Origin of the sequence: Rhizobium sp. SEMIA4064, assembly GCF_003025035.1 — a bacterium.
Taxonomy (GTDB): Bacteria; Pseudomonadota; Alphaproteobacteria; order Rhizobiales; family Rhizobiaceae; genus Rhizobium; species Rhizobium paranaense.
Window position 1 is genome coordinate 1 of record NZ_PYJN01000016.1, and the last position, 56,539, is coordinate 56,539.

The window sequence follows — 56,539 nt, forward strand, 5'->3', positions numbered from 1 at the left end:
ACTCCAGTTTAGCTTTCTAGAGTCACCATTAGTTTGTATGTAGGCGAAGGTGAAGACACGGCTTCTGACACCCAATCAATTTTCCGTGTAGAATCCGTGACTTGTTGTCACATATTTAAAGGGGAATATTATCGTGCTTCTTCCAGGGATTGGTCAGATCCTTGTTGCGCAGCATTCTGAGCCCCTGTGCCAGCCGCCGCCGCGTCGAGTGCGGCATGATCACTTCGTCGATATACCCGCGCTCGGCGGCGACGAAAGGTGACAGGAAACGGTCCTCATACATCTTCGTATGCGCCGCAATCTTATCGGGATCGGCGATATCCTTGCGGAAGATGATCTCGACCGCGCCCTTGGCACCCATGACGGCGATCTGTGCCGTCGGCCAGGCATAGTTCAGGTCACCGCGAAGATGTTTCGACGCCATGACGTCGTAGGCGCCGCCGAAAGCCTTGCGAGTGATGACGGTGAGTTTCGGCACGGTGGCTTCGGCATAGGCAAAGAGCAACTTGGCGCCATGCTTGATCAACCCGCCATATTCCTGCGCGGTTCCCGGCAGAAAGCCGGGCACGTCGACAAAGGTGACGATCGGGATATTGAAGCAATCGCAGAAGCGCACGAAACGTGCCGCCTTGCGCGACGCGTCGCTGTCGAGCACGCCCGCCAGCACCATCGGCTGATTGGCGACGAAGCCGACCGTCGCTCCCTCGATGCGACCGAAGCCACAGACGATATTCTTGGCGAAGCTGGCCTGGATCTCGAAGAAATCGCCCTCATCCGCCACCTTCAGGATCAACTCCTTGATGTCGTAGGGCTTGTTGGCATTGGCCGGGATCAGCGTGTCGAGCGAGGCGTCGGGATCTGTGACCGATTGATAGCACTCGATCTCCGGGAGATCAGCGGTATTCGACTGAGGCAGGAAATCGATGAGCCGGCGCACCTGCAGCAGCGTGTCGATATCGTTGTCATAGGCAGCGTCGGCGATCGAGGATTTCGTCGTATGCACCGAGGCGCCGCCGAGCTGCTCAGACGTCACAGTTTCGTTGGTGACGGTCTTCACCACGTCCGGGCCGGTGACGAACATGTAGGACGTATCGCGCACCATGAAGATGAAGTCGGTCATAGCCGGCGAATAGACATCACCGCCGGCACAGGGGCCCATGATGATCGAGATCTGCGGAATGACGCCGGAGGAGAGCACGTTGCGCTGGAATACCTCGGCATAGCCGCCGAGCGCGGCCACGCCTTCCTGAATTCGCGCGCCGCCGGCATCATAGATACCGATAATCGGCGCGCGGTTTTTCAGCGCCATGTCCTGGACCTTCATGATCTTCTCGGCATGCGCTTCCGAAAGCGAGCCGCCGAAAACCGTGAAATCCTTGGCGAAGAGGAAAACGGTGCGGCCATTGACGGTGCCCCAGCCGGTGACGACGCCGTCGCCGGCGATCTTGGTCTTGTCCATGCCGAAATCGATCGAGCGATGTTCCACGAACATGTCAAACTCTTCGAAGGAGCCTTCATCGAGGAAGATTTCGATACGTTCGCGCGCCGTCAGCTTGCCGCGTGCATGCTGCGCATCGATACGCGCCCGCCCGCCTCCGAGCCTTGCGATCTCACGGCGACGTTCCAATTCCTGCAGGATCTCTTTCATGATGGCCCTCTTCTCCGCTTATCCGGCTTAGCATGGCCTAGCCGCCGTTTGAAGCCGTCGGCTCAGTTCACCAACGATGGCGTCTTCAGCACGAAGATGGAGCGGATGCGGGCAGCGATGTCCTCGGCCATCAGATTGTCGGCCGCAATCGGGTCCGGAGTGAAATTCGACGTATCGAAGGAAGCAATGGCAAGCACGGCGCCGGTATCGACCGAAGCGGCGTCGATATTGACCTTGGCCGTGTTGCGGTCGTGGTTGAAGCTCCCTGCCTTGCGAACGTCCGTCAGGCGGATGGTGAGCGCCACCTTCGGCAAGGGTGTATCGCGGGTCGTCACGGCGATGGCGGCATTGACGCGTTCGTTGAGGCCCGAAATCAGCGCAGGAGAAACAGGCGGCACAGCCTGATCGGCAACGACGGTGGCACTGCGTACGTCATAGGCCGGGATTGACGGCTTCGGCGTGAGCGACCAGCTCGAGCATGCCGCCAGCGCCAAACATCCTGCGAGCGCCGATACCGCACCCGACCTCAACGATACCATGATTCGCGTCCCGAAATTCCCAACCCGTGAGATGCAGAGTTCGATATAACGGACTGGAAATCAACAATATTCAACTACGAAGCGCGGAAAAAACATCCGTGGCCGCCTGAAACTCTTCGAAGCGCTGGGCGCGGCGCTGCTCTGCCTCGTCGTCGCGGCCCCAATGTTCGATCGTCCAATCCTCGTCGAGATGGGCGAGCGACCACACCTCGTCGAGCGGCAGCCGGCCTTCGGCGAAAGCGAGTGCCAGGATCGCCGAGCCCGTCAGCGTCGTGATCGTGTGCAGGCTGGCGAGTTCTAGCGGCGTGTCATATTTGCGCAGCGTCACGGCAAACGCGGCAATCGCTTCGCGGGGCTGCTCCTGATGCATGACGCCTTCGGCCAGGATGAAACGGGCACCGAGTTCGTGCGCGGCCCAATCGATCAGCGGGTTCCACTGCTCCGATTGCCGCTCTACCAAGCGCTCCGGCCCATCGGCACGATAGCAAAGCATGTCGCTGGAGGAAAAGCGCAGGATGTCCTCGAATACCGCCTGGCTATCGGTTGCCACACCATCGAGCGCCGTGTTGACCAAGCGCGTCACCGGCATGATGGCCGGATCGATGACCTCGACCTGCCGCGCCCACTCGGCTGCGACCAGCTTTGCCAGCGCCTCGGTCGGCACGGCGAGTGATCGGCGGGCGGGCGTCTTGACCACCTTGCCGTCCAGCTCGATCACATGGCCGTCTTCGCTCTCGCGGATACTCACATCCTTGTAGAAACGCTTCGGCAGCGGCTTCTTCATCTGGATCTGTGCCCGGCGGATGGGGTCGGGATGGCTCAGGTCTTCGGAAAGGTCGTTCAACAGGTCGCGCATGGCGTCACCTCACAGAATATGGCTCAACAGGTCGTTCGGGTGATGGGCGATCGTGTCGGCGCCTGCCGCCAGCAGTTCTTCCACTGACGCATAACCCCAGGCCACACCGATAGCAGTCGCACCCGCCGCTTTCGCCATCTGCATATCGTAGACCGCATCGCCGATCACGATCGTATCATGCGGGTCCATGCCCGTCTCGCTGCAGCATTCCGTGACCATCGCGGGATGTGGCTTCGAGGGGCAATCATCGGCGGTGCGCGAGACCACGAAATAGGGCGTAAAGCCATTCACTTCAAGAATATGCGTCAAGCCGCGGCGGGACTTGCCGGTCACGGCACCGATCAGCAATTCATCGTGGGCGGCCAGTGTTTCGATCAGCGGTCTGATGCCGTCGAAAAGCGGGGTCTGCATATCCCCTTCGTCGCGCACGCCGGTAAAGATCGACTTGTAATGCGCCGTCATCGCGATCGCCTCGTCATCGACATGCGGCTTGCCCTGCATGCGTGCAATGGCGATATCCAACGTCAGGCCGATGACCGACTTGGTGGAGGCGACATCGGGACGCTTGTAGCCGAAATCGACGAAAGTGCGCGCCATGACTTCGTGGATCAGCCGGGCGCTGTCGACCAGCGTCCCGTCGCAATCGAAAAGCACCAGCCTCATTCGTCGTCCGGCTCCCCTGCCGATGCCTCGTCAAAGCCGAGGAGGTTCCAGGTCTGTACCATATGCGGCGGCAGCGGCGCGGTGACGCGCAGGCGCCCGCCATTCGGATGCGGGATATCGATATGACGAGCATGCAGATGCAACCGCTTCTGAACGCCGCCTGGAAAATCCCAATTCGGATCGTCCTCGAAATATTTGGGATCGCCGATGATCGGATGGCCGATATGCAGCGCATGGACGCGGAGCTGGTGCGTGCGGCCGGTATAGGGCTCCATTTCCAGCCAGGCGAGACGCTGGGCGGCGGTTTCGACGACACGGTAAAAGGAGACCGCGTGATCGGCGCCCTCCTCACCATGCTTGGCGATGCGCATCCGGTCGCCATCGGCGGTGGCTTCCTTCACCAGCCAGGTCGAGATCTTGTCCTCGTGCTTGCGCGGCACGCCCTTCACCAGCGACCAATAGGTCTTCTTGGTGTCGCGCTCGCGGAAGGCGGCCGTCAGCTTCTGCGCGGCACCACGGGTGCGGGCGACCACGAGGACGCCTGAGGTGTCGCGGTCGAGGCGATGCACCAGACGCGGCTTCTCGCCCTTCTGGCTCGTCCAGGCTTCCAGCATCTTGTCGATATGGCGGCTGACGCCTGAGCCGCCCTGCACGGCAAGGCCGGCCGGCTTGTTCAGCACATAGACCTTGTCGTCCTCATGCAGCAGCATACGCGCCAAAAGCTCGGCATCGCCGGAATGCTTCAGCTCCTTGCCGGCAATGGGGCCGCTCTTCGACGCCTTGGCATCGACGTCGAGCGGCGGCACACGCACCATCTGTCCCGGCTGCACACGCGCGTCCGTCTTCACGCGGCCGCCGTCGACGCGTACCTGGCCGGAGCGCATCAGCTTCTGCAACTGGCCAAAGCCGAGCCCTGGAAAATGTACCTTGAACCAGCGGTCGAGGCGCATGCCAGCCTCGTCGGGCTCGACCTTTATATGCTCAATCCCGGCCATTCGTCTTCTTTCAAGAACCGCGACATGATTCCAAAGCGCGAAACGGTTTCGGACAAGATCATGCCAAATCAAAGGACTGGGGCAGCCTTGCCCCAAGGGGCCGGGTCATCCCGGCCTTTTGAGGTGGCTTTAGAGCATTTCGACGAAAAGTGGAAACCGGAATTATCTACGGGCGGGAATTTTGTGTCAGCGATGCATCCCGGCGCCCCGCAAACCTCATTTTGCGTTCGGCGCAACCACCGGCAGGTCGATATCGACCATACCCGCCTTATCGAACATCAGCATCACCGGCACCGTGCCGCCCTGCTTGAATGGCGTCTTCACCTGCTTGAACATCATGTGCATGCTATTTGGCGAAAGCGTCACGGTGGCGCCGGCGGGAATGGCGATGCCTTCCTTGATTTCCCGCATCTTCATCACCTCGCCTTGCATCTTCATCTCGTGCAGTTCCACCTTCCCGGCGGCAGAAGAGGTCACGGACGTCAATTTGTCGTCGCTGCTGCCGCCATTGTGGATGGTGATGTAGCCGCCACCGACAGGCTGGCCGGGCAGCATGGCGCGAACATAACCGCCGCTGATGTCGAGGTCGCCGAGCTTGGCTGCCGCCGAACCCGCCGGCGCCTTGCCCGCATCCATGTGCATCCCGGGCATTTTGCTCATGTCATTGCTCTGCTGGGCCATGGCGGTCGCAGCGGAGAAGGAAAGTGCGGTCGCCGAAATCAGCAATGCGGCGGCGATTTTACGGTTCATCATTGTCTCCTGCCCGGCTCCTCTATTCAACTCATGGGATAGCCTCTCGAAGCGGGATTGCAAAGTCCCCTGCATCGATCGGTCGCGCACATCTGCATTTGCTCAAACAAAGGACACGACAAAAATTTGTTTCAGGGCGACATTTGCCCCTTGCCATCTTTAGCGTCTACCAGATAATGGCACTCAACCCTGTTGGGAGAATCCGGTGCAAGCCGGTGCCGAAGGAGCAACCGCCCCGGAAACTCTCAGGCCAAAGGACCAACAAGGGGCAGACGGAACTCTGGAGAGAAGCGCGCAAGCGCTCGCCGAAGGGATAACAATCTCAGGCAAACAGACAGAGGGGGCTCATCGTAAGGCGCAGCCGCGCCGAAATTTTGAGCTCTGCGCTAAGCGCAAACCCCGGAGGCGTCATTTGGACGAGACCGCTGCCCTCAAGAAAACACCCCTTCACGCCCTGCATCTGTCGTTCGGTGCTCGTATGGTGCCGTTCGCCGGCTATGACATGCCGGTTCAATATCCTGCGGGCGTGCTCAAAGAGCATCTCTGGACGCGCTCATCGGCCGGCGTGTTCGACGTCTCTCATATGGGGCAAGTTACGATCCGTGCCCGTTCCGGCAAGTATGAGGATGCCGCACTGGCGCTGGAAAGCCTTGTGCCGGTCGATATTCTCGGGCTTCCCGAAGGTCGTCAACGCTACGGTTTCTTCACCGATGATAACGGTGGCATTCTTGACGATCTGATGATCACCCACATGGACGACTATCTTTTCGTGGTCGTCAACGCCGCCTGTAAGGATGAAGATCTCAAGCATCTTCAAGATCATATCGGCGATAGCTGCGAAATCACTTTACTTGATCGCGCGCTGCTCGCACTGCAGGGACCGCGTGCCGTTTCGGTTCTCGCCGAACTCTGGGCCGATCTCGCCCATATGAAGTTCATGGATGTCCGCCATTGCCGCCTGCATGACGTTTCCTGTCTCGTCTCCCGTTCCGGCTATAGCGGCGAAGACGGCTTTGAGATTTCCGTACCGGTCGACAAGGCCGAGGATATTGCCAAGCGGCTGCTGGAGCATCCCGATGTCCAGCCGATCGGCCTCGGCGCCCGTGACTCCCTGCGTCTCGAAGCCGGGCTCTGCCTTTATGGTAACGATATCGACCAGACGACGACGCCGGTGGAAGCCGCGCTCGAATGGGCAGTCCAGAAGACCCGCAAAACCGGCGGTGCCCGCGCCGGCGGTTTTCCCGGCGCCAGCCGCATCCTTGCAGAGCTTGACAGCGGCGCATCGCGCCGCCGCGTCGGTCTGAAGCCGGAGGGCAAGGCGCCGGTACGCGGCCACGCCAAGCTTTATGCCGACGCCGAGGGCAAAACCGAGATCGGCGAAGTCACCTCCGGCGGCTTCGGTCCGAGCGTCGAAGGACCTGTGGCCATGGGCTATGTGCCCGTCGGTTTCGCCGCGCCGGGGACGCAGATCTATGCCGAGGTTCGCGGCAAATACCTGCCGGTCACCGTCTCTACCCTGCCCTTCGTCACCCCCACCTACAAACGCTGAAAACGTCATATTCCAGAGAGGATCCTCCATGCTGAAATTCACCGAAGAACATGAGTGGCTCAACATTGAAGGCGATGTCGCGACCGTCGGGATTACGGCGCATGCCGCCGAACAGCTCGGCGACCTCGTTTTCGTGGAATTGCCCGAGGTCGGCGCCAGCTTCTCCAAGGGAGACGATGCCGCGACCGTCGAATCCGTCAAGGCGGCCTCCGAGGTCTATTGTCCGCTCGACGGCGAGATCACCGAGATCAACGAAGCCATCACCGCCGATCCGGCGCTCGTCAATTCCGACCCGATGGGTGCCGGCTGGTTCTTCAAGCTAAAGCTTAGGAATATCGCTGATGTTGATGGTTTACTGGATGAATCCGGCTACAAGGAGCTCATCGCGTAATGAATACGCCTACGGAATTCACATTCACGGATTACCAGCCCTACGATTTCGCCAATCGCCGCCATATCGGCCCGTCTCCATCCGAAATGGCCGACATGCTGAAGGTAATCGGCTATGGCAGCCTCGACGGGTTGATCGATGCGACGCTGCCGCCCTCCATCCGTCAGAAGGCGCCGCTCACCTGGGAGGCGCCGATGACCGAACGCGAGGCGCTCGACAAGCTGCGCGAGACCGCCAACAAGAACAAGGTGCTCGTCTCGCTGATTGGTCAGGGCTATTACGGCACGATCACGCCACCCGTCATCCAGCGCAACATTCTGGAAAATCCGGCCTGGTACACGGCCTATACGCCCTACCAGCCGGAAATCAGCCAGGGCCGCCTCGAGGCACTGCTGAATTACCAGACGATGATCTGCGATCTGACAGGCCTTGATGTTGCCAATGCCTCGCTGCTTGATGAAGCGACCGCTGCCGCCGAAGGCATGGCGATGGCAGAGCGCGTGGCGAAATCCAAAGCCAGGGCCTTCTTCGTCGACGCGGATTGCCATCCGCAGACCATCGCATTGATCAAGACCCGCGCCGAGCCGCTCGGCTGGACCGTCGTCGTCGGCAATCCCTTCACCGATCTCGATCCCGTCGATGTCTTCGGTGCCATTTTCCAATATCCGGGTACACATGGTCACATCAATGACTTCACCGGCCTGATCTCAAGGCTGCATCAGACCGGCGCCATCGCCGTCGTTGCCGCCGATCCGCTGGCGCTGACGCTGCTGAAATCGCCCGGCGAAATGGGTGCGGATATCGCCATTGGCTCATCGCAGCGCTTCGGCGTGCCGGTCGGCTATGGCGGTCCGCATGCCGCTTACATGGCCGTCAAGGACGCCTATAAGCGCTCCATGCCCGGCCGCCTGGTCGGCGTTTCCGTCGATGCCCGCGGCAACCGTGCCTATCGCTTGTCGCTGCAGACGCGCGAACAGCATATCCGCCGCGAAAAGGCGACGTCGAACATCTGCACCGCACAGGTGCTGCTCGCCGTCATGGCGTCCATGTATGCCGTCTTCCACGGTCCCCAGGGCATCAAGGCTATTGCCCAGCAGGTGCATCAGAAGGCCGTATTGATGGCAAAGGGGCTGGAAAAGCTCGGCTACAAGATCGAACCGGAGACCTTCTTCGACACGATCACCGTCGAGGTCGGTCACATGCAAGGCCTGATCCTGCGCGCGGCTGTCGCCGAAGGCGTCAATCTGCGCAAGGTAGGCGAAACTAAGATCGGCATGAGCCTCGACGAGCGCTCGCGTCCGGCAACGCTCGAAGCGGTCTGGCGTGCGTTCGGCGGCAACTTCCGTCTCGCCGACTTCGAATCCGGCTATCGTCTTCCAAAGAATATGCTGCGCGCCAGCGAATATCTGACGCATCCGATCTTCCACATGAACCGTGCCGAAAGCGAGATGACCCGCTATATCCGCCGGCTCTCCGACCGCGATCTGGCGCTCGACCGCTCCATGATTCCGCTCGGCTCCTGTACGATGAAGCTTAATGCAACGGCTGAGATGTTGCCAATAAGTTGGCCGGAATTCTCGGATATTCATCCTTTCGTCCCGGCCGACCAGGCGCTCGGTTATCGCGAGATGATCGATGACCTGACGGAAAAGCTCTGCGCGGTGACGGGCTATGACGCCTTCTCCATGCAGCCGAATTCCGGCGCGCAGGGCGAATATGCCGGCCTGCTCACCATTCGCAACTACCACATCGCCAATGGCCAGGGCCACCGCGACATCTGCCTGATCCCGACCTCGGCGCACGGCACCAATCCGGCATCCGCACAGATGGCCGGCATGAAGGTGGTCGTCGTCAAAGTCAGCGATGACGGCGATATCGACATGGCGGATTTCCGTGCCAAGGCTGAGCAATACGCTGATAATCTCTCCTGCTGCATGATCACCTATCCGTCGACGCACGGCGTCTTCGAAGAGACGGTGAAGGAGATTTGCGATCTTGTGCATATGCACGGCGGTCAGGTCTACCTCGATGGCGCCAATATGAACGCCATGGTCGGCCTCTCCCGTCCCGGCGACATCGGTTCCGATGTCAGCCACCTGAACCTGCACAAGACCTTCTGCATTCCGCATGGCGGCGGCGGTCCCGGCATGGGTCCCATCGGCGTCAAGGCGCATCTGGCGGCACACCTGCCCGGGCATCCGGAGACGGACGGTCGCAGTGGCGCGGTGTCTGCGGCGGCTTTCGGATCGGCTTCAATCCTGCCGATCTCCTGGAGCTATTGCCTGATGATGGGCGGCGAAGGGCTGACACAGGCGACGAAGGTTGCGATCCTCAACGCCAACTACATCGCGGCGCGGCTGAATGGCGCTTACGACGTGCTCTATAAGTCGAAGACTGGCCGTGTGGCGCATGAATGCATCATCGACACGCGTCCGCTGGTCGACAGCGCCGGCGTCACGGTCGACGATGTTGCCAAGCGCCTGATCGATTGCGGCTTCCACGCCCCGACCATGAGCTGGCCTGTTGCCGGCACGCTGATGATCGAGCCGACCGAATCAGAGACCAAGGCCGAGCTTGACCGGTTCTGCGAGGCGATGCTGGCGATCCGCGAGGAAGCCCGCGCCATCGAAGAAGGCCGGATGGATAAGACCGACAACCCGCTGAAAAACGCGCCGCACACGGTCGAGGACCTCGTCGGCGAATGGAACCGGCCCTATTCCCGCGAACAGGCCTGCTTCCCGCCGGGTGCCTTCCGGGTCGACAAATACTGGTCGCCCGTCAATCGTGTCGATAATGTCTACGGCGATCGAAACCTCATCTGCACCTGCCCGCCAGTAGAGGCCTACGCTGAAGCCGCGGAGTAAATGTTTCCAAAAAAGCGAAGCGGCTCAGCCGCTTCGCTCATGGCCGACATAAATCTATCGCGAAAAATCACTATGACAGCGCCGCGTGTCCGATCGGACGCGCGGCGTTTTTGACAATGCATGTCGCGCAAAAGTGTGCGGCGGTTTTGCGAAAACGACCTGCACAAACAAGGAGCTAAAGCGCGGGAGCGAATCTGAAAGATCGCGACGAGCTTTAGCGCGACGAAAGACGGCGCTGGAAGTCGGATATCATGCCGGAACTGCCAGAATTTCATCTCATTGCCGGACGGGAAGGTTCTTCCTTTCCGCCGCTTCTTCTGCTGCATGGCAGCAGCGGAAGTGAGGCTGACCTCATTCCTCTTGCCGATGAGATGGCGCCGCAGCGACCCTATATGTCCTTGCGTGGCGCCGTGGAATGGGAAGGCGGTTTTGCCTTCTTTCGCCGCAATCCTGATCGTAGTCTCGACTATGACGATCTCGGCTTGCAGACGGAGTTGCTCTGTCGGTTCATCGCCGGGCTCATGCTGAAGCAAGCGCCGATCCTCCTTGGTTTTTCCAATGGGGCGATCATGGCCACGTCGATTCTACGCTCTCAACCGAGCTTGGCCTCTGGAGCCATCTTGCTGCGCCCACTTTCTCCGGCACCAGAGGCGGCTTTTCCGCCAATGACTGGCCTGCCGGTCCTAATCATTGCAGGCGAACACGATCAGCGCCGGGAAGCCGCTGACGCCGTGCTCGTCAAAAATCAATTTGAGAACTGCCACGCAGATGTCAGCGCCTATGTGCTGCCCACGGGACATGGCTTGCATGCAAGCGAGCCCGCTCTCATCCGCGACTGGCTTATACGGAAAGGCATATAGGATGGATGAGGAAAGCCCCATCAGCATGGACGCTATAGACGGCTATATTGCAGCCGCTTTCGAAACCGACGATCCCTCCTCTATAGCCAAGGCACTTGGCGCCGTGGCGCGAACGCGCAACATGAGCAAGCTTGCCAAGGACGTCGGCATGAACCGCTCGGCGCTCTATCGCGCGCTCAGCGGCGACGGAAATCCGGAATTTGCGACGATTCTGAAGGTCGTGAAGGCGCTTGGCCTGACATTGACGCCGGTGCCGGTCATCGACCGGAAATCGGACGCCGCCTGATACAAGGCGGCGTAAGGATGCTCAGACAGCCGGAGCCGCCTGACGCTGTGCCGCCAAAGCAGCGAGATCGGCGGGCTTCAACTCGACGGATTCGCCGCAGCCGCAGGCCGATGTCTGGTTGGGATTGGTGAAGGTGAAACCGGAGCGCAGCGTCGTGGTTTCAAAGCCCATTTCGGTGCCAAGCAGATAAAGCACCGCTGACGGCTCCACCCAGACCTTGGCGCCGTTGCGCTCGATCAGGTCGTCCTTGGCATTCGGTTCGGTTACGAGGTCGATGGTATATTCCATCCCGGCGCAGCCGCCCTTCTTGATGCCGACGCGAACGCCCTTAGCATCAGGACCGGAATTCTCGACGATTGCCTTGACGCGCGCCGCAGCGTCATCCGTCATGCTCATCACTGCAAAGCCCATGGGCTTATTCTCCTCTGGCATCGGCCCGAAAAGTGGATCCGGTTTTCGGATCAGCCGATGCCCACTTAAATGCAACCGGGGTCAAGATCCGGTGCTTCGAGTCATAATGTAAAGCGAGCGGCTTAAAGCTTCAATACCAGCCGACTGCCACCTGCGCCTCTTCCGACATGCGATCCGGCGTCCATGGCGGGTCGAAGGTCATGGCGACCTGGACGCCGGAAACGCCTTCGACGGCGCCGACCGCGTTTTCGACCCAGCCCGGCATTTCGCCGGCGACCGGGCAACCCGGCGCAGTCAGCGTCATGACGATCTTCACCACGCGATCGTCTTCGATGTCGATCTTGTAGACCAGGCCGAGTTCGAAGATGTCGGCCGGAATTTCAGGGTCATAGACCGTCTTCAGCGCGGCGATGACATCGTCGCTGAGGCGTGCCAGCTCGGCCTCGGGAATGCTGGAATGCACGATGCCCTCGCGCACGTCGATCTTCTGTTCGCTTTCATCGAGTGACATCGCTTGCCTCCTTAGGCAAAGAATTTACGCGCATATTCCAGCGCATCGGCCAGGGCATCCACCTCGGCACGGGTATTGTACATGCCGAACGATGCACGGCATGTGGAGGTCACGCCGAAGCGTTTCAAGAGCGGTTGGGCGCAATGCGTGCCTGCGCGCACGGCAACGCCCTGACGATCGATCACCATCGAAACGTCGTGAGAATGGATACCTGCGAGCTCGAAGGAGAAGATGCCGCCTTTACCGGGTGCCGTGCCGAAAACGCGCAGCGAATTGATCTCCCGCAGCCGTTCCGCTGCATAAGCCGCGAGATCGGCCTCGTGCCGCGCGATCGCCTCCCCGCCGACGCTCTCCATATAGTCGAGCGCGAAGCCGAGCCCGATCGCCTGGACGATGGGCGGGGTGCCGGCTTCGAAACGATGCGGCGGATCGTTGTAGGTCACGTTGTCCTCGGTGACGTCGAAGATCATCTCGCCGCCGCCCTGGAAGGGGCGCATCTCGCGCAACCTGTCCTTCTTGCCGTAAAGCACGCCGATCCCCGAAGGGCCGTAGAGCTTGTGACCGGTCATAACGTACCAGTCGCAATCGATGTCCTGCACGTCGACGGGCAGGTGCACGGCGCCTTGCGATCCGTCGATCAGCACCGGAATGCCGCGTTCATGGGCGATTCGGCAGACTTCCTTGACCGGGACGATCGTGCCGAGCGCATTCGACATATGGGTGATCGCGACGAGCTTGGTGCGCTCCGTCAGGCTCTTTTCGAAATCCTCGACATGGAAAGCGCCATCGTCATCCACCGGCACCCAGACCAGCTTGGCGCCCTGCCGCTCGCGGATAAAATGCCAGGGCACGATGTTGGAATGATGCTCCATGATGGACACAACAATCTCGTCGCCCTCACCGAGTTTGGGCATGCCCCAGCCATAGGCGACGGTATTGATCGCCTCGGTCGAGTTCTTGGTGAAGACGATATCGTCTACCGAGGGCGCATTCAGGAAGCGGCGCACTTTTTCGCGTGCAGCCTCATAGGCTTCGGTGGCCGCATTGGAGAGGAAGTGCAGGCCACGATGCACGTTGGCATATTCGCTGGAATAGGCGTGCGATATCGCATCTATCACGCTTTGCGGCTTCTGAGCTGATGCACCGTTGTCGAGATAGACCAGCGGTTTGCCATGAACGGTAGTCGACAGGATCGGAAAATCCCGGCGAATCGCTTCGACGTCATAGGCGGTGACTGGTACGATCTTGTCCACGAGCATTGCTCCAATCAGGCGTGATTTTCCAGCCAGGCCGAAATAACGCCTTCCAGCGCCTCGACCAGGGCTTCGTCTTCCAGCTCTTCTATAATTTCGGCCACGAAGGCATTGACCAGCATGGCGCGAGCCTTGTTCCGGGGAATGCCGCGGGCCATCATGTAGTAGAGATGGTTCTCGTCGATATCGGCAACCGTCGCGCCATGGCCGCACTGCACGTCGTCGGCGAAGATTTCCAGCTCCGGCTTGACGGAGAATTCGGCATCGTCGGACATCAGCAGCGTGTTGCAGGCCATGCGGGCATCGGTCTTCTGTGCATCCGGAGCGACACGGATCATGCCCTGGAAGATGCCGCGGGCGCGGTCGAACACCACGTTGCGAACGATCTCCGTCGAACCCGTATGCGGTACGTCATGGCCGAGCACCAGCGTCACATCGGTATGCGTGTCGCCACCGAGCAGGTTGACGCCGCGCAGCACGAGGTCGGAGCCCTCGCCCGTGACCTTCACATGCAGCTCCTGGCGCACCAGCTTGCCGCCGGCATTGATGACAAACAGCTTCAGCTTCGCATCCGCGCCGAGGTCGACGCGGATCTGGCCGAGATGCGTATCCTCGGTTCCCTGCTCCTGCAGGATGATCCAGGTCACTTCGGCACCCTTGCCGATCTTGATGTCGCTGACCGAGGAGACCAACGCAGCAGCACCGGGCACAGCCTGATGGCGCTCGATCACGGTCGCCTTGACATCTGCGCCGAAGGAGACCGGTAGCCGGCTGTGGATCTGGCCGCCAGCATGCACGAACTGGATCTCCAGCGGCGCGTCAAGCTCGGTCCCATCGGGAAACTCGATGACATAGCCATCGCGCACGAAGCTGCCGTTGATGCGGCCGATGGCGTCGTCCCTGCCGAGCGCGGTCAATCTTGCGGCGGCGGTACCATCCGCCAGGCTATCGGCATAGCGGCGAACGACCAGGCCATCGACCGAAGTCTTGTCATTCGCGCTGCCCTGTAGAACCGGCAGAACGGCCGAACCGGGAACGGTCGGCGACAGGGTCTCGACACTGCCGGCGCCGAGGTCTGTCGGAACCGAACGTAGCAGGTTCTTGAAATCGGTATAGTGCCAGGCTTCGAAGCGGCGCGTCGGCAAGCCTGCGGTCTTGAGATCGTCCAGCAGGCGGTCGCGGACGGCGAGCACGTCGCCATCGCCCGGCAGATCGCCCAACTGGTTGTTATAAGCCTCGATCAGCGCCGTCTCAGCGGCGGTCAGACGGCTCGTCGTCTGAATGTTCATCGACGTATCCTTTCCGCCCCGATCAGGCCGCAGCCCCGATGATATCGGCATAGCCGTTGGCTTCGAGTTCGTGCGCCAGCGTCTTGTCACCGGACTTGATCACCTGGCCCTTGTAGAGGACGTGCACGGTGTCCGGAACGATATAGTCGAGCAGACGCTGATAGTGGGTAATGACGATCACGGCGCGGTCGGGCGAACGCAGCGCGTTGACGCCATCGGCGACGATCTTCAGCGCATCGATATCGAGACCGGAGTCGGTTTCGTCGAGCACGCAGAGCTGCGGCTCCAGAAGCGCCATCTGCAGGATTTCGGCACGCTTCTTCTCACCGCCGGAGAAGCCGACGTTCAGCGGGCGCTTCAGCATCTCGGTGTTGATCTGCAGTTTGCCGGCAGCGTCCTTGACGCGGCGCATGAAGTCAGGCGTCGTCAGTTCGGCTTCGCCGCGCGCCTTGCGCTGCTCGTTCATCGCCACCTTCAAGAACTGCATGGTGGCAACGCCGGGGATTTCGACCGGATACTGGAAGGCAAGGAAGATACCCTTGGCGGCGCGCTCGGCGGCGTCGAGTTCCAGAATGCTCTCGCCGTTGTACAGGATATCGCCTTCCGTCACCTCGTAGTCGTCGCGGCCGGAAAGGATATAGGAGAGCGTCGACTTGCCGGAGCCGTTCGGCCCCATGATAGCAGCCACTTCGCCGGCCTTCACCGTCAGGTCCAGACCGCGAATGATCTCGGTGCCATCTTCGGCGATGCGGGCGTGCAGGTTCTTGATTTCAAGCATAGTAGAATCCTATCGAAGGAATGAAGGTGCGGCGCGCGTGGCGCGCCAAAGCTAATTCTGTTTCGTGGACGTCAGCCGACGCTGCCTTCGAGCGAGATGCCGATCAGCTTCTGCGCTTCGACAGCGAATTCCATCGGCAGCTCCTGCAGGACTTCCTTGACGAAGCCATTGACGATCAACGCGATCGCTGCTTCCTCGGGAATGCCGCGCTGCAGGCAGTAGAACAACTGATCTTCGGAGATCTTCGACGTCGTGGCCTCGTGCTCGAAATGCGCGGACGAGTTCTTCGCCTCGATATAGGGCACCGTATGCGCACCGCACTTGTCGCCGATCAGCAGCGAGTCGCACTGGGTGAAGTTACGGGCATTCGTCGCGCGGCGATGTGCCGAGACCTGGCCGCGATAGGTGTTCTGCGACACGCCGGCGGCAATACCCTTCGAGATGATGCGGCTCGACGTGTTCTTGCCGAGATGGATCATCTTGGTGCCGCTGTCGACCTGCTGATGGCCGTTGGAGACGGCGATCGAGTAGAACTCGCCGCGGCTGTCGTCGCCGCGCAGGATGCAGGACGGATATTTCCAGGTGATCGCCGAACCGGTCTCGACCTGGGTCCAGGAGATCTTCGAGCGGACGCCGCGGCAATCGCCACGCTTGGTGACGAAGTTATAGATGCCACCCTTGCCGTGCTTGTCGCCCGGATACCAGTTCTGAACGGTCGAATACTTGATTTCGGCGTCGTCGAGCGCAATCAGCTCGACTACGGCCGCATGCAATTGGTTTTCATCGCGCTGCGGCGCCGTGCAGCCTTCGAGATAGGAGACATAAGCTCCCTCTTCGGCGATGATCAGCGTGCGCTCGAACTGGCCGGTGTTCTTCTCGTTGATGCGGAAATAGGTGGAAAGTTCCATCGGGCACCGCACGCCTTTCGGCACAAAGACGAAGGAGCCATCGGTGAACACGGCCGAATTCAGCGTCGCATAGAAATTGTCGGTCGTCGGAACGACGGAGCCGAGATATTTGCGCACGAGATCGGGATGCTCGCGGATCGCCTCCGAGATCGACATGAAGATCACGCCGGCCTTCTTCAGCTCTTCCTTGAAGGTGGTGACCACCGAAACCGAATCGAACACCGCATCGACGGCGATCTTCGGCTTCTCGACGCCGGCAAGAATTTCCTGCTCGCGCAGCGGAATGCCGAGCTTTTCATAGGTCTTCAGCAGTTCCGGGTCGACTTCGTCGAGCGATTTCGGACCGGCGAACTTCTTCGGCGCGGCATAATAGTGAATGTCGTTGAAGTCGATCTTCGGATAGTCGACGCGCGCCCATGTCGGCTCTTCAAGCGTCAGCCAGCGGCGATAAGCCTCAAGGCGCCATTCCAGCATCCATTCCGGTTCCTGCTTCTTGGCAGAGATGAAGCGGATAATGTCCTCGGAAAGACCCTTGGGAGCCTTTTCCACCTCGATGGTGGTCTCGAAACCGTACTTATACTGGTCCACGTCGATCAGGCGGACCTGATCAACCGTTTCCTGGACTGCAGGCATGTCGTTCTCCAATCTCGCCGGATCCAAGGTCCGGCAGCTTGTCAACGTTGCGGCAGACTGAAATGTCTACCCTCTATGTAGTCGGCCAAAAGGGACTTTTCAGCCCGCTTGGCAAGCGGAAATTTGCGTTTCCGCAAAATTGTGGCCGTTAGGCCGCAGCTCCGGCGGGTTTACGCCGCCCGGCAATTCTGCCAAACGCAGCAATCGCGCGCTCGACATCCTCTTCGGTCGTCGCAAATCCAAGCGAAATACGCAGCGCCCCGAGCTTGGGGTCGCAACCCATCGCCATCAGCACATGGCTTTCGCCCACCTTGCCGGAGGAACAGGCGGAGCCCGCCGAAATCGCCACTCCTTCGAGATCGAAGGCGATCTGTCCGGTTTCGGACTTCAACCCCGGCAGGGTGAAGAAACTGGTATTTGGCACGCGGGGACCGCCTTCGCCATGTATAATGACATCCGACGCGGCAATCCGCATGCCCTCCTCCAGCCGATCGCGAAGTTTCGCGACGGCCGCGTTGCGGCTATCGAACTCAGCAATGGCAGCCACAGCGGCCGCACCGAAGCCGATGACGGCCAGCGCGTTCTCGGTGCCGGAACGATGCCCTTTTTCCTGTCCGCCACCATGAATCAGCGGCTTTGGCATCAGCACTTCGCCGCGGGAGACGAGCGCGCCGGCCCCCTTCGGTCCGCCGATCTTATGCGACGAGACGATGAGGAAATCGGCGCCGATCTCGTTGATATCGATCGGAATCCGGCCTGCCGCCTGCACGGCGTCGACGACGAAAATGCCGCCGAATGCCTGCACGATGCGAGCCGCTTCGTATACGGGCTGCAGAATACCGGTTTCGTTGTTGGCAAGCATGATCGCCACCATCGGCAGCCCGCTTGCCTTGTCATGCGCAGAAAGCATCGCTTCCAGCGCAAGCAGATCGACGACACCGTCCGAAGTCACCGGAATTTCGCTGATCTTTTCCTTTGGGAAACGACCGCCTTCGCGCAGCGCGGGATGCTCGATTGCCGATATATAGAGATGGCCGATCGCAAGCGGCGTGCGGCCCATGCGGAATTCCGGCGTCAGCACCATGTTGGCGGCTTCAGTCGCGCCGCTGGTAAAGACGACATGCGCTGGTTCGGCGCCCGTCAGACTTGCGACCTGCCGGCGCGCGGCTTCGATCGCCGCCCGGGTGGCACGGCCTTCGCCATGAACAGAATTGGGGTTTCCATAGAGGTCCAAGGCGTGCAACATAGCGTCGCGCGCCGCCGGATGAAGCGGTGCGGTGGCATTCCAGTCGAGATAAAGGCGCGTTGCCGCCATAATCTTCTTCCTGCCTGACGAAGCCTTGTTGTGCCCGGCTCATTTTCCTTGAAATTTCAGCCGGGCATGCCTTATGACACGTTCCACAAACCGTTGCACAAACAACGCGTGGAAGATCGTGCCAAGTTTCGAATTGTTCTAAACTGCGTTCTAGAAAAGATGAGCGCATTAGTCAAGTCAACTTGCTGCGTCCCACATGGTTTGAACGCAGAAAAAGAAGAGCCGGAGTATCGATGCCCGAAGTTATTTTCAACGGCCCCGCAGGCCGCCTTGAAGGCCGCTATCAGCCCTCCAAGGAAAAGAGCGCCCCGATAGCGATTATCCTGCACCCGCATCCGCAATTCGGCGGCACGATGAACAATCAGGTCGTCTACCAGCTCTTCTATATGTTCCAGAAGCGCGGTTTCACGACGCTTCGCTTCAATTTCCGCGGCATCGGCCGCAGCCAGGGCGAATTCGACCATGGTGCCGGCGAATTGTCGGATGCCGCATCGGCGCTCGACTGGGTGCAGAGCCTGCATCCGGATTCCAAGAGCTGCTGGGTCGCCGGCTATTCCTTCGGCGCCTGGATCGGCATGCAGCTTCTGATGCGCCGCCCGGAAATCGAAGGCTTCATGTCGATTGCGCCGCAGCCGAACATCTACGACTTCTCGTTCCTGGCGCCCTGCCCGTCCTCCGGCCTGATCATCAACGGTGATTCCGACAAGGTCGCCCCGGAAAAAGACGTCAACGGCCTCGTCGAAAAGCTGAAGACGCAAAAGGGCATCCTCATCACCCACAAGGTCGTCCCCGGCGCCAACCACTTCTTCAACGGCCAAGTCGATACGCTGCTCGGCGAATGCGAAGACTACCTCGACCGTCGTCTGAACGGCGAACTGGTGCCGGAACCGGCAGCCAAGAGGATCAGGTAATTTTATTCCCTTCTCCCCTCGGGGAGAAGGTGCTCGAAAGGCGAATGGGGGCTCGTCGCATCGCGGCGGCGAGCTGCTGAAAAGCAATATCACCTCCCAATGACGCCCCCTCAACCCGAGCTTCGCTCGGCCTTCTCCTCGTTGGGGCGAAGGTATGCGTTACCGCGACATCTTAAAACAAAGACCTGAAACGCCATCAATGATGATCGGCGAACGGTATTGCATGCCGATCTTGCGGAGAACCCGCTGCGACGCGGTGTTTTCCGGATGCGTGAAGGCGATGAACTGGCTGGCGAAACCGCGTTGGAAAAACCAGTCGGCAAGCGCGCCCGCAATTTCGGTCGCATAGCCGTTTCCCCAGGCGTCCTGGCGGATGGAATAGCCGAGCTCGAATTCGCCGCGGTCGCGCTCCTCCTGAAACCGGGAGAAGCCGGCCCGGCCGATGAAACGGCCGTCGTCGCGTCGGAGCATCTTGTATTTCGTCACGCCGTCGCCGGCCTGCTCGCCAAACCAGCTTTTCAGGCGATCCTCGGCCTTCTCCAAAGTCCAGGGAGCGGCGCCGGAAAGATAACGCGTCGTCTCGATGGTCGAATGCAGTTGCCGAATCATTTCGGCATCATTTTTGTCCCACATCGTTAGAATCAGGCGCGGGGTTTCGAGTATGATGGTGTCACTCATTTGCCTGCCTGCTTTCGTGATGGATCTGAAGCCCGCGATACGCCGCATAAGTGCTAAACGCACGGCAGGATTTCAACAAGCGCGATCAGGCGGCAATCCTGATGGAAAAGGCCCGCCGAAGCGGGCCTTCAGATCATCGCGAGATATTATTCAATCACTGGCATGCAGGCAGGCCCGGAGCACCGCACTTCTTCTTTTCCGGAGGTTTTTGCGGCGCGGGTGGCGGTTTCTTTGCCTGCGGCTGAGGCTGCGCCCTGGGTTGAGCCTGCGGCTTCGGAGCCGGTGCCTGCTGCTGGACGACCCTTGGCTGGGGTTGTGGCCGAGGTTGAGCCTGTGGTTTCGGAGCGGGTGCCTGCTGCTGCACGGCTACATGAGGCACAGGCTTTGGTTGGGCAGCGGGCGGATTGACATGTCGTGGCGGCGCCGCAGCGACATGTGGCTGGTTGCCGACCTGCGGCTGTCTATTAACGACCGCATTGGGTTTCGGGGGAACCTTGGCGACAACGGGCGGCGTCGCTGGATTCACCGGCTGGCCATGAGCATTGGGTTTCGGGGCTGCGGCAACAGAATTCTGCTTCACGCTTGGAGCCGCCTGAGGTGCCGGTGTCTTTGCAACCTGATTTTGACCCTTCACAGCAGGCGTGTTGCCAGCAGGTGGTAGCGGCTGCTTTGCCTGAGGCGCTCCCTGATTGTTCGGCACCTTGCCGGCAGGCGGTAGGGGCTGGCCACTGGCACCGGGAAGTGTGTGAGCGGCAGCGTTTCCAGTCTGTGGCTGAACCGAAGGTGCCACCGCCGGAGCGGTTGCGGGCGCCGCTTTGACGGCTGGAGCCGGAGTCTGCTTCTGCAGAACCGCGGCCTTCTTTTGCACCGAAGGCGGCAAGGCAACGTGCATCGCCGCCGCGCCCGCTCCGGCGATGACGGCTGCGGCGCCGAGCTTCTGTCCTGTCGTCAGCCCCGGTGCGGTAGGTGCAGCCCCGTTTTCGTTCACGGTCGTATTGTTTACGACGGTGTTGTGGATGTTGTTGAAGTAGATGTTGTTTTGGGGCGGCGCGACATCGCGTGGCGGCTCGACCCATTCTTGAACCGGAACAAAGACCGGGTCCGGCAATACGTAGAGATCGACCGAAGACCGCGGCGGCTCAAGCACGACGAAATCCGGTGGCGGCGGCGCCAGGAAGACGACGGGCGGCGGCGGAGCGTAACCGAAGTCGGCATCATCGAAATAAAGGACGCGCCGGTCGACATAGACGATTTCAGGCGGCGGCGGTGGCGGCACGTCATATTCGATCACGGTGAACGACGACGGCGGTTCAAGTGCTGCCTCGAAATGTTCCAGGCGGCGCCGGGCATCCCAGACATGAGGACCTCGCGGATAGCGTCTTAGGTAGGACCAATAGGCCTCTGGCGTGTCCGCAACCCAGGTCTCGCGCCAAGTGATTGCTTCGCGACGGGCGGCCATGATGGCGCGCACCCGCCTCGCCATGGGGTCGTTCGGATAGGCGGCCAGGAAATCCTCATAGCCCCGCATCGTGTCGCGATCGAGCGCGGCGAAATAGGCATCCCGTTCGTCGAAATCGCGGATCGCCTTCGTTCGGATCGCAGCATTATCGTAGCTGGAAACCTGAGCGGCTGGCGCATTGGGGCCGCGATCGAAGAAGGTGAAGGCGTTGTTGAATTTGGAGGCATTCCACGAGATCTGCGCGCCCTTGGTCAAATCGCTAACCCGCAGTCGTGTCCGGTCGAACACATCGCCGAGCGACAGGCCGCCGACGCGGATCATCTCCGCCAGCGCATGCGCATAGGAACCATAGGGGCCTGCCTCCTGCGGCGCGACCGTACCGGGTGCCGCATTGAAGGCGATCAACTGATTGGCGTCGGGATCGACAAGCGCCAGGCCACCGGCGAGCGGCTGATTGGACTGCACGAATGGATTGGCCCTCGCCGCATCGAGCACGACGATGCTGCCGCGATTGTTGAGAGCGGCCAGCGATTTGGTGAAATCGCTCGTCCGCACGGCCTGGAGTGGAACATCCGTGGCATTGGCTATTTGAGCGTCCACAGGCACGAAATAATTATCGCCCTGATACTGCACTCCGTAGCCCGCCAGATAGACGAAAACGATGGTATCGGGACCTGACGCATTCGCTTTCGTCAGAAAGTCCCTCATCGCGTCGCGTAACCCGTTCTGGTCGAGGTCGCGCGCGCCGATCACATCGAAGCCGGCGGCCTGCAGCGTTTGCGCAATCAGGCCGGCATCATTCGCCGGCGTCGGCAAGGCGCCTGCCTGGTAGGCGGCATTGCCCACCACAAGCGCTATTCTCTTTTCGGGGGAACCTTGGGCTGCGGCTGCGCTTGCAACAGCGATACCAGCCAAAACCAACATCATGGCAAAGAATGCCCGGATCGTCTTTCTGAGTGACGATCCCATCATCGAAAGCATTGGTGACATACTCGTTTCTTCCACGAAACACGCGACGCACACCCCAGTCAGCATAGAACATTAGGATTGGATTTGGGCGAATGCGCGGCATGTCCCCGGCGGCTTCGGGGCGATGTTGCGATCTATTCACGTTCGGACACGCCCATTTACAGACCTACCCCCGCCGAAACTTTCTATCCGTTCCACCAAAATGATGACGCGTCGGCAAATCGATGCTAAACGCGCCCGGCGACATTCAACAACAGCGACTTCGCCGCCTAGTACACCTGCGGCGCCCCGAGAGACCAAGATCATGGCTGAGTTCAAATCCGATTTCCTGCGCACCCTGCAAGAGCGCGGCTTCATCCACCAGATTTCCGATGAAGCCGGCCTCGACTCTCTGTTCGCCAAGGAAACCGTGACGGCCTATATCGGCTTCGACCCGACGGCGCCGAGCCTGCATGCGGGCTCGCTGATCCAGATCATGATGCTGCATTGGCTGCAGGCGACCGGTCACCGCGCCGTCTCGCTCATGGGCGGCGGCACCGGCATGGTGGGCGACCCCTCTTTCAAGGAGGAATCGCGTCAGTTGATGACGGTCGATACGATCGAAAGCAACATCGCCTCGATCAAGCGCGTCTTCTCCAACTACCTGACATATGGCGAAGGCCCCAAAGACGCATTGATGATCAACAATGCGGAGTGGCTGCGCTCGCTCAACTACCTCGAATTCCTGCGTGACGTCGGCCGGCACTTCTCCGTCAACCGCATGCTGTCTTTCGAGAGCGTCAAAATGCGCCTGGATCGCGAACAGTCGCTGTCCTTCCTCGAATTCAACTACATGATCCTGCAGGCCTACGATTTCGTGGAGCTCGCCAAACGTTACGATTGCCGCCTGCAGATGGGCGGTTCGGATCAGTGGGGCAATATCGTCAACGGCATCGATCTCGGCCACCGCATGGGTACGCCGCAGCTCTACGCACTGACTTCGCCGCTGCTCACCACCTCCTCCGGCGCCAAGATGGGCAAGTCGGCCTCGGGTGCGGTCTGGCTGAACGCCGACCTGCTCTCGGCCTACGACTTCTGGCAATACTGGCGCAACACCGAGGATGCGGACGTATCTCGTTTCCTGAAGCTCTACACCACGCTGCCGATGGACGAGATCGCGCGCCTCTCCGCGCTCGCCGGCTCGGAGATCAATGAGGTCAAGAAGATCCTCGCGACGGAAGTCACGGCGATCCTGCATGGCCGCGAAGCAGCCGAACTTGCGGCCGAAACCGCACGCAAGACCTTTGAGGAAGGCGGCCTTTCCGAAAACCTGCCATCCGTCGACGTTCCCGCGTCCGAACTTGACGCAGGCATCGGGCTGCTTTCGCTGATCGTCCGCGCAGGTCTCGCCGGCTCGAACGGCGAAGCCCGCCGTCACGTCCAGGGCGGCGCCGTGCGTATCAACGATCAGGCGATCAGCGACGAACGCAAGGTGATCGGCAGCGGCGAAATCACCGCAGATGGCGTCATCAAGCTTTCGCTCGGCAAGAAGAAGCACATTCTGATCCGTCCGGCGGCTTAAGAGGCTGCCCAACACTGAAACGCAAGAAGCCGGCGCATTTCGCCGGCTTCTTCGTTTTCAACGACTGAGCGCTCGATCTAGGCAATAGCCGAACAAGCCGCATTGACGAAATATCGGCGCCGGAAGCAATTTTGTGCTCCATCATGTCGGACCGATGCATTTCCGTACGTCCTATGCAGAGATCAATTCTGGAGGTGAGTTATGGACGAGCTGCCGGTGATCAAAACGAGGCGTAAAGGCAGAAGCCTCACGCAGAGCATGCTGATTCCAAGCGAGGAAATGGTCGCTGGGGCGCTTCGGGCGGCCCCACGAGGCGAGTTGTCAGATATTGCGGAGATAAGACGGGCGCTTGCCAAGGAACACGGGGCGGATGCCTGCTGCCCTATCACCGTTCAGAGACACCTCGTACAAATCAGTCAAAGCGGCGCCGCTCCCTTTTGGCGCGTTGTAGATCCCGATCGCCCCTTCGCTCGACGCATGATCGGTGGGCCGGAACGCATACGCGAGCGGTTGGCGGGTGAAAAATGACCCATGTCCTCCAATGCCTGCCGATATGAGATGACAGTGGTGGAAATTGAAATGGGACCGGCGTAGCCGATAGCAACCGCCCTACTCCGTGCGTTTACTTAGAACTCGAAGATCTGCCGGAACACGCCCGGCGCTATGATCGACAGCGGGTTGATCTGCAAGTTCGGTTTCTCAAAACTGCCGGTGAGCTTGAATGTGATGCCGATCAGTCCGCGGTCGCTGCCGTTGCCAAGGATGAAGCCAACGATCGGCACTTCGGCGAATAGCCGGTTGAGGCCGTAGGCGGGCATGAAGGTGCCGGTCAGGTCCATATTGCCGTTCGCGTCCTTCACCGTGCCCTGGAACGTTGCGCCCACTTGCACGCCTCTGACAACGCCATTTTCCACCGCAAGCGTCCCCTTGCGCAGCACCAGCCGCGCGAAGCCGCGCTCGAAACTCTGTGATCGCGTATCGATATTTTGTTTGACGGCCGAATTCAGGCTCCGCCCATTTTTGCCGCTCGGCGTGGAAACGATGGTCGAGAGCTTCTTTTCGTCGATGACGGCGAAGTTGCGGATATCGAGTGAGCCATCCCAGGCATCCGGCCCCGTGGAGCGCAGCGACAGATTGAGCAGGCCGCCTTGCAGATGCTTATAAAGATCGGCAAAACGCGCCACTGCGCCGGCATCACCGCTGGTGATGCGAATGGTCCCGCCATCTCCGCCCTTGCTCATTTGGCTGACGACAGCCTCACCGCTGCGCGTCAGGCCGGAGAAATCCGCAGCGATGGTGCGGCCGCCGGCGATGGAATAGACGCCCTTGAGATTCCTGATCGTCTCGTCGTTGAAACCGACGACCTTGTCGAGATTGGCGCGGATCGTAGCGCCGGACGAATCATCCTTGTCGTCGCCTTTGTCGCTTGACGATGTCTTCAACCGCGCCAGGACCGGCCGGAGATCGGCCGAGTTGCCGGCGACGGATATGTCGTAATTGCCGCTTTTGCCGCGCTTGACCGACAGTGCGAAATCATCGAGCGCGGAAAGCTTGACGGTATCGAAATTAGCCGACGACAGGCCGCCCTTGCTGACGACGAGATCGCCGCTGACACCGAAGCCATCACCTTTGAGGGTGAAGTTTTTCAGCACCGTCTGACTGTCAGGCCCGGAAGCCTCGAACTGGGCGCTGGCGGGGATGCCGCTGCCCTTCGACCAGCCGACCCACGGCACCGTCAAGGCCGCCTTGGCGAGGTCGACCTTGACGCCTTGGCGATCGTCATCGATGCGCGTCATTTCTATCTTGATCGGGCCGTCGATAATATCGTTGAGGCCCGGCATGACGCTGTTGCGCTGGGCATCGGTGAGCGTGGCGGTGATTACGCGGCTGCGTTTGACCGTTGATTTAGCGTCCGTCGGCTCGACCATGTCGATTTGCGCAGGAATGCCGTCAATCTGCGCCTGCGCATCCAGATGCACGGATTGGGGATCGGCGTCGATCTCACCTGTAAGATTGGAAATCTTACGATTGTTCATCGGCTTCAGCAGATCGACATCATTGAGCTGCAAGTTCGCCGTCCAGACTGGCGGCGGCGGCTTCTGGTCGCTGATCAAGCCAATCGTTGCATCGACCTTGGCGACGATCTTGCCGTTGAAATTCTCCGGCTTGAATTCGGTTCGCTGCAGCACTTCCAGGGGCTTATAGGTCAACAACTCGCCGATGGAATCGCCTGAGCCGGATATTTGCAGCTTGAGTTCGGCCATCAGCGGCTTGTCGTAGGCGGAAGGGATCGAGAAATTGCTGTCGCTCAGCGTCACCGAACGGCCTGAAGGGAAAAAGGAGGTGCCGCTCGCAATGTCGACGCTCATCGTCGGGCCGGTCAGATCGAAATGCGCCTTGGTGTCCCTGATTGGCGGAATCTCGCCCGGAACGTCGAGGCGGGTGTCGTCGATATCAAAGGCGATGTGCAACTCATTCTTTCCGAGTTGCAGCTTGCCTGTCTTCGCCGCCTGCGCCAGTCGTCCGGCGGGAATGAAGACCGAAATAACTCCATTGGTCACCGTGCCGCCGAAGAGGTTTTTTTCCACCCAGACCCGGGGTTTGGAGGCCATCCAGAACGGCCAGAGCTGTTTGATCGCCGCGGTATCGAGCTTATCGGCGCGGCCGCCGAAACTGATTTCCGGCGAGCTGTCGCCGAGTTTCATATGCAGGGAGCCGAACAGCGCGCCAAGCGGCGTCGACATACCCAGGTTTTCGAGTTGCAATTCCTTGGTCGCCGACAGGAATCGCCCCGTCGCCTGACCGTCGAAGCTGACGGGCTGCTCGCCCGAAAGAGCCGACGCGGCTGTGCCTCCGCGGATCAGGAAGTCGACGCCGAATCCCTTGCCGGCATTGGCGTCGATGCGGTCGAGGTCGATCAGCGCGCCGGAAAATGGCACCATGGTGCCGACGAACTGCGCTTTCGACGGCACGATCTCAAGCGTGTGGTGATCGAAGTTATAGGCGAGGTTGACGTTGGCCTGCGTGAGATCCTGCGGGTCGCGGTCCATATAAAGCATGCCGGGCTGGACATCGATCGAGGCGCTGAGCTTCGGATCGACACCTTCGCCGCCACGGATGGCGGTCACCGTCATTCCGGCGAAGCTCATGATGCCCTGGCGCGGCGTGCCGTTCTGATCATAGGCCATCGTCAGCGGCTTCAGATCGAGATTGGCGACCTTTGCGATCAGCGAAGAGCTGCGGCCAGCCTCCTGTTGATCGGCTAGCACATCCAGCGTTGCGACGGAGCCGTTGACTGCGACCTGTCCGTAAAGGTGCAGCGATGTCGGTCCGCTGCGCTCGAAGGTGAGATTATCGACCACGAGCGAGATCGGCTCGCCGCCCTCCTGCCGCGCCAGCTTGACGGCAAAACCGGAAATACGCACCGAGTTCGTGCCGCCGCGCTCGACGAAACGCTCGAGGAAATCAAGGTTGTCGAAGGCTGATTTCAGCGCTTGCGGCAGCGCGTCGACGCGCAGCGCCGTCAGGTCGACGGGATCGCCCTGCGGCAGCAGCGAGGCGTCGAGCGCGATGCCCTCTGCCGCCACACTGGCCACTTCGACACGGCCTTCGACAAGCGCCAGCGGATCGAGCAACATGCTGACCGCCGCCATGGTCGACAGATGCTTGCCGCTCTCCTGGTCGACCACATTGACGTTGCGGGCTTCAAGTTCCAGCCGCAGGCTGGGCGTGAAGCGGACGACGGTCGAGCCGACTTCAGCCTTGTAGCGTGGCCCGATCGCCCGATCGAGCGCGAGCTGAGCCTTCTGCGACAGAGGCTCATCGAAAATGCCGTTTTCGATAGTGAAGATAATCGCGCCGATGATCAGGGCTAGGAAGGCAGTGAAGACGAGCGTAATACGGCAAACATGCCAGACATGCGAGCGCTTGCGGCGGACCGGCTCGGGGACATGCACGATCAAAGGATCGTCCACCTGAGCGGAAGGCAAGTGGTCGAGCGAGACGAGATCCTTTTTGCGGAATGTAATCTTTTCGCCTCGGATCACTCCCGTGCGTCCCTTTCGTTTTTCGTAATTTTGTTGGTGACGCTGCGTCCGATGTGGACGGCATACCGATCCAGTATATATGGCTGATATTTGGTGTCATCCAAAATCCCGGCAAAAGAAAGGTTTTCCCGTGACCGAAATCTCTCTGGTTGAATTAGGCATCGGCGACAGAGCGCCAGATTTCGATCTTCCGCGCGACGGCGGTGGCCGTGTGCGCCTCGCTGATTTTGCCGGTAAGCCATTGGTGCTGTTCTTTTATCCCAAGGACGACACGACCGCCTGCACCACCGAATCGATCTCCTTCACCGCGCTTGCGGCAGACTTCGAGAAAGCTGGCGCGGCCATACTCGGCATGTCGCCGGATTCGGTCAAAAGCCATGACAAATTCGTGAAGAAGCACGCCCTGTCCGTGCCCCTCGCCTCCGATGAAGAAAGGACCGCCGCAGAAGCTTACGGTGTTTGGCGGGAAAAGAGCATGTATGGCAGGACCTATATGGGTGTGGTGCGCTCGACCTTCCTTATCGGTGCGGACGGCAGGGTCGTGAGGATTTGGAGCAAGGTCAAAGTGGCTGGCCATGCCGAAGAGGTCTTGGCCGCCGTCAAAGACCTCTGATGCCCGTGGTCATGCCGGTGGAAATCGAGACCATCACTTCGCTGCGCGGCGGCGCGATTGCCGCTATCCGCTCGGCCGATCTCGATCGTAAGACGGCGCTTGCCCAGGAATCGGCGACCCGCTGGTTCGCACGCACCCTCTCGCTGCGCTCGCCGCTCGATCCGGCATTGGCCGATCGCCCCGGCCGGCCGGAAAAGCCGGAACTGGTGCCGCCGAGGCATATGGAAAAGCGCTCGCTGCACACGGTCAAAGGCCGCATCGCGCTGTTGCATGCCATCGCCCATATCGAGCTCAACGCTGTCGATCTGGCGCTCGATATCGTCGCGCGCTTCGCGACCGAACCGGTGCCCAATTCCTTTTTTGACGGCTGGATGCAGGTCGCATTCGAGGAGGCCAAGCATTTCCGTATGGTGCGGACGCGTCTCCGTGATCTTGGCGCCGACTATGGCGATCTACCTGCCCATGACGGTCTGTGGCAGGCCGCGCATGCAACCCGCAACGACCTCACCGCACGTCTCGCCGTGGTCCCCCTGATTCTCGAAGCGCGCGGCCTCGACGTGACGCCGGCGCTGCAGGCAAAGATGCGCGAGACGGGCGACATGGAGAGCGCTGCTGTCCTCGATGTGATCTACAATGATGAAAAGGGCCATGTCGCCGTCGGCGCTAAATGGTTCCGTTTCCTCTGCGCCCGCGAAAGGCGCGATCCGGCCCGCACGTTTCAGGATTTGGTGCGCGCCAATTTTCGCGGTTCGCTGAAGGCGCCGTTCAATGACATTGCCCGCGCCGAAGCCGGCCTGACACCTTCCTTCTACCGCTCGCTCACGTCTACAAGTAATGCATAACATACTAAACTATAAGAGTTTTTTTGTTTTCTAGGGGTGGGGCAGAAAGCAATCGTTAACCATAATTCCGTGTAGTCATCAGTGGATGCCGATGCGCATCGATTGGGAGATTCTCGGTGACCGCCAAGCCTCAGAACCGGGTTTTCGGCAAGCAGAAACGGCAGCACACGATAATCGTGGCGAGCGGCGATACCGTGCGCCACATGACTGTACGCCCATGGATGGCGGCGCTCGTCGTCTGCCTCGTCGGCGTCTTTTCCATCGGCTATCTCCTCGCCACGTCCTATCTCGTACTGCGCGACGACCTGATCGGCGCCACCATGGCCCGGCAGGCGCGCATGCAATACGACTATGAGGATCGCATTGCGGCTCTGCGCGCCCAGGTCGATCGCGTCACGTCCCGTCAACTCCTCGACCAGCAGGTCGTCGAGGAAAAGGTCGACAAGCTGATGGAGCAGCAGCAGGCCCTTTCATCGCGCCATGGCAAGCTCGACGCGCTGCTCGACCGCGCCGAGAGTTCCGGCCTGATGAACAAGGATGCACCCGCAAGTGCAAATGCGGCGGCAGCCAAAGGCGATCACGCGGAACTGACGGGAGGGCTCAAGTCGATCGAGAGGCTTCTGTCGAGCGGCAAGCCCGCCGATGCGACCCCCGACAATTCCACCCTCGCCTATGTTCCTGCCCCTGAAACCGTTGCTGATCGTGCCGACCGGGTATTTTCCAAGGTGACATTGTCGCTGAAACATATCGAACAGGATCAATTGAGCCGCGTAAGGCATCTGACCTCCGGCGCTTCGGAAACTGCCGATCAGATCCAGTCGATCATGCAGAATGTTGGCGTCAAGGTTCCGACCGTGATGGCCAGCGCTGCAAGCAAGGATGACGGCGCCGCAAATGATGACGGGGGCGTCGGCGGCCCTTATGTCGCACCGGAAAACGTCGATCAATTCGATCAGTCCATGGCTGATCTCGATAGCGCGTTGACGCGCCTCGAGACCGTGCGCGGCGCAGCCGAAGGCCTGCCCTTCCGCAATCCTGCACCGGGCAAACTGATCACAAGCCCCTTCGGCAATCGCAAGGATCCCTTCTTCGGTAAGCTGGCGCTGCACACCGGCACTGATTTCCATTTCAGCCCCGGGGAAAAGGTCAAAGCCACCGCGCCGGGCAAGGTCATCTCCGCCGGATGGACAGGCGGTTATGGCAACATGGTCGAGATCGACCACGGCGATGGCATCTCGACGCGTTACGGCCATATGGAAGAAATACTGGTCAAGATCGGAGACACGGTCAAAACCGGCGACGCCCTCGGTCTTGCCGGCAGCACGGGACGTTCGACGGGGACGCATCTACATTACGAAGTGCGCGAAAACGGCCGTCCGATCGACCCGATGTATTTCATCAATGCAGGTATGAAGCTCGCAAGTTATATCAACGGACTAGGCACAATTTCACCGCGAGAATTGTGACAAACGAGCAACAAAAGTGGCGCTAATCTAAAAATTGCGTTATCTATTGCTCTGAAGCTCTCAGAAGCACCCGCTTTCCTTGACTTCGCGGGTGTTTGGTTCTATGTCGCGCTGCATTGCGGCATGCTAGGGCATGTCGACTCACGAGTGTTCGACCGAACCGGAACGGAAATAGTTTTCCCTTTGACAACATTTGCTGACCTTGGCCTGAGCCAAAAAGTCCTATCCGCGGTAACTGACGCGGGCTACACCACACCGACTCCGATCCAAGCCGGCGCAATTCCATTTGCGCTGCAGCGTCGCGATATCTGCGGGATCGCCCAGACGGGTACCGGCAAGACTGCCTCCTTCGTTCTGCCGATGCTGACGCTTCTCGAAAAGGGTCGTGCCCGTGCGCGCATGCCGCGCACGCTGATCCTCGAGCCGACGCGCGAACTTGCCGCGCAGGTCGCGGAGAATTTCGAGAAATACGGCAAGAATCATCGCCTGAACATCGCACTGCTGATCGGCGGCGTTTCTTTCGAAGATCAGGACCGCAAGCTGGAGCGTGGCGCCGATGTGCTGATCTGCACGCCCGGCCGCCTGCTCGACCATTTCGAGCGCGGCAAGCTGTTGATGAGCGCCGTCGAAATCTTCGTCATCGACGAAGCCGACCGTATGCTCGACATGGGCTTCATCCCCGATATCGAGCGCATCGCCAAGCTCATTCCCTTCACGCGCCAGACGCTGTTCTTCTCGGCCACCATGCCCGGTGAAATCCAGAAGCTGGCCGACCGCTTCCTGCAGAATCCGGAACGTGTCGAAGTCGCCAAGCCCGCTTCGACGGCAAAGACCGTCACGCAGCGTTTCGTTGCCTCGCATGGCAAGGATTACGAGAAGCGCGCCACGTTGCGCGACCTCATCCGCTCCCAGACCGATTTGAAGAACGCCATCATCTTCTGCAACCGCAAAAAAGACGTTGCCGATCTCTTCCGTTCGCTGGAACGCCATGGCTTCTCGGTCGGCGCATTGCACGGCGATATGGATCAGCGCTCGCGCACGACCATGCTGCAGAACTTCCGTGACGGCAATATCCAGCTTCTCGTCGCTTCCGATGTTGCGGCGCGCGGTCTCGATCTTCCCGATGTCGGCCACGTCTTCAATTTCGATGTTCCGATCCATTCGGAAGATTATGTCCACCGCATCGGCCGCACCGGCCGTGCCGGTCGCTCGGGTTCCGCCTTCACCATCGTGACGAAGCGCGATACCAAGCATGCCGATGCGATCGAAAAGCTGATCGGCGAAGAGGTCGAATGGCTGAATGGCGACCTGTCGTCCTTGCCGCCGGTCGAAGAAAGCCGGGATGACGATCGTTCTTCCCGTCGCCGGGATTCCAAGGGCAGAGGCCGCGACCGTGATCGCAGCCGCGGAGGCCGGAGTGCCTCGAGTCATAAATCTGATATCGACGTCGAGGATAATGGCGTCGAAGTGATCGAAGCAGCACCAGCAAAGGCAGAAAGCGTGAGAAACGAGCGCAAGTCTGAGAACAATAACAAGTCCCACAACGGTTCTCGTAACAATCACCGTCCCTTCCCTGCTGCCAATGACGACAACCGCGAGCGCCGCAATCGCTACCGCGATCAGGACGACGGTCCGACCCCGGTCGGCTTCGGCGACGATATCCCGGCCTTCATGCTGATCGTTGCCAACGCCAAGGGCTGATAGGCCCGCAGCGCGTGGGAAAACCCGGCATCGATTTCCCAGGATTAGGAACCGGTCTCGCAATTTTGCGAGACGGAAAACTGTTGCTTTACAGGCGCCTCAAGGCGCCGGAAGCCGGCTTCTGGAGCATCGTGGGCGGCAAGGTCGACCACATGGAGCCGGCCGCGAATGCCGCTATTCGTGAGGCGGAAGAAGAAAGCGGTCTTTCCATCGGCAAGATAGATTATCTCTGCACCGAGGAAGTCATCATTGAGGCCGACCGCCAGCACTGGATCTCGCTGATCTATGTCTGCAGGGATTTTTCAGGCGAACCGCGCCTGATGGAGCCGGACAAGCTCTCCGATTTCGGCTGGTTCGGCCGTGACGAGCTGCCGACTCAACTTTCCGACTTTGCCAAAGCAACCATCGCCCATCTGAGCGAAGAAGACTTCCGCTGACGTCTATTTATCCGCCCGCACCGCGGCCTCGTAAGCGAGCCTCACCCAGCGGGCCATGATATCCGGATCGTCGAAAGCATCGTCCGGGATCGACCAGTAGGGCATGTTGACGGGTTTGCCTTTCTTCCCCTCATAGGCCCAGCGCCGGGCACCCGCCGCTTCGAATTCCCGGGCGCTGACGTCATCGGCCTTCAGCAGCATCTCGTCGCTCACTTCGACAGCGACGATACGACCCATGTGATAGACGCCCTTGCCGCCGAACATGCGCTTGATCGTCACCGGGCCGAGCGCCTGGAACATCTCTTCGATCTCAATATTGTCCATACCCTACCCCTTCAAAATACCGCCAGCGGCTAATACGGCTTCGGGCGTATCCACATCAAGATGGGCTGCATCGCCGATGTCGGCATCGATGATGGGAAGCCCAGCAGTTTCGATGATATGCCGGGCACCGACATCGCCCTCGAGCCGCATCACGGCGTCGAAGACGGCGCGCGGCAGGATGACAGGATTGCCGCGTTTACCGCGCGACACGGCACGAACGATCGCCTGGCCGTTCGCCTTGCGGAAGGCCGCAATCAGCGTCTTCAGGTCGCCACTGGTGACACCCGGCATGTCGGCCAGCATAACCAGCACGCCGTCAGCCCGTTGCGCCGCTGGGGTGCTGATGCCTGCAACCAACGAGCTTGCCATGCCAGAGGCATAGTCCGGATTGTGCACACGCTCTACGGCTAGGCCGGCTAGCGCTTGTTCGATGTCCTCGCGGCGATGGCCGGTGACGGCAACGACGGCGGAGGCTCCGCTTGCCAGGGCCGTTATGGCCGAGCGACGCACCAGAGGTATGCCGTCAAATTCCGCCAACAGCTTGTGCGGCCCGCCCTCGCCCATGCGGCGCGCCTTGCCGGCGGCAAGAAGCACGATGGCGACGGAGATCTGTGCTTGCGGTTTGACGGCGATATCGCGCGGTCTTGGCCGCGACTGAATTTCCATGAGAAGCCCTCCGACACCCATGCCGCTGATCTCCTGCGGCGTCGGCTTCTCGCCGGCAAGGATGCGATCGAGCACCCAGTCGAAACCATTTTCCTTCGGGCTGCGGGCGCAGCCGGGTGCGCCCACGACATAAACATCGCCGACGCTGCCGAGCACCAGCAGATTGCCGGGATCGACCGGCATTCCGACCTGGATCACTTGGCCACCCGCAAGCCGGATCGCCTCGGGGATAACGTCACCGGCGTCGATGACGGCGGATGCACCGAAGACGATGACGAGCTTCGACGATTGATCCGCCGCCTGCAGCGCCTTACCGATCGCTTCCGCGACCGCTGGCGCGCGATGGGCCACTCGCTCTTCCCTCTCCAGGGTGCTGCCGGCAAGCTGTAGCCGTTGTGAAAGGATACGCGTCGTCTTGTCCATCACGGAGGTCTTCAGCGACGGCAATTCGGTTGCGACCAGCGACACCGCATGCGGCCTGAATGGCTTCACCTCGAAGACGGTCGTCTGCTGCAGGATGTCGACGCCTGCGGCAACCTTCTCACCTGAAACCGCCAGCGGAATGATCTTGAAGGTCGCGACCATATCGCCACGACGCACCGGCACATGATCGGCAAGACAGGCAAGCGTGATAGCCGGATCGACACTGTTCAGCCGGTCGACGGCGGCGCGGTTCGCAACGAACAGGCCATCGACCGCGCTATGGACATTGACACGCCCCGTCGCCGCTTCGGAAAACGTCAGATGATCCGGAGCGATCGCCCGCGCCAAACGCGTCGCGGCCTCATTTTCCATAAGATCGTCAGGTTCGACTTTGGCGGCGGTGACATGGGCGATATTGGCCGCAACGAGGCGATCGAGATCGGCGCGGTCAAGCACATGCCCCTTGGCAAGGCTGCCATCGGACAATCGGATGGAATGCGCAAGCACGGCGCCTTCGGCTTCCGCTGTGGCAAAATCACCGAATTTCATCGCTTGTCACCCTTCGGTGACGAGACGTCACGGCCGCGCAGCGCGGCGATGATCTCGGCCAGAATGGCGACGGCGATTTCCACTGGGCTCGATGCGCCGATGGGAAGGCCGATAGGAGCATGAATCCGGGCAAGGTCGGCCTCCGTCAAACCCTCGCGCTTCAGTCGTTCCACGCGACTCGCATGTGTCTTACGACTGCCGAGCGCCCCGACATAGAAACAGCCGACCTTTAGCGCCTCGGCAATTGGGAAATCATCGATCTTCGGATCGTGGGTGACTGCAACCAACGCCGTATAGGCATCGAGCGGCTGCTCCTTCAAAACATCCACCGGCCAGTCGGCAATGAGATCGGCGCCATCGAAACGCTCAGGCGTCGCAAAAGCAGTGCGGGGATCGATGATGCGGATGTCAAAGCCTGCAAGCTCGGCCATACCAACCAAAACCTGGCTGATATGTACGGCGCCGATGACGACGATTTGCGGCGGCGGCAGGTGAACATTGAGGAAGAGGCTTTGTCCTCCGATCTCTACCGCCGAGGACTTTCCCGAGCGGAAGGCGGACGCGACGGCGTCGGCAAACGGACCGTCGACGACATCACCCTCGACGATCAGCCGATCCTGCCCGCCGGAGAGATCGGTCGCCAGGATCACCGCTTGCCGCGCCCGCCGCAGCCTGTTCAATTTCGTCAGTACCTGACGGTCCATCAGACAAGCCTCTCGACATAGACGCGAATTCGGCCGCCACAGGACAGGCCGACGCGCCAGGCGGTTTCATCCGCAACGCCGAACTCCAACATGCGGGCCTTGCCGCTTTCGATCACGTCCAGCGCCTCGGTGATGACGGCGCCCTCCACGCAGCCACCGGAGACCGAACCGTGAAAATTGCCTTCGCTGTCGATGACAAGATGGCTGCCGGTCGGGCGCGGCGCAGAACCCCAGGTATCGACGACAGTCGCCACTGCTACGTTGCGGCCAGCGGCAGCCCATTCCTCCGCAATGACAAGCGGGTCCAGGCTTTCGGGTGCATGTGTCATGGGTGCCTCACAGCTTGGCGAGAAAACGGCGTGGATCATAGGCGCCGGCGCGACCTACGCTCAGGGCCGATACGAGATCGGCCAGAGATAATAGATTGTGAACCGGACGGAATTCGTCAACATGCGGCAGCATGGCGCGAACGCCGCGGGCACGGGGTTCGAAGCCTTCGAAGCGCAAGAGCGGATTGAGCCAGATCAGCCGCCTGCAGGAGCGGTGTAGCCTGTCCATTTCGCTTTGCAGAAGCTCCACACCCTCCCGCTCCAATCCATCGGTGATGAGTAGCACGATCGCGCCCTGCCCCAGCACCCGCCGCGCCCAGAGCCGATTGAATTCCTTCAGCGTCTCGCCGATCCGTGTGCCGCCCGACCAGTCGCGGACGGCGGCAGCGCATTCGTCGAGCGCCTCATCCGGGTCCTTGTGACGCATCTGGCGGGTAACGTTGGTGAGCCGCGTGCCAAATAGAAAGGTATGCACCCGCCGCCGCTTCTCGGTGAGTACATGCAGGAAATGCAGGAAGATGCGGGTATATTGGCTCATGGAGCCGGAAATGTCGGCGAGCACCACCAAGGGCGGTTGCATTTCCTTCGGCTCGCGATAGCGCGGCAGGATCAGCGTGCCGCCGGTGCGAAGCGCGCTCCGCATGGTCGCGCGCGGATCGACCTTGGACGAGGAGTGCGACGGCACGAAACGGCGGGTACGGACGCTGTCGAGTGGCAATTCCAACTTCGCCAGTTCTTTCTTCGCAGCGGCAATTTCCGCAGCCGACATCTGGGCGAAATCCATGCGGCGCAGGAGTTCGTTACCCGATGTCGTGAAGCGGGCATCGATCTCGATATCCGGCATCTCGCGCTGTGGCCGGCGGTCTTCGCGGTCACCAAGCAGGGCGTCGCTGGCGCGGAGTTCGGCAGGCTTCGGCTTTTCCGTCTCGCGATTATCGGGCGCGACCGGCGACATCATCGCAATCATCTTTTGCACGAGATCGCGCGAGCGCCAGAACAGCCGGAATGCCTCGTCGAAAAGCGCAAGGTCCTCATGCCGTTTGACGAAGACGGAAGACAATGCCGCATGAAACTCGTCGCGCGAGCCGATGCCTATGGTTTCGACGGCTTCGATGGCGTCGGCGATGGTCGCCGGCCCGATCTTCAGGCCGGCCTTGCGTAAGGCACGAGCGAAGAAGACGATATTATCGGCCAGACGCCCGTCACCGGGCGGTGACGGCGGCGCTGCGATACCGTCTTGCATTGCCGGCCCCATGGTCGCTCATCCTGTCGCCAGCAGTTCGGATTTGACCTCGTCCAGCACCCGCTTGCCCTCGCCGCCCTGGATGCGGGCGATGTCGTCCTGGTATTTCAGCAGGGTGCCGAGCGTATCGGAAATCGTCTCGGGATCGAGCGCCAGCCGGTCGAGCTCGGCCAGCGCCGTCGCCCAATCGATGGTTTCGGCGACGCCGGGGTTTTTGAAGAGGTCGAGTGTGCGCAGCTTCTGCACATAGGCGACGATCTGGCGCGACAGCGCGTCGTTGCAGCCGGGCACCTTGCGGCGGATGATATCGAGCTCCTGCTCTGCTTCGGGGTAGTCGACCCAATGGTAGAGGCAGCGTCGCTTCAGAGCGTCGTGCACCTCTCGGGTGCGGTTGGTAGTGATGATGACGATGGGCGGTTCGGCGGCGCGGATGGTCCCGAGTTCGGGAACGGTCACCTGGAAATCGGAGAGCACTTCAAGCAGGAAAGCTTCGAACGCTTCATCGGTGCGGTCCAGCTCGTCGATCAGGAATACCGGCGCACGTCCTCCCATGCTCGACAGTGCTTGCAGCACGGGCCGGCGGATGAGATAGCGCTCTGAAAAGATATCGGCCTCGATCCGGTCGCGATCGGTGAGTCCGGACGCCTCGGCAAGGCGGATTTCCAGCATCTGTGCCGGATAGTTCCATTCATAGACGGCGGAGGAAATGTCGAGGCCTTCATAACATTGCAGGCGGATCAGCGGCCGGTCGAGCGCCTTCGACAGCACCTTGGCGATCTCGGTCTTGCCGACACCGGCCTCGCCTTCGAGAAACAGCGGCCGTTTCATTTTCAGTGCCAGAAACAACACCGTGCCCAGCGCACGCCCCGCGAGATAGTCGTGCGCGCCGAGCAAGGCTATTGTGTCGTCGATTGAACCCGGCAGCGAAGGTGCGTGATGATGATCAGGCATACTCTCTCCCATTACTACGCTGCGCGTCCCATCGGACGCTCTGATGACGCAGTAACACTTCAAACCGGCACATAGTCCCTCCCTTGGATCGATTCAGATCCAAGGGGTTGTGCTCTCAGGAGGTTATAACGTGTGATAGTCCCGGTTCATATAGAGCAGCGCCGGCTTTGTTTCATCGAAATGCACGGCCACGACTTCGCCGAAGATGATGTTATGCGTCGAAGCCCGCTTGATTTCGATGACGCGGCAATCGAAAGCCGCCAGCGCGTCGGCGAGCACCGGGGCGCCGGTCACCAGCGTATCGAACTTGCCCGTCGCGAAACGCTCGTCGGTGGTCAGGTTCGTCTTGCCGGAAAAGGCGTCGGCGAGCGCCTGGTGGTGGGCGCCCAGCGCGTTCAGGGCGAAGATGCCGCTTTTGAAGAAGATCTCGTTCTTCGCATTGTTGTTGTTCAGGCAGATCAGGATCGTGGCGGGATTGTCCGAAACCGAGCAGGCGGCCGTGATCGTCACCCCGCGCCGTTCATTGCCAAGCGCCGTGGTCACTAGCTGCACATGCCCCGCATAGCGGCTCATGGCGTCGCGATAGAGCACCGGATCCATACGCTGCTTGTCTAGCACGATTGCTTCCCTCGTTTTCGTCATTTCTCGTTTTCATTCAATATGGCGGGCACACGTTAGCTTTTCTACAATAGGATTATTGAAATCAACGAGATTTCGCTGCTTTTTCTTTGACGGCGACCTTCAGGCGGATAAAAGGGCAGGAGAATTGTCCAGGATACCATGTCGATGAACGTTCTGCGTCGCACACCGCTTCTGATTTCGCTGCTTCTGGCGGCAAGCAGCGGCTATGCCGCAGGTATCAATATCGGCATTGTCGCGCCGCAGGACGGGAACTTTGCATCCCTCGGCGCCCAGATCACCACAGGCGCCAATTTTCAACTGCAGGCACAGCAGGATTCCGCCACAGTCGTCAACGAACCCTGCACGGAGGATGGCGGCAGGGCGGCGGCCGAGTCATTGATCACCGCCAAGGCCCAGGTCGCAATCGGCTTTCTCTGCAGCGAGACGCTGGCAGGCGCGCTGCCACGACTGAAGGAAGCCGGCATTCCCGTCATTACCGTTTCCGTCCGCTCCCATATCGTGATGGAAGACGCGTTGAAGAACGGTTGGCAGCTTTTTCGTCTCGCTCCGGTTGACAGCGCCGAGGCTGCCCTGGCGGCCGACGTCATCCTGAAGAACTGGGCGGCCGAGCCGATAGCGCTTATCGAAGACGGCACGATCCACGGCCGCGAACTGGTGGAAGCGGTGCGTAATGCGCTGGAGGAGAAAGGCTTGAAGCCGGTCTTCACCGACACCTTTCGCCCCGGGCAGGACCAGCAGATCGCCCTTGTCCGCCGGCTGAAGAAGGCTGGCGTCACCCGTGCTTTCATCGGCGGCGATCGCAGCGACGTCGCGGTCATTGCCCGCGATGCGCACAACGAGAACATTCCCTTGACGCTGATGGGCGGTGACGCGATGCGCGCCGCCAACCAGCCGGTGCCTCTGGCAGACGGCGTACAGGCCATCGCCCTCCCCGATTTCGCCAGCCTACCCGCTGCCCAAGCGACCGCGCAGGCGATGCGCTCCAAAGGTATCGAACCGGATGGTTATATTCTGCCGGCCGCCGCGGCCGTGCTGATTGCCAACCAGGCTGCGGAAAGTGCCAAGGCGGAAAACAAGCCGATTGCCGACAAGCTGATCGGTACGACATTTCAGACGCCGATCGGCCCCGTCACCTTCGGTCAGCATCACGAATTGATGGAGAATCCTTATCGGCTGCTGGAATGGCGCGGCAGCGCCTTCGTGCCGGTGACATCGCCGTCGAACTGATATGGTCCGTGCAAGGCTGGCGGACTAGGTTGTTTGCCTGCCGAACCGGTGATAAGCCAAGCGCGATAAAACCAGACGGAGTTCAGCCATCCCATGACATTGCCGATCCGCATTGCGCCCTCCATCCTCGCGGCCGATTTCGCCAAGCTCGGACAGGAAGTCAAAGATGTGACCGAAGCCGGGGCGGACTGGATCCATCTCGACGTCATGGACGGACATTTTGTGCCGAATATCTCCTTCGGCCCCGATGTCATCAAGTCGCTGCGTTCCTATACCAGCGCCACCTTCGACTGCCATTTGATGATCTCGCCCGCCGATCCCTATCTCGAAGCCTTCGCCAAGGCCGGCTGCGATCGCATTACGGTTCACGCCGAAGCCGGCGTGCATCTGCATCGTTCGCTGCAGACCGTTCGTCATCTCGGCAAGAAGGTCGGCGTCACCCTCAATCCGGCAACACCTTTGTCCGTTCTGGAAAACGTGCTGGATGACATCGACCTGATCCTGATCATGTCGGTCAATCCCGGCTTCGGCGGCCAAAAGTTCATTCCTGCCATGGCCGACAAGATTCGGAATGCCCGGTCGCTGATCGGGGACCGCCCGATCGAACTCGAGGTCGACGGCGGCGTCACCGTCGACACGGCTCCGATCGTCACCGCCGCCGGGGCCAATGTCCTCGTCGCCGGCTCGGCGATCTTCAAGGGCGGATCCGCCGAGGCCTATCGGCAGACGGTCTCCGACCTGCGCACTGCGGCAGAACGAGGCCGCGTTGGATCAAATTAATCCGGCCAGCGCTGTCGTGACCACCGGACGGCTGAGGGTAGCCTTTCCGTCCTATCGACAGCTTCTGCTCGGGGCGCCCTGCTGGGGCATGGCAATGGCGAGTTCAGCGCTATCGGTGCTCTATTTGCGCAACGGTCTACTGACGAGCCATCTGCCCGCGCTCATGGCGGTCTATTTCTTTGGCGGCACGCTCGCTTGGCCGTTTACGCTGCCGCTCGCGCGGCTGCTTGCGCACCGCCGGCCGCTCGAAACGCGCTTTGCTGCTTTCTTTCTGGCACTGTCGCTTGGCACCGTCGCCATGACCGCCTTTCTTTTCGCCATGGACTATCGCTGGTTCTATGCACGCTGGCATGCGCCTTTCGGCACGCTCATCTGGGCGTTTCAGTTTGTTTTCACCAGCGCCAGCGCCGTCTATCAGTTCGCCATCCTCGGCCTGGGCCTGTTTCTGCCGCTCGGCTTCATCTTCCTGGTGGTGGCGAGCCTTTATCTCGCCAGACATATGCGTTGAGTTGAAGTAAAGATTGATCCAGAAACATTGAGCCAGAAAACATTGAGATTACCTCCCGTCTTTGTTATGGGGGCGCCGAGGATACGTTTCCCCTTACCCAAGAAAGCTTGAGCCTATGATCCCGCGCTACTCCCGACCGGAAATGGTCGCCATCTGGTCGCCCGAAACCAAGTTCCGCATCTGGTTCGAGATCGAAGCCCATGCTTGCGACGCGCTGGCCGAACTCGGCGTCATTCCGAAATCCGCAGCCGAAACCATCTGGGAAAAAGGTGGCAAGGCGACCTTCGACGTCGCCCGCATCGACGAGATCGAAGCCGTCACCAAGCACGACGTCATCGCTTTCCTTACGCATCTCGCCGAAATCGTCGGTCCCGATGCCCGCTTTGTGCATCAGGGCATGACCTCTTCGGACGTTCTCGACACCTGCTTCAACGTTCAACTCGTCCGCGCCAGCGACCTGCTGCTCGCCGATATCGACAAGCTTCTGGAAGCCCTGAAGCGCCGTGCCTTCGAGCACAAGGATACCGTCACTATCGGCCGCTCGCATGGCATTCATGCCGAGCCGACCACCTTCGGCGTCAAGCTGGCGCTTGCCTATGCCGAGTTCGAGCGTTGCAAGCAGCGCCTGATCGCAGCTCGCGAGGAAGTCGCCACCTGCGCCATCTCCGGCGCCGTCGGCACTTTTGCCAATATCGATCCGCGCGTCGAGGAACATGTCGCGGCGGCTCTGGGCCTGAAGCCGGAGCCGGTGTCGACCCAGGTCATCCCGCGCGACCGTCACGCCATGTTCTTCGCAACGCTCGGCGTCGTCGCCTCCTCGATAGAGCGTCTCGCCACCGAGATCCGTCATTTGCAGCGTACCGAAGTGCTGGAGGCCGAGGAATATTTCTCTCCCGGCCAGAAGGGCTCGTCGGCCATGCCGCACAAGCGTAATCCGGTGCTGACCGAAAACCTGACCGGCCTTGCCCGCATGGTTCGCTCCTATGCCATGCCGGCGATGGAGAATGTGGCACTGTGGCATGAGCGCGATATTTCCCACTCTTCCGTCGAGCGCATGATCGGCCCCGATGCGACAGTGACGCTCGATTTCGCCCTGGCCCGCATGACCAGCGTCGTCGACAAGCTGCTCGTCTACCCGGACAATATGATGAAGAATCTGAACAAGTTCCGCGGACTTGTTCATTCTCAGCGTGTGCTGCTGGCGCTGACACAGGCAGGTGTTTCCCGCGAGGATTCCTATCGCCTCGTCCAGCGCAACGCCATGAAGGTTTGGGAACAGGGCAAGGACTTCCTCGAAGAATTGCTCGCCGACAAGGAGGTCCGCGCAGCGCTCTCGGAAGAAGACATCCGCGAAAAATTCGACTTGGGCTATCACACCAAGCACGTCGACACGATCTTCAAGCGCGTGTTTGGCTGATCTATTGTTGATCGAGATCTGACGAGGCGGCGCCGACGACGCGCCGCCTTTTCTGTTTCATGCTGGGATTCCCGTCAGCCTCATCCTCTTTGCTGGCGCCGCCCGGCCTCTCTCCATCGCGCTTGGCTGCCTTCGCCACCAGACGATCGAGATGTTTCAAATCTTCTTCGTCGAGATTTTCTATGCCGATGAAACGGTTCTCGGCAGCGCTGGTCAGGATGAGTTCGTTGAGCTTGGCTTGAATGGCGCGGGTGTCGCGCGTCTGCGAATTCTGCAGCAGGAAAACCATCAGAAAGGTAATGATGGTCGTGCCAGTATTGATGACCAGTTGCCAATTTTCGGAAAAATCGAAGATCGGTCCGGTGATACCCCAGACAACTACCGACATCAGAGCCAATATGAAGACGACCGGTTTTCCAGTCCACTCCGAAACAATGGCGGCAAAACGGGAGAAAATATGCTTGAGCCTTGCCATATGATCCGCATCTTCCGCCGGGTCGCATGTCCAAACGGACATGCAAATATCCAAGCCTCGTTTGCACGCCTCTCCCGAATTCGTTGAACCCGAAAGAGGCGTGCGAGTTGATGCGGATCAACGTTGCAAGGTCACGGGCGGTTCCATTTGATCTGACTGGAACCGCAACGCGGCTGAATTCAGCTTGGGCCGACCGGCATCACGAGTTTGCGATAGAGATGCCAGGTGGCATGTCCGAGAATGGGCATGACCACTGCAAGCCCCGCAAAGATCGGGATCGTACCGACGACAAGAAGCCCGGCCACGATCAGTCCCCAGATTGCCACCGGCACCGGGTTGATGAGCGTCGCACGAATGCTGGCATCGACCGCCGCTACGGCACCGACATCACGGTCGAGCAGCAGCGGGAAGGTAACGACGGTTGTCGCCAGCACAACGAGCGCAAAGACGAATCCGACGAGGTTGCCCCAGAACATCATGCTCATGCCCTGCTGCGTCGTCACCACGTTCGACACGAAGGACGAGAGCGTTGCAGGCACGCTATCGCCGAAATAGGCGGTATAGATGGTTTGTGCCACGACCAGCCACACGATGAAGAAGCCAAACAGCAGCAGGCCGACCACAATGATGGACGGCAATGCCGGAGAGAAACGGACATCGAAAGCATGCCGCCAGGACGTATCCAGCCCCTGCTCCCGCCGCCGGCTGATCTCATAAAGCCCGATCGCCGCCAGTGGTCCCAGCAGCGCGAAGCCGGACATCAGCGGAAACAGTAACGGCAGCAGATTCTCGCCGGAACTCCAGATCGCCAGAGCTATGCCCGCGATCGGATACATGAGACACAGGAATACGTAATGCGATGGTTTTTCGCTGAAGTCGTCCAGCCCCAGTTTCAGGGCATCGATGAGATCGGCAATGCCGATCTTGCGGATGGCCGGACGCGTAAAGGTGTGGTTTGCGCCAGCCATGACATGAAATGCCGTCATAGTATTCCTCCTCCTCATCAGCCTATATGAGTTTAGCTGGCGGCACGAAAACGTCGGGCAACTAGAGGCGCCGACATCATCATTCGCTACCGGCAGGCGGGATCCTAGCAAATTTTGCCGCAATTGTCGCCTTTTCCCTTGACACCTCGGCCTTCCTTTTCCACATCGGCGCCATCATGAAAGCCTCCGACGCAGATATCCTCATCATACCCGGATACACCAACTCCGGTCCGGACCACTGGCAGACGCGCTGGGAGCAGAAGCTCTCCACGGCGCGACGGGTGGAGCAGGCCGAATGGTCGAAGCCCGTGCGCGATGATTGGGTTGCCCGTATCGCCGAAGAAGTAAACGCCTCGACCCGGCCGGTCGTATTGGTGGCGCATTCGCTTGGCGTGCCCTCGGTGATCCACGCGATCCCGCATTTCCGCAACAAGGTGGCCGGCGCCTTCTTCGTTGCACCGCCCGACGTCGCCAATCCGAAGATCAGGCCGAAGCATCTGATGACGTTCGGTCCTTATCCGCGCAATCCCCTGCCTTTTCCGTCGATCACCATCGCCAGCCGCAACGATCCCTTCGGCAGCTATGAGCATGCCGACGATATTGCAGGTAGCTGGGGCTCGCTGTTGATCGACGCTGGCGAGGCCGGCCATATCAACGCCGATTCCGGTCATGGTCCCTGGCCGGAAGGCACGATGGTCTTTGCCAAGTTTCTCGGCCAGCTCAAGCCGTGATTGCCGCCAAGCCGTGGTATAGTGGCCCAAGCCATGCTCACTAGCCTGTGAAGTACAGGAGCGGCTTCATTCCATCGTCAAATAAAAGCCTGTAGAACATGTGAGAACAGGATCGCGATTCTCGCATTGGTATAGAACCAAAGCCGGAATTCCGAGGAAGGAGGCGCTGGCGGATTGTGAATTCGCTTCTTATCCGTTATGGGGACGCCCACAGATCGATCCACTTGCGCTATTTCAGAGCGCTAACGACAGAGAACATTACCGATGAACCGTCGCCGCCGTATTTACGAGGGCAAGGCCAAGATCCTTTACGAAGGGCCTGAGCCGGGCACGCTGATCCAGTTTTTCAAGGATGATGCTACCGCCTTCAACAAAAAGAAACACGAAGTCATCGATGGCAAAGGCGTTCTGAACAATCGTATTTGCGAATATATTTTCAGCCATCTGAACAAAATCGGCATTCCCACGCACTTCATCCGCCGCCTCAACATGCGCGAGCAGTTGATCAAGGAAGTGGAGATGATCCCGCTCGAGATCGTCGTGCGCAATGTTGCCGCCGGCTCGCTCGCCAAGCGCCTCGGTATCGAAGAAGGCGTCGTGCTGCCGCGCTCGATCATCGAGTTCTACTACAAGTCCGACGCGCTCGAAGACCCGATGGTCTCGGAGGAGCATATCACTGCTTTCGGCTGGGCCAATCCGGCCGAGCTCGACGACATCATGGCGCTTGCCATCCGCGTCAACGACTTCATGACCGGCCTCTTCCTTGGCGTCGGCATCCAGCTCGTCGATTTCAAGATCGAGTGCGGCCGCCTGTTCGAAGGCGACATGATGCGCATCATCCTTGCCGACGAAATTTCGCCGGACTCCTGCCGTCTCTGGGATATCGAAACCCACGAGAAGATGGACAAGGATCGTTTCCGCCGCGATATGGGCGGTCTGCTGGAAGCCTATTCCGAAGTCGCCCGCCGGCTCGGCATCATCAATGAAAACGAACCCGTGCGCGGCACGGGCCCGGTTCTCGTCAAGTAAGCGCAGGAAGGACTATCGTGATCAAGGCTCGTGTAACCGTCACGCTGAAAAACGGCGTTCTCGATCCGCAGGGCAAGGCAATCGAAGGCGCCCTCGGCGCCCTCGGCTTCGACGGCGTTCATCAGGTTCGTCAAGGCAAGGTTTTCGACCTGGAGCTTGACGGCACCGACAAGGCCAAGGCCGAAGTCGAGCTGAAAGCCATGTGCGAAAAGCTCCTCGCCAATACCGTGATCGAGAACTTCAGCATTTCGATCGACTGATCGCCCTCCTTCGTGAGCCATTCTTTCTTTGCAACAGGCAAAGGAGTATGGCTTGACGGAGCATATTCCAGCGATCGCCACTCGCCTCTCTCGGGAACAGCATCATGAAATCAGCAGTCGTCCAACTCCCCGGCCTCAATCGCGATCGTGACATGATCGCGGCGCTGACCAAGATTTCCGGCAATGCGCCTATCACGGTCTGGCAGACAGAGACCGAGGTCCCGGACGTCGACCTGATCGTCATTCCCGGCGGCTTTTCCTATGGCGATTATCTGCGCTGCGGCGCGATCGCAGCCCGCATGCCGGTTATGCAGGCGATCAAGGAGAAGGCCGACAAGGGCGTCAAGGTTCTGGGCGTCTGCAACGGTTTCCAGATCCTTTTGGAAGCCGGCATGTTGCCCGGCGCTCTGATGCGCAATGCGTCGCTGAAATTCGTCTGCCGCGAGATCAAGCTCGAGGTCGTCAATGCCGAAACGGATTTCAGCCGCGCCTATGCCAAGGGGCAGGTGATCCGCTGCCCGGTCGCCCATCATGACGGCAATTTTTTTGCCGACGCGGAAACGCTGGCGACGATCGAGGGCAATGGTCAGGTGGTGTTCCGCTACGCCGAAGGCACCAATCCGAACGGCTCTATCAACGATATCGCCGGTATCATCAACGCCAAGGGCAATGTGCTTGGCATGATGCCTCATCCGGAGAACCTGATCGAAGCGGCCCATGGCGGCGCCGACGGCCGCGGTCTCTTCGCTTCCGCTCTCGACGTGATCGCTGCCTGATAAGCAGCATCGAAACCATAAAATCGGCGTCTTTGCATAAAACAGCAGGGCGCCGGAACGCCATTTGGCCGCCTCCGGCAGAACAGCCTTAATTCATTGGCCCTAACTGCTTTATTGGAAAGAGATTGATGCGCCCTCGCCTCCTGACAGGATTTTACTCCGCCGCTGCCATCGCGACGCTTGGGCTGCTGGTGACCTCGTGCGGTCCGCGTCCGCCGAGCATCAGCGCAACCGATCACAGCGCTCTGTCGACGATGGAGCGCGTCATGGTCAACGCCAATGCCTGCTGGTTCAAATCGGCTGATCCGGCCTTCGCAGGTTATCAGCTTGCTCCCGAGCTTAACTCCTATACGGGTCGCCCGCGCATTCTCGTGGTTGATAAGAAACATCCGACCGGCCGGCCGTCTCTCGTCGTTCAGGCGGAAGGCAGCCCGGCGCAGTTGCAGGCCTTCGGCCCGATGATGTCAGGCGCCTCCGGCGGCCGCATCACGGGTGACGTCAACCGCTGGGCCGCAGGCACGAAGGGCTGCTAAAGCCTAGCCCAAATCGCCCGATATCCTGGGCAAACGTGGCTGGCCCGCAAGTTCGGGGATCGCTGTCTTGGATCGATTTGTCATCATTTCCGGATGTTCGGGCGGAGGCAAGTCGACGCTGCTTGAGGAGCTTAGGCGCCGCGGCCACCAAGTCGTAGAAGAACCGGGACGTCGGATCGTCATCGAGGAATTGGAACGCGGCGGTTCGGCCCTGCCTTGGCTTGATGCACCCGCATTTGCCCGCCGGGCCGTGGGGATGTCGATATCAGATCGTTCCTCCGCAGCCTCGGCTCCCGGCCTGGTATTCTTCGACAGAGGTTTGATCGATGCTGCTGCCGCTCTTCACCATCTGACTGGCGAAGCCGACCTGGCCGTACTGGGACAATCCCATCGCTACAACAGACATGTCTTCCTGACGCCGCCATGGCCGGAAATATATGTCGCGGACCGCGAGCGAAGGCATGATCTCTCAGCAGCCATCGCGGAATACGATAGGCTGAGCTCGATCTATCCTTCGCTCGGCTATGAAGTTCACATCTTGCCGAAGGTGTCTATCGAGAAGCGTGCGAACATCGTGCTTTCCGTGTTGGATGGCGCCTAGCCGTCGTGCGGCTTGACCTCGTCGCTCGTCGCCGCGCCGTTCAGTCCCAGAAAAACGATTTGCTCACCTCGGTCATCGCTTCCCGGCGGGTCAGGCCGATGTCGCGCAATTCGTCGTCCGTTAGATAGCGCAAAGTCCCGCGCGTTTCCCGTTTCTGCAGCCAAGCTGCAAAACTTTCAAAAAGGCGACGCGCCAAGCGCGAGATCGGCATGAAGGTGCGCGGAGTCTCCCCGCCGCCAACTATGGTAGTCTTACCGAGGTGAATTGTCTCTATTGTATCCATTTCCTGCTCGCTTGATCGTGACAATCGAAATGTATCGAGCCAAACGACACGAATTGACTCATAATATTGACTCTATTCGCGAAGCAATCTAGGAAATTGTCATTATGACAAATTGGCTGCCTGACATATCCAGCGGAACCGCCCCGGTTTACATTCGCGTCGCCGATAGCATCGAGAATGCGATCACCCACGGCGTGCTGCCGCCGGGCACGAAGCTGCCGCCACAACGCAATCTCGCCTACGATATCGGGGTGACGATCGGCACGGTCAGTCGCGCCTATGCGCTCGTACATGAGCGCGGCCTTGTGGCCGGTGAAGTCGGGCGTGGCACCTATGTGCTGGAGCGCGCCAACGGCAAGCAGATCGAACCCATCGACCCGATTACGCAGGCGCTTGCCGGCACCCGCGGTCTCGAGATCCCCGGCGACAAGATCCGTTTCGATACGACGGCAGCCCCCGATATCGGCCAAGGCGAGATCATCGGCCAGCTCTTTGCCGATATCAGCCGCGATCATCGGGCGGAGATTTCCTCTTATTCACGAAACTTCCCGGCGAACTGGTTTCGCGCCGGCCAGGTCTGGCTTGCCCGCAATGGCTGGCAGCCGGCGATCGAAACGGTCGTGCCGACACTCGGCGCTCACGCCGCCGCCATCGCCGTCATCTCTGCGGTCACCTCGCCGGGCGACAAGATCGTTTTCGAGAACCTGACCTATACGCAAGTCAGCCGCGCTACCCGTCTTCTCGGCCGCCGCTCCATCCTGGTGGACTCCGATGAGCACGGCATTATCCCCGACGATTTCGAACGGCTTTGTCAGCAGCAGCATCCGCGCCTGGCCTTCCTGATGCCGACGGCGCACAATCCGACGCTGGTGACCATGCCGGAGGCGCGGCGCCGGGCAATCGCCGCCATAGCGCGCCGCCATAGCGTCTGGCTGATTGAAGACGATCTCTATGGGGGCATGACTGAAGATCCTAACCCGCTGATGGCGGACATTGCGCCGGAGCGCACGTTCCTCGTCAGTGGCCTGTCAAAATCGGTGACCGCCGGCGTGCGCGGCGGCTGGGTCGCCTGCCCGCAGCATTTCGCCCAACGCATCAAGGTCACCCATAAGATGACGACCGGCGGCCTGCCCTTCATCCTGGCTGAAACCTGTGCCCGGCTGGTGCTGAGCGGCCACGCGATGGCATTGCGGCGGCAGGCGGTCGAGGAAATTCGCGTTCGTGAGCAATTGGCGCGGGAAACACTGTCGGGCTTCGAATTCACCTCGCATCCGCATGTGCCGTTCCTGTGGCTGAAGCTGCCGGAACCCTGGCTTTCGGGTACGTTCAAGAATGCCGCCCTTGCCGAGGGCGTCCTCGTCGACGACGAGGACGAGTTCAAGGCCGCCCGCACGGACAAGACCTATCACCGCGTTCGCGTCGCCTTTTCGTCACCACAACGCCGCGACGAGGTCGCAAGCGGGTTCATGACGTTACGTCATCTGCTGGAAAACGGGTCCGCGAGCTACGACAGCCACATATGATGGCTACCGGCCATCTCGGCCATTTATGACGTCACTGTTGCAGTTTCGCTGCAGTTTTTGCGAAATGCACTGTCATATATTTTGGCCTACTTTACCCCGACCTTAAGGATGTTACCACTTGGTTAACGACTGCGAATCGCTTGCCATCTGGGGGTTGGGTGCATGGCTTTTGACGCTATTTCTGGTAGCCGTTTTTGGACGTGTGCGATCACCTCTTTGGTAATGTTTGGTTCGGTTCTTATCGCTGAATCTGCTGCCGCCGCGGACATTGCGGACACAAAAGCAGCGACGGGCACCAAAATATTCGATGAGCTTCGCTTCGGCGCCAGCGGCTCCATCCAGACTGGACATGACCACGAAGCCGGCGTCTTTCCGGAAGTCGAAGTGCTGTTCAATCCCTTCGGCTATGATCCGACAGACGGTTGGAAAGATCAACTTCTGCGCCCGCGCATTCACCTGGGCACCTCGATCGGCACCACGGATACCGCAGCGACGCAAGTCTTTACCGGCCTTTCTTGGACACTTACCCACAGTAACGGCATCTTCACGGAAGCCGGTTTCGGCGGCACCGTGCACACCGGCAATCTCGACGATTGGACCAAAGACGGCCCGATGCTCGGCTGTCGTCTGCTTTTCCACGAATATGCAGGGGTCGGCTACAATTTCGACAATCATTGGAGCCTCATGGCGCAAGTGGCGCATTCTTCGCATGCCAATCTCTGCGATGGGCCGAATGCCGGCATGACGCGAGCCGGGCTGCTGGTGGGCTACAAGTTCTGATCGCCAGGCAGCAATTGAAAATAGCGATGCCCGCTCTTCACCCATTGTGAATGGCGGGCATTTTCCTGTCGCACGACGGGTTCACATGCGCTAAAGAGACCTCGATCCCCTGACCGGCCTTCAAACCCTTTACAGGCAAGGACCATCGAGCGCCCATGACCATTTCCAATTCGATCCAGATCACCCCCGAACTGATTGCCGCCCACGGCCTGAAGCCGGATGAATATCAGCGCATTCTGGATCTGATCGGCCGCGAGCCTTCCTTTACCGAACTCGGCATCTTCTCGGCCATGTGGAACGAGCACTGCTCGTATAAATCCTCGAAGAAATGGCTTCGCACCTTGCCGACCACGGGTCCGCGCGTCATTCAAGGCCCTGGCGAAAATGCCGGCGTAGTCGACATCGATGACGGCGACTGCGTCGTCTTCAAGATGGAGAGCCACAACCATCCCTCCTATATCGAGCCCTATCAGGGTGCTGCGACCGGCGTCGGCGGCATTCTGCGCGACGTCTTCACCATGGGCGCGCGCCCGATTGCGGCGATGAACGCTCTGCGCTTCGGTGAGCCGGATCATCCGAAAACCCGTCACCTCGTCTCCGGCGTTGTCGCTGGCGTCGGCGGCTACGGCAACTCCTTCGGCGTGCCGACCGTTGGCGGCGAAGTCGAATTCGACGCGCGCTACAACGGCAACATTCTGGTCAACGCCTTTGCTGCTGGCCTTGCGAAGTCCAATGCCATATTCTTGTCTGAAGCCAAAGGCGTCGGCCTGCCGGTCGTCTATCTCGGCGCCAAGACCGGCCGCGACGGCGTCGGTGGCGCGACGATGGCATCGGCCGAATTCGATGAATCGATCGAAGAGAAGCGCCCGACCGTTCAGGTTGGCGACCCCTTCACCGAAAAGTGCCTGCTGGAGGCCTGCCTGGAGCTGATGCAGACGGGCGCTGTAATCGCCATCCAGGATATGGGTGCGGCCGGCCTCACCTGCTCGGCTGTCGAAATGGGCGCCAAGGGCGACCTCGGCATCGAGCTCGATCTCGACAAGGTGCCGGTGCGCGAAGAGCACATGACGGCCTATGAGATGATGCTGTCGGAAAGCCAGGAGCGCATGCTCATGGTGTTGCAGCCGGAAAAGGAAGCCGTCGCCAAGGCGATCTTCGTCAAATGGGGCCTGGATTTCGCCATCGTCGGCAAGACGACGGACGATCTGCGTTTCCGCGTTATCCATCAGGGCGAGGAAGTCGCCAATTTGCCGATCAAGGATCTTGGCGACCAGGCACCGGAATATGATCGCCCATGGCGCGAATCCGACAAGCGTGCCGACCTGCCTGCCAATCTCGTCGCCGCCCCTGAGGATTACGGCCAGGCGCTGTTGACGCTCGTCGGTTCGCCCAATCAATCCAGCCGCCGCTGGGTTTACGAACAATACGACACGCTGATCCAGGGCAATTCCCTGCAGATTCCGGGCGGTGACGCCGGCGTCGTTCGCGTCGAAGGCCATCCCACCAAGGCACTCGCCTTTTCCTCGGACGTGACGCCGCGCTATGTCGAAGCCGATCCGTTCGAAGGTGGCAAGCAGGCCGTCGCCGAGTGCTGGCGCAACATCACGGCGACGGGCGCCGAGCCGCTGGCCGCGACCGACAACCTGAACTTCGGCAATCCGGAAAAGCCGGAGATCATGGGCCAGTTCGTCGGCGCCATCAAAGGCATCGGCGAAGCCTGCCGGGCGCTGGACTTCCCGATCGTCTCGGGCAATGTCTCGCTTTATAACGAGACCAACGGCGTTGCGATCCTCCCGACGCCGACGATCGCCGGTGTCGGGCTTCTGCCGGATTGGAAGGCGATGACGCGTATCGGCTCGGCTTCGGAAGGCGACCGGATCATCATGTTCGGCGTAGACGGCAGCCATCTCGGCTCCTCGGTCTACCTGCGCGATATCCTCGGCTCAACGGACGGCCCCGCCCCGGAAGTCGATCTCTTTGCAGAGCGTCGTAACGGCGATTTCGTCCGTTCGGCTATCCGCAACGGTCAGATCAACGCCTGCCACGACATTTCCTCGGGCGGCCTTGCGGTGGCGCTCGCCGAAATGGCAATGGCGTCGGACAAGGGATTGCACATCGATCTCGCTGAATCCAAGGGCCTGCCCCATGCCATCCTCTTCGGCGAGGACCAGGCGCGCTATGTCGTGGCCGTGCCTGCCGACGTCGCCGATTTCGTCTGCATCAATGCGGAAAGCGCTGGCGTGCCGTTCCGTCGCCTTGGCACGGTTGAGGGCGATAAGCTTGCCGTCGAGGGACTGCTATCCGTTTCCGTTGAGCAGTTGCGCGAGGCGCATGAATCGTGGTTTCCTGCCTTCATGGATGGCAGTGCACTCGCCGCTGCCGAATGAAGTGAGGTAAATCACTAATGCCAATGAATCCCGGCGATATTGAAGACATGATCAAGGCCGGCATTCCCGGCGCCAAGGTGACGATTCGCGACCTGGCCGGGGATGGCGACCACTATGCGGCCGAAGTCGTGGCCGAAGCCTTCCGCGGCAAGAGCCGCGTGCAGCAACACCAGATGGTCTATGACGCGCTTAAGGGAAATATGGGCGGCGTGCTGCACGCCCTGGCGCTACAGACCTCAGCGCCCGACTGAGGAAAGCCGGGCGTTTTCGTTGTCATTGCCAGCTCCGAAAGTCCGATCTGGCATATTGGCCTGGGTGAATGTTGCAAAGCTCGAAGCCGGCAGCGGGCTGGCCGTCAAAAGCGTGAAATCGAAGGGAGCTCGGACATCCGGTCCGAGCACATATTGCCTGTGCACGCGCAGGAAATCCCGCCTGATCTTGGCGTAGTGCTGCGACGTCAGCATCTTCTTGAAGCGAACGAATATGATCGTGGGCTGCAGCCCTCCCGCATGTCCGCAAACAGTGGCAACCTTCGCCTTGTAGAAATGGATTGCATCGGTCAGGCAATGGACGTCGAGCCAAAAGATATCCTGGCAGCGGGCCAGCAGACCAACACGCGAGCGCAGCACTGCGGCGGGCCGCAGCAATGCACATTGCAGGATAGCGCTGCCGAGCGTCGTGAACACAACGCGCTTGCCTTGAAACAGCTCAGGTTCCCGTTCGAGCAGTAGTCCGATCACATGGGCTGCAACGCTGGAGCCCATGCTGTGCGATGAAATCACATATTCGTCGGCCGGTTCGTCAAGTGCCTGACGGGCGCTGATGGCGCAGGCTTCAATCCACTGCTCGGCGCCAATACCGTTCAATCCCGCCATAGCGACGGCCATTTCCCAGTCGGCAAAGAGGTGCAGCGTATGCAGCTTCTCGGCCTGCGGCAGGAAGACATAGAGGAAGAAGGCCACCGCCAAGGGGATGCTGCCGATATGGCTCCAGGAGGGAAGGCCGAACGCAAAGGGTGCGAGAGCGATGGACAGGCTGGTAAGCAGCCCGACCAGCATCAGCAAAAACGGAAAGATGAAGAACAGGCCGAAGCGCCAGGCATGCCGAAAATACCCTGTTAAACCGCCTGACAACGCGACCTTGGCCGCGGCCAGATAACCCTGCCCCATCCGCACGGAAAAAGGCCTGCCATTCAGCCTGGCGACTAGATCGTTATGATCGAGGATATGAATGCGGCTCTCGGTTTGCCAGTCCGCGCCCTTGGTATTGACGTCGAAATACGGCGCCCTTCCGAAATTTCGAAGTGTGTCGACAGCTACCGAAAAATCCCATGCAGCGGCACTTTGTTTGGCGGAGCGCTCGTAACGCGCCCTATGCGCCGCTGCATCCAATGGTTCAAAACCGGGGAAGTGAAGGACCACCCTCTTCTTTATACTATTCATTTTGTTCTTAATTCCCGGCGGGTTACATAGGATGCTGTCAACACCATGACCTGTCGGCTTTTTCATGGCAGTCTATCGTGAAAGCTGTGCGGGAGGTTCCCACGATATGGTTAAGGAATCTCCGATATCAGCAATCTCTTCCGGCATAGGGCGAGAGGTCGGAGCAGGAATCGCTCGACGGAGCAGTCATGACCTTCTGAATAGTCGCAGCCTGGGCCTGCTGCGTTGGCGTTGTGGACCCGTGATAACCGAAAGCGAAGCTGAGAACCAAGACGATGATGCTGACGGAGATGGCGCTGTTCAGCATCGATGCTCTGGGGGGACGAACATGCTCGTAATACTCCCGTTCGCCTTCACTCGTTTCACTGGCGCCATAAAATTCGCGCTCTTCGCCGACCTGGCCGTCGGAATAGTGATGATGGCTCATGGTGCCCACTCCCTCAAAAATGCATGTCAAAAAAAGGGACTGGTATCCGTCACGCCGCCTTCGTCGGCATGAATCAACATTTCCCACCCCCGGCAAAAATAGGCCCGCGGCACGATACTAAGCGTCCCTTGTTTCTTGCTATGTGTGTTGTTCAGCTTCCACGTTGAAGGTGCGATTTCAAAACGCACTGTTCAAAAAAAGTCGCTAATTCCCGAGTTGCGCCATTATTCGGAACCATTGTTGCGCGAAAGCCCATTCATGCGATGAAAAACATCGCGGGTGCATGATTGCGGCTGGAAATCGAACCTTCACCTTGCTATTTAAGGATAAGATTTGAAGCTGCGGACCTTGAACCCGCATGTGAAAGGACGAGACATGAGCGGCATTAACGAATTCATCGACAACGAAGTGAAGAGCAACGACGTCGTTCTCTTCATGAAGGGTACTCCGCAGTTCCCGCAGTGTGGTTTCTCGGGCCAGGTGGTCCAGATCCTCGACTATATCGGTGTCGACTATAAGGGCATCAATGTTCTGGCCGATTCGGAAATTCGCCAGGGCATCAAGGACTATTCCAATTGGCCCACCATCCCGCAGCTCTACGTGAAGGGCGAATTCATCGGCGGTTGTGACATCGTGCGCGAAATGTTCCAGGCGGGCGAGCTGCAGCAGCATCTTCAGGAAAACGGCATCAGCGTGCGCGGCGCCGCCTGACCGGTCACCGGGCACTTTCGTCCGGTTTCCATAGTCCAATTCAGTTGATAAGGCGCTGCCGCCGGGCGGCGCCTTGATATGTTTATGGGAATAAAACCGTGACGACTACATCCCAGGCTACGGCCCAGGGGCAATTGCCCATGGGTAAACGCGAGTTCATTGTGCTCGCGGCCTTCCTGATGGCGGTCAATTCGCTGGCCATCGACATCATGATCCCCGCCCTGCAGCAAATCGGCTCCAGTCTCGGCGTGGAAAACGAAAACCACCGGCAGTATGTCGTAACCGCCTATCTGATCGGTTTCGGCTCTGCGCAGCTTTTCTACGGCCCGCTATCTGACCGCTTCGGCCGCCGCGTGCCGCTGCTGATCGGCCTTGCCGTCTACATCATCTCCGCCTTCGGCATTGCGCTGATCCCGTCCTTTGCAGGCCTGCTTGCCTTGCGCTTCATCCAGGGCCTGGGCTCGGCTGCAACGCGCGTCATCACCATCTCGATCGTCCGTGACGTTTTCGGCGGCCGTCAGATGGCCGAGGTCATGTCGCTGATCATGATGGTCTTCATGATCGTACCGGTCATCGCGCCGGGAAGCGGGCAGGTCATCATGCTGATGAGCACCTGGCACATGATCTTCGTCTTCATAGGCACTATGGCG

Annotated in this window: 57 protein-coding genes and 1 riboswitch (1 of these 58 cut by a window edge); of the genes, 29 read left to right on the forward strand and 28 right to left on the reverse strand. The window is 60.0% G+C overall.

Features of this window, described 5'->3' with window-relative positions; all coding sequences use genetic code 11:
- Nucleotides 1-115: 115 nt before the first annotated feature.
- The 6 genes from C9E91_RS10025 to C9E91_RS10050 form a co-directional block, all read right to left on the reverse strand.
- Entirely contained in the window at nt 116-1,648 is a 1,533-nt protein-coding gene (locus C9E91_RS10025; protein ID WP_107108154.1) for an acyl-CoA carboxylase subunit beta, read from the reverse strand.
- Nucleotides 1,649-1,710: 62 nt separating this feature from the next.
- Nucleotides 1,711-2,187 carry a hypothetical protein gene (locus C9E91_RS10030; protein ID WP_107108155.1) on the reverse strand — a complete coding sequence of 159 codons (477 nt, stop codon included), beginning with the start codon at nt 2,185-2,187 and terminating at the stop codon, nt 1,711-1,713.
- A 70-nt stretch (nt 2,188-2,257) separates the two neighbouring features.
- A complete protein-coding gene (locus C9E91_RS10035) occupies nt 2,258-3,043 on the reverse strand; it encodes an ATP12 family chaperone protein (RefSeq protein WP_107108156.1) in 786 nt (261 codons plus the stop codon).
- A 9-nt stretch (nt 3,044-3,052) separates the two neighbouring features.
- A complete protein-coding gene (locus C9E91_RS10040) occupies nt 3,053-3,706 on the reverse strand; it encodes an HAD-IA family hydrolase (RefSeq protein WP_107108157.1) in 654 nt (217 codons plus the stop codon).
- Nucleotides 3,703-4,701: an RluA family pseudouridine synthase gene (locus C9E91_RS10045; RefSeq protein WP_107108158.1), complete on the reverse strand. Its 999-nt coding sequence runs from the start codon at nt 4,699-4,701 to the stop codon at nt 3,703-3,705. Before C9E91_RS10045 ends, C9E91_RS10040 begins: the two co-directional genes overlap by 4 nt.
- Nucleotides 4,702-4,917: 216 nt before the next feature.
- Entirely contained in the window at nt 4,918-5,451 is a 534-nt protein-coding gene (locus C9E91_RS10050) for a copper chaperone PCu(A)C (RefSeq protein ID WP_107108159.1), read from the reverse strand.
- 183 nt (nt 5,452-5,634) lie between these two features.
- A riboswitch (glycine riboswitch) is annotated at nt 5,635-5,722 on the forward strand.
- 141 nt (nt 5,723-5,863) lie between these two features.
- Here C9E91_RS10050 and gcvT point away from each other — a divergent pair.
- From gcvT to C9E91_RS10080, 5 genes are all read left to right on the forward strand, one after another.
- A complete protein-coding gene (gene gcvT / locus C9E91_RS10055; protein ID WP_107108160.1) occupies nt 5,864-7,000 on the forward strand; it encodes a glycine cleavage system aminomethyltransferase GcvT in 1,137 nt (378 codons plus the stop codon).
- Nucleotides 7,001-7,028: 28 nt separating this feature from the next.
- Complete coding sequence (gcvH, locus tag C9E91_RS10060; protein WP_107108161.1) at nt 7,029-7,391, forward strand: glycine cleavage system protein GcvH; 363 nt, start codon at nt 7,029-7,031, stop codon at nt 7,389-7,391.
- Nucleotides 7,391-10,255 (forward strand): aminomethyl-transferring glycine dehydrogenase, encoded by a 2,865-nt coding sequence (gene gcvP, locus C9E91_RS10065; protein WP_107108162.1) that lies wholly within the window; start codon nt 7,391-7,393, stop codon nt 10,253-10,255. The genes gcvH and gcvP overlap by 1 nt, the downstream gene beginning before the upstream one ends.
- Before the next feature lie 251 nt (nt 10,256-10,506).
- Nucleotides 10,507-11,115: an alpha/beta hydrolase gene (locus C9E91_RS10075; RefSeq protein WP_107108164.1), complete on the forward strand. Its 609-nt coding sequence runs from the start codon at nt 10,507-10,509 to the stop codon at nt 11,113-11,115.
- 25 nt (nt 11,116-11,140) lie between these two features.
- Nucleotides 11,141-11,401 (forward strand): addiction module antidote protein, encoded by a 261-nt coding sequence (locus C9E91_RS10080; RefSeq protein WP_414123935.1) that lies wholly within the window; start codon nt 11,141-11,143, stop codon nt 11,399-11,401.
- Nucleotides 11,402-11,422: 21 nt separating this feature from the next.
- Here the strand turns inward: C9E91_RS10080 and sufA are convergent, their stop codons facing one another.
- The 7 genes from sufA to C9E91_RS10115 all read right to left on the reverse strand — a co-directional run bounded on the left by sufA (nt 11,423) and on the right by C9E91_RS10115 (nt 18,499).
- A complete protein-coding gene (gene sufA / locus C9E91_RS10085; RefSeq protein WP_104823195.1) occupies nt 11,423-11,812 on the reverse strand; it encodes a Fe-S cluster assembly scaffold SufA in 390 nt (129 codons plus the stop codon).
- Between the two features lie 130 nt (nt 11,813-11,942).
- On the reverse strand, nt 11,943-12,323 hold the full coding sequence (locus C9E91_RS10090; protein ID WP_107108166.1) for an SUF system Fe-S cluster assembly protein: 381 nt from the start codon (nt 12,321-12,323) through the stop codon (nt 11,943-11,945).
- Nucleotides 12,324-12,334: 11 nt separating this feature from the next.
- Nucleotides 12,335-13,576, reverse strand: coding sequence for a cysteine desulfurase (locus C9E91_RS10095; RefSeq protein ID WP_107108520.1), 1,242 nt, complete (start codon nt 13,574-13,576; stop codon nt 12,335-12,337).
- A 14-nt stretch (nt 13,577-13,590) separates the two neighbouring features.
- Nucleotides 13,591-14,865, reverse strand: coding sequence for a Fe-S cluster assembly protein SufD (gene sufD / locus C9E91_RS10100; RefSeq protein WP_107108167.1), 1,275 nt, complete (start codon nt 14,863-14,865; stop codon nt 13,591-13,593).
- A 22-nt stretch (nt 14,866-14,887) separates the two neighbouring features.
- Nucleotides 14,888-15,643, reverse strand: coding sequence for a Fe-S cluster assembly ATPase SufC (gene sufC, locus C9E91_RS10105; protein ID WP_028753102.1), 756 nt, complete (start codon nt 15,641-15,643; stop codon nt 14,888-14,890).
- A gap of 71 nt (nt 15,644-15,714) precedes the next feature.
- Entirely contained in the window at nt 15,715-17,184 is a 1,470-nt protein-coding gene (gene sufB, locus C9E91_RS10110) for a Fe-S cluster assembly protein SufB (protein ID WP_107108168.1), read from the reverse strand.
- Nucleotides 17,185-17,332: 148 nt separating this feature from the next.
- Nucleotides 17,333-18,499 (reverse strand): cysteine desulfurase family protein, encoded by a 1,167-nt coding sequence (locus tag C9E91_RS10115; protein WP_107108169.1) that lies wholly within the window; start codon nt 18,497-18,499, stop codon nt 17,333-17,335.
- A 233-nt stretch (nt 18,500-18,732) separates the two neighbouring features.
- Between C9E91_RS10115 and C9E91_RS10120 the strand changes: the two genes are divergently transcribed.
- Nucleotides 18,733-19,410 (forward strand): alpha/beta hydrolase, encoded by a 678-nt coding sequence (locus C9E91_RS10120; protein ID WP_107108170.1) that lies wholly within the window; start codon nt 18,733-18,735, stop codon nt 19,408-19,410.
- A gap of 159 nt (nt 19,411-19,569) precedes the next feature.
- Here the strand turns inward: C9E91_RS10120 and C9E91_RS10125 are convergent, their stop codons facing one another.
- Complete coding sequence (locus C9E91_RS10125) at nt 19,570-20,088, reverse strand: GNAT family N-acetyltransferase (protein ID WP_107108521.1); 519 nt, start codon at nt 20,086-20,088, stop codon at nt 19,570-19,572.
- Nucleotides 20,089-20,242: 154 nt separating this feature from the next.
- On the reverse strand, nt 20,243-22,537 hold the full coding sequence (locus tag C9E91_RS10130) for a caspase family protein (protein WP_107108171.1): 2,295 nt from the start codon (nt 22,535-22,537) through the stop codon (nt 20,243-20,245).
- A 283-nt stretch (nt 22,538-22,820) separates the two neighbouring features.
- Here C9E91_RS10130 and tyrS point away from each other — a divergent pair, with 283 nt between their 5' ends.
- On the forward strand, nt 22,821-24,077 hold the full coding sequence (tyrS, locus tag C9E91_RS10135) for a tyrosine--tRNA ligase (RefSeq protein ID WP_107108172.1): 1,257 nt from the start codon (nt 22,821-22,823) through the stop codon (nt 24,075-24,077).
- A 201-nt stretch (nt 24,078-24,278) separates the two neighbouring features.
- Nucleotides 24,279-24,605, forward strand: coding sequence for a hypothetical protein (locus tag C9E91_RS19980; protein ID WP_107108173.1), 327 nt, complete (start codon nt 24,279-24,281; stop codon nt 24,603-24,605).
- A gap of 98 nt (nt 24,606-24,703) precedes the next feature.
- Here the strand turns inward: C9E91_RS19980 and C9E91_RS10145 are convergent, their stop codons facing one another.
- Nucleotides 24,704-28,123, reverse strand: coding sequence for a YhdP family protein (locus C9E91_RS10145; protein WP_107108174.1), 3,420 nt, complete (start codon nt 28,121-28,123; stop codon nt 24,704-24,706).
- A 130-nt stretch (nt 28,124-28,253) separates the two neighbouring features.
- Between C9E91_RS10145 and C9E91_RS10150 the strand changes: the two genes are divergently transcribed.
- From C9E91_RS10150 to C9E91_RS10170, 5 genes are all read left to right on the forward strand, one after another.
- Nucleotides 28,254-28,736, forward strand: coding sequence for a peroxiredoxin (locus tag C9E91_RS10150; protein ID WP_107108175.1), 483 nt, complete (start codon nt 28,254-28,256; stop codon nt 28,734-28,736).
- Nucleotides 28,736-29,578, forward strand: coding sequence for a ferritin-like domain-containing protein (locus C9E91_RS10155; protein ID WP_414123929.1), 843 nt, complete (start codon nt 28,736-28,738; stop codon nt 29,576-29,578). The genes C9E91_RS10150 and C9E91_RS10155 overlap by 1 nt, the downstream gene beginning before the upstream one ends.
- Before the next feature lie 116 nt (nt 29,579-29,694).
- Nucleotides 29,695-31,044: a M23 family metallopeptidase gene (locus C9E91_RS10160; RefSeq protein ID WP_107108176.1), complete on the forward strand. Its 1,350-nt coding sequence runs from the start codon at nt 29,695-29,697 to the stop codon at nt 31,042-31,044.
- 123 nt (nt 31,045-31,167) lie between these two features.
- A complete protein-coding gene (locus C9E91_RS10165) occupies nt 31,168-32,745 on the forward strand; it encodes a DEAD/DEAH box helicase (protein ID WP_484502676.1) in 1,578 nt (525 codons plus the stop codon).
- 14 nt (nt 32,746-32,759) lie between these two features.
- Entirely contained in the window at nt 32,760-33,182 is a 423-nt protein-coding gene (locus tag C9E91_RS10170; protein WP_107108178.1) for an NUDIX domain-containing protein, read from the forward strand.
- Nucleotides 33,183-33,185: 3 nt separating this feature from the next.
- Here C9E91_RS10170 and C9E91_RS10175 read toward each other — a convergent pair whose 3' ends face one another.
- From C9E91_RS10175 to C9E91_RS10205, 7 genes are all read right to left on the reverse strand, one after another.
- A complete protein-coding gene (locus tag C9E91_RS10175; RefSeq protein ID WP_107108179.1) occupies nt 33,186-33,506 on the reverse strand; it encodes a TfoX/Sxy family protein in 321 nt (106 codons plus the stop codon).
- A 3-nt stretch (nt 33,507-33,509) separates the two neighbouring features.
- On the reverse strand, nt 33,510-35,144 hold the full coding sequence (locus C9E91_RS10180; protein ID WP_107108180.1) for an NTP transferase domain-containing protein: 1,635 nt from the start codon (nt 35,142-35,144) through the stop codon (nt 33,510-33,512).
- The gene (locus C9E91_RS10185) at nt 35,141-35,848 is read right to left on the reverse strand and encodes an XdhC family protein (RefSeq protein WP_107108181.1); all 708 of its coding nucleotides are present in this window, start codon (nt 35,846-35,848) and stop codon (nt 35,141-35,143) included. Before C9E91_RS10185 ends, C9E91_RS10180 begins: the two co-directional genes overlap by 4 nt.
- Nucleotides 35,848-36,177 carry an XdhC family protein gene (locus C9E91_RS10190; protein WP_107108182.1) on the reverse strand — a complete coding sequence of 110 codons (330 nt, stop codon included), beginning with the start codon at nt 36,175-36,177 and terminating at the stop codon, nt 35,848-35,850. The genes C9E91_RS10185 and C9E91_RS10190 overlap by 1 nt, the downstream gene beginning before the upstream one ends.
- 7 nt (nt 36,178-36,184) lie before the next feature.
- Complete coding sequence (locus tag C9E91_RS10195) at nt 36,185-37,432, reverse strand: vWA domain-containing protein (RefSeq protein WP_107108183.1); 1,248 nt, start codon at nt 37,430-37,432, stop codon at nt 36,185-36,187.
- A 6-nt stretch (nt 37,433-37,438) separates the two neighbouring features.
- Complete coding sequence (locus tag C9E91_RS10200) at nt 37,439-38,371, reverse strand: AAA family ATPase (protein WP_107108184.1); 933 nt, start codon at nt 38,369-38,371, stop codon at nt 37,439-37,441.
- A gap of 123 nt (nt 38,372-38,494) precedes the next feature.
- Nucleotides 38,495-39,013: a flavin reductase gene (locus C9E91_RS10205; RefSeq protein ID WP_181316059.1), complete on the reverse strand. Its 519-nt coding sequence runs from the start codon at nt 39,011-39,013 to the stop codon at nt 38,495-38,497.
- A gap of 144 nt (nt 39,014-39,157) precedes the next feature.
- Here C9E91_RS10205 and C9E91_RS10210 point away from each other — a divergent pair, with 144 nt between their 5' ends.
- The 4 genes from C9E91_RS10210 (at nt 39,158) to purB (ending at nt 42,945) form a co-directional block, all read left to right on the forward strand.
- Nucleotides 39,158-40,240: a branched-chain amino acid ABC transporter substrate-binding protein gene (locus C9E91_RS10210; RefSeq protein WP_107108524.1), complete on the forward strand. Its 1,083-nt coding sequence runs from the start codon at nt 39,158-39,160 to the stop codon at nt 40,238-40,240.
- A 93-nt stretch (nt 40,241-40,333) separates the two neighbouring features.
- A complete protein-coding gene (gene rpe, locus C9E91_RS10215) occupies nt 40,334-41,020 on the forward strand; it encodes a ribulose-phosphate 3-epimerase (protein WP_107108185.1) in 687 nt (228 codons plus the stop codon).
- Between the two features lie 88 nt (nt 41,021-41,108).
- Nucleotides 41,109-41,528, forward strand: coding sequence for a hypothetical protein (locus C9E91_RS10220; protein ID WP_245407474.1), 420 nt, complete (start codon nt 41,109-41,111; stop codon nt 41,526-41,528).
- 115 nt (nt 41,529-41,643) lie between these two features.
- Nucleotides 41,644-42,945: an adenylosuccinate lyase gene (purB, locus tag C9E91_RS10225; protein WP_107108186.1), complete on the forward strand. Its 1,302-nt coding sequence runs from the start codon at nt 41,644-41,646 to the stop codon at nt 42,943-42,945.
- 1 nt (nt 42,946) lies between these two features.
- On the opposite strand, the gene C9E91_RS10230 is transcribed toward purB, so the two are convergent.
- Together C9E91_RS10230 and C9E91_RS10235 are read right to left on the reverse strand one after the other, a co-directional pair.
- Nucleotides 42,947-43,420, reverse strand: coding sequence for a low affinity iron permease family protein (locus C9E91_RS10230; protein WP_107108526.1), 474 nt, complete (start codon nt 43,418-43,420; stop codon nt 42,947-42,949).
- A 179-nt stretch (nt 43,421-43,599) separates the two neighbouring features.
- Nucleotides 43,600-44,406 (reverse strand): DUF2189 domain-containing protein, encoded by an 807-nt coding sequence (locus C9E91_RS10235; protein ID WP_107108187.1) that lies wholly within the window; start codon nt 44,404-44,406, stop codon nt 43,600-43,602.
- 176 nt (nt 44,407-44,582) lie between these two features.
- Here C9E91_RS10235 and C9E91_RS10240 point away from each other — a divergent pair, with 176 nt between their 5' ends.
- From C9E91_RS10240 to C9E91_RS10265, 6 genes are all read left to right on the forward strand, one after another.
- Nucleotides 44,583-45,137, forward strand: coding sequence for an RBBP9/YdeN family alpha/beta hydrolase (locus C9E91_RS10240; protein ID WP_107108188.1), 555 nt, complete (start codon nt 44,583-44,585; stop codon nt 45,135-45,137).
- A gap of 264 nt (nt 45,138-45,401) precedes the next feature.
- Nucleotides 45,402-46,166: a phosphoribosylaminoimidazolesuccinocarboxamide synthase gene (gene purC, locus C9E91_RS10245; RefSeq protein WP_015340039.1), complete on the forward strand. Its 765-nt coding sequence runs from the start codon at nt 45,402-45,404 to the stop codon at nt 46,164-46,166.
- Between the two features lie 17 nt (nt 46,167-46,183).
- Nucleotides 46,184-46,426, forward strand: a complete 243-nt coding sequence (gene purS, locus C9E91_RS10250) for a phosphoribosylformylglycinamidine synthase subunit PurS (protein ID WP_107108189.1) — start codon at nt 46,184-46,186, stop codon at nt 46,424-46,426.
- 104 nt (nt 46,427-46,530) lie between these two features.
- Nucleotides 46,531-47,202, forward strand: coding sequence for a phosphoribosylformylglycinamidine synthase subunit PurQ (purQ, locus tag C9E91_RS10255; RefSeq protein WP_107108190.1), 672 nt, complete (start codon nt 46,531-46,533; stop codon nt 47,200-47,202).
- Between the two features lie 128 nt (nt 47,203-47,330).
- Nucleotides 47,331-47,735 carry a hypothetical protein gene (locus C9E91_RS10260; RefSeq protein ID WP_107108191.1) on the forward strand — a complete coding sequence of 135 codons (405 nt, stop codon included), beginning with the start codon at nt 47,331-47,333 and terminating at the stop codon, nt 47,733-47,735.
- A 67-nt stretch (nt 47,736-47,802) separates the two neighbouring features.
- On the forward strand, nt 47,803-48,336 hold the full coding sequence (locus tag C9E91_RS10265) for an AAA family ATPase (protein WP_107108192.1): 534 nt from the start codon (nt 47,803-47,805) through the stop codon (nt 48,334-48,336).
- A gap of 40 nt (nt 48,337-48,376) precedes the next feature.
- Here C9E91_RS10265 and C9E91_RS10270 read toward each other — a convergent pair whose 3' ends face one another.
- Nucleotides 48,377-48,619, reverse strand: a complete 243-nt coding sequence (locus tag C9E91_RS10270) for a DUF1127 domain-containing protein (protein WP_107108193.1) — start codon at nt 48,617-48,619, stop codon at nt 48,377-48,379.
- 104 nt (nt 48,620-48,723) lie between these two features.
- Here C9E91_RS10270 and C9E91_RS10275 point away from each other — a divergent pair, with 104 nt between their 5' ends.
- The 4 genes from C9E91_RS10275 to C9E91_RS10290 all read left to right on the forward strand — a co-directional run bounded on the left by C9E91_RS10275 (nt 48,724) and on the right by C9E91_RS10290 (nt 53,560).
- Nucleotides 48,724-50,142 carry an aminotransferase-like domain-containing protein gene (locus C9E91_RS10275; RefSeq protein WP_107108194.1) on the forward strand — a complete coding sequence of 473 codons (1,419 nt, stop codon included), beginning with the start codon at nt 48,724-48,726 and terminating at the stop codon, nt 50,140-50,142.
- A gap of 222 nt (nt 50,143-50,364) precedes the next feature.
- Nucleotides 50,365-50,922 (forward strand): acyloxyacyl hydrolase, encoded by a 558-nt coding sequence (locus C9E91_RS10280; RefSeq protein WP_107108195.1) that lies wholly within the window; start codon nt 50,365-50,367, stop codon nt 50,920-50,922.
- A 155-nt stretch (nt 50,923-51,077) separates the two neighbouring features.
- A complete protein-coding gene (gene purL / locus C9E91_RS10285) occupies nt 51,078-53,309 on the forward strand; it encodes a phosphoribosylformylglycinamidine synthase subunit PurL (protein ID WP_107108196.1) in 2,232 nt (743 codons plus the stop codon).
- A 17-nt stretch (nt 53,310-53,326) separates the two neighbouring features.
- Complete coding sequence (locus C9E91_RS10290) at nt 53,327-53,560, forward strand: BolA family protein (protein ID WP_004108912.1); 234 nt, start codon at nt 53,327-53,329, stop codon at nt 53,558-53,560.
- Here the strand turns inward: C9E91_RS10290 and C9E91_RS10295 are convergent.
- Together C9E91_RS10295 and C9E91_RS10300 are read right to left on the reverse strand one after the other, a co-directional pair.
- Nucleotides 53,546-54,751 (reverse strand): hypothetical protein, encoded by a 1,206-nt coding sequence (locus C9E91_RS10295; RefSeq protein WP_107108197.1) that lies wholly within the window; start codon nt 54,749-54,751, stop codon nt 53,546-53,548. The two genes, C9E91_RS10290 and C9E91_RS10295, sit on opposite strands and share 15 nt — an antisense overlap.
- 127 nt (nt 54,752-54,878) lie before the next feature.
- A complete protein-coding gene (locus C9E91_RS10300) occupies nt 54,879-55,178 on the reverse strand; it encodes a hypothetical protein (protein ID WP_107108198.1) in 300 nt (99 codons plus the stop codon).
- Nucleotides 55,179-55,553: 375 nt separating this feature from the next.
- On the opposite strand from C9E91_RS10300, the gene grxD reads away from it, so the two are divergent.
- Nucleotides 55,554-55,889, forward strand: a complete 336-nt coding sequence (grxD, locus tag C9E91_RS10305) for a Grx4 family monothiol glutaredoxin (protein WP_107108199.1) — start codon at nt 55,554-55,556, stop codon at nt 55,887-55,889.
- A 140-nt stretch (nt 55,890-56,029) separates the two neighbouring features.
- Nucleotides 56,030-56,539: the 5' portion of a multidrug effflux MFS transporter gene (locus C9E91_RS10310; protein WP_107108200.1), read on the forward strand. It continues 723 nt past the right edge of the window; 510 of the gene's 1,233 nt are visible here — the first part of the coding sequence; the start codon lies at nt 56,030-56,032; its stop codon lies off the right edge, out of view.

Excerpts from the sequence above, each read along its gene's own strand:
- C9E91_RS10260 (WP_107108191.1), top strand. The coding sequence starts at position 47,331 with ATGCGCCCTCGCCTCCTGACAGGATTTTACTCCGCCGCTGCCATCGCG.
- C9E91_RS10280 (WP_107108195.1), top strand. The coding sequence starts at position 50,365 with ATGTTTGGTTCGGTTCTTATCGCTGAATCTGCTGCCGCCGCGGACATT.
- sufC (WP_028753102.1), bottom strand. The coding sequence starts at position 15,643 with ATGCTTGAAATCAAGAACCTGCACGCCCGCATCGCCGAAGATGGCACC.
- C9E91_RS10115 (WP_107108169.1), bottom strand. The coding sequence starts at position 18,499 with ATGGCGGCAACGCGCCTTTATCTCGACTGGAATGCCACCGCACCGCTT.
- C9E91_RS10180 (WP_107108180.1), bottom strand. The coding sequence starts at position 35,144 with ATGAAATTCGGTGATTTTGCCACAGCGGAAGCCGAAGGCGCCGTGCTT.
- rpe (WP_107108185.1), top strand. The coding sequence starts at position 40,334 with ATGACATTGCCGATCCGCATTGCGCCCTCCATCCTCGCGGCCGATTTC.
- purL (WP_107108196.1), top strand. The coding sequence starts at position 51,078 with ATGACCATTTCCAATTCGATCCAGATCACCCCCGAACTGATTGCCGCC.
- C9E91_RS10120 (WP_107108170.1), top strand. The coding sequence starts at position 18,733 with ATGCCCGAAGTTATTTTCAACGGCCCCGCAGGCCGCCTTGAAGGCCGC.
- C9E91_RS10220 (WP_245407474.1), top strand. The coding sequence starts at position 41,109 with ATGGCAATGGCGAGTTCAGCGCTATCGGTGCTCTATTTGCGCAACGGT.
- grxD (WP_107108199.1), top strand. The coding sequence starts at position 55,554 with ATGAGCGGCATTAACGAATTCATCGACAACGAAGTGAAGAGCAACGAC.
- C9E91_RS10045 (WP_107108158.1), bottom strand. The coding sequence starts at position 4,701 with ATGGCCGGGATTGAGCATATAAAGGTCGAGCCCGACGAGGCTGGCATG.
- C9E91_RS10125 (WP_107108521.1), bottom strand. The coding sequence starts at position 20,088 with ATGAGTGACACCATCATACTCGAAACCCCGCGCCTGATTCTAACGATG.
- sufD (WP_107108167.1), bottom strand. The coding sequence starts at position 14,865 with ATGAACATTCAGACGACGAGCCGTCTGACCGCCGCTGAGACGGCGCTG.
- C9E91_RS10205 (WP_181316059.1), bottom strand. The coding sequence starts at position 39,013 with ATGACGAAAACGAGGGAAGCAATCGTGCTAGACAAGCAGCGTATGGAT.
- C9E91_RS10090 (WP_107108166.1), bottom strand. The coding sequence starts at position 12,323 with ATGTCACTCGATGAAAGCGAACAGAAGATCGACGTGCGCGAGGGCATC.
- purB (WP_107108186.1), top strand. The coding sequence starts at position 41,644 with ATGATCCCGCGCTACTCCCGACCGGAAATGGTCGCCATCTGGTCGCCC.
- C9E91_RS10300 (WP_107108198.1), bottom strand. The coding sequence starts at position 55,178 with ATGAGCCATCATCACTATTCCGACGGCCAGGTCGGCGAAGAGCGCGAA.
- C9E91_RS10030 (WP_107108155.1), bottom strand. The coding sequence starts at position 2,187 with ATGGTATCGTTGAGGTCGGGTGCGGTATCGGCGCTCGCAGGATGTTTG.
- C9E91_RS10210 (WP_107108524.1), top strand. The coding sequence starts at position 39,158 with ATGAACGTTCTGCGTCGCACACCGCTTCTGATTTCGCTGCTTCTGGCG.
- C9E91_RS10175 (WP_107108179.1), bottom strand. The coding sequence starts at position 33,506 with ATGGACAATATTGAGATCGAAGAGATGTTCCAGGCGCTCGGCCCGGTG.
- C9E91_RS10290 (WP_004108912.1), top strand. The coding sequence starts at position 53,327 with ATGCCAATGAATCCCGGCGATATTGAAGACATGATCAAGGCCGGCATT.
- C9E91_RS19980 (WP_107108173.1), top strand. The coding sequence starts at position 24,279 with ATGGACGAGCTGCCGGTGATCAAAACGAGGCGTAAAGGCAGAAGCCTC.
- C9E91_RS10080 (WP_414123935.1), top strand. The coding sequence starts at position 11,141 with ATGGACGCTATAGACGGCTATATTGCAGCCGCTTTCGAAACCGACGAT.
- C9E91_RS10230 (WP_107108526.1), bottom strand. The coding sequence starts at position 43,420 with ATGGCAAGGCTCAAGCATATTTTCTCCCGTTTTGCCGCCATTGTTTCG.
- C9E91_RS10155 (WP_414123929.1), top strand. The coding sequence starts at position 28,736 with ATGCCCGTGGTCATGCCGGTGGAAATCGAGACCATCACTTCGCTGCGC.
- C9E91_RS10165 (WP_484502676.1), top strand. The coding sequence starts at position 31,168 with ATGCTAGGGCATGTCGACTCACGAGTGTTCGACCGAACCGGAACGGAA.
- gcvP (WP_107108162.1), top strand. The coding sequence starts at position 7,391 with ATGAATACGCCTACGGAATTCACATTCACGGATTACCAGCCCTACGAT.
- C9E91_RS10275 (WP_107108194.1), top strand. The coding sequence starts at position 48,724 with ATGACAAATTGGCTGCCTGACATATCCAGCGGAACCGCCCCGGTTTAC.
- sufA (WP_104823195.1), bottom strand. The coding sequence starts at position 11,812 with ATGGGCTTTGCAGTGATGAGCATGACGGATGACGCTGCGGCGCGCGTC.
- C9E91_RS10075 (WP_107108164.1), top strand. The coding sequence starts at position 10,507 with ATGCCGGAACTGCCAGAATTTCATCTCATTGCCGGACGGGAAGGTTCT.
- C9E91_RS10035 (WP_107108156.1), bottom strand. The coding sequence starts at position 3,043 with ATGCGCGACCTGTTGAACGACCTTTCCGAAGACCTGAGCCATCCCGAC.
- C9E91_RS10270 (WP_107108193.1), bottom strand. The coding sequence starts at position 48,619 with ATGGATACAATAGAGACAATTCACCTCGGTAAGACTACCATAGTTGGC.
- C9E91_RS10130 (WP_107108171.1), bottom strand. The coding sequence starts at position 22,537 with ATGTCACCAATGCTTTCGATGATGGGATCGTCACTCAGAAAGACGATC.
- C9E91_RS10195 (WP_107108183.1), bottom strand. The coding sequence starts at position 37,432 with ATGGGGCCGGCAATGCAAGACGGTATCGCAGCGCCGCCGTCACCGCCC.
- C9E91_RS10025 (WP_107108154.1), bottom strand. The coding sequence starts at position 1,648 with ATGAAAGAGATCCTGCAGGAATTGGAACGTCGCCGTGAGATCGCAAGG.
- C9E91_RS10040 (WP_107108157.1), bottom strand. The coding sequence starts at position 3,706 with ATGAGGCTGGTGCTTTTCGATTGCGACGGGACGCTGGTCGACAGCGCC.
- purQ (WP_107108190.1), top strand. The coding sequence starts at position 46,531 with ATGAAATCAGCAGTCGTCCAACTCCCCGGCCTCAATCGCGATCGTGAC.
- C9E91_RS10190 (WP_107108182.1), bottom strand. The coding sequence starts at position 36,177 with ATGACACATGCACCCGAAAGCCTGGACCCGCTTGTCATTGCGGAGGAA.
- C9E91_RS10200 (WP_107108184.1), bottom strand. The coding sequence starts at position 38,371 with ATGCCTGATCATCATCACGCACCTTCGCTGCCGGGTTCAATCGACGAC.
- gcvH (WP_107108161.1), top strand. The coding sequence starts at position 7,029 with ATGCTGAAATTCACCGAAGAACATGAGTGGCTCAACATTGAAGGCGAT.
- C9E91_RS10185 (WP_107108181.1), bottom strand. The coding sequence starts at position 35,848 with ATGGACCGTCAGGTACTGACGAAATTGAACAGGCTGCGGCGGGCGCGG.
- C9E91_RS10295 (WP_107108197.1), bottom strand. The coding sequence starts at position 54,751 with ATGAATAGTATAAAGAAGAGGGTGGTCCTTCACTTCCCCGGTTTTGAA.
- C9E91_RS10050 (WP_107108159.1), bottom strand. The coding sequence starts at position 5,451 with ATGAACCGTAAAATCGCCGCCGCATTGCTGATTTCGGCGACCGCACTT.
- C9E91_RS10235 (WP_107108187.1), bottom strand. The coding sequence starts at position 44,406 with ATGACGGCATTTCATGTCATGGCTGGCGCAAACCACACCTTTACGCGT.
- tyrS (WP_107108172.1), top strand. The coding sequence starts at position 22,821 with ATGGCTGAGTTCAAATCCGATTTCCTGCGCACCCTGCAAGAGCGCGGC.
- C9E91_RS10240 (WP_107108188.1), top strand. The coding sequence starts at position 44,583 with ATGAAAGCCTCCGACGCAGATATCCTCATCATACCCGGATACACCAAC.
- sufB (WP_107108168.1), bottom strand. The coding sequence starts at position 17,184 with ATGCCTGCAGTCCAGGAAACGGTTGATCAGGTCCGCCTGATCGACGTG.
- purC (WP_015340039.1), top strand. The coding sequence starts at position 45,402 with ATGAACCGTCGCCGCCGTATTTACGAGGGCAAGGCCAAGATCCTTTAC.